Source organism: Mesorhizobium sp. WSM4844, from assembly GCF_055811775.1.
In genome coordinates this window covers 1-57,671 of record NZ_JBVVQB010000009.1, presented here as the reverse complement: position 1 = coordinate 57,671, position 57,671 = coordinate 1, and the positions used below count along the sequence as shown (strand labels likewise).

General features: G+C 60.6%; 45 protein-coding genes and 2 pseudogenes (1 of these 47 running past the window's edge). 23 read left to right on the top strand and 24 right to left on the bottom strand.

The annotated features are described in order from the left end of the window. From AC0L2A_RS10295 to repC, 7 genes and pseudogenes are all read left to right on the top strand, one after another. A pseudogene (locus tag AC0L2A_RS10295) lies at positions 1 to 373 on the top strand (GNAT family N-acetyltransferase) (it extends 148 nt beyond the left edge of the window). A gap of 77 nt (positions 374 to 450) precedes the next feature. Beyond that, positions 451 to 1,490, top strand: a pseudogene (locus tag AC0L2A_RS10290) (tyrosine-type recombinase/integrase). A 261-nt stretch (positions 1,491 to 1,751) separates the two neighbouring features. Next, positions 1,752 to 2,045, top strand: a complete 294-nt coding sequence (locus AC0L2A_RS10285) for a hypothetical protein (RefSeq protein ID WP_473608635.1) — start codon at positions 1,752 to 1,754, stop codon at positions 2,043 to 2,045. Between the two features lie 197 nt (positions 2,046 to 2,242). After that, entirely contained in the window at positions 2,243 to 2,416 is a 174-nt protein-coding gene (locus tag AC0L2A_RS10280; protein ID WP_473608633.1) for a hypothetical protein, read from the top strand. A 921-nt stretch (positions 2,417 to 3,337) separates the two neighbouring features. Further along, a complete protein-coding gene (repA, locus tag AC0L2A_RS10275) occupies positions 3,338 to 4,534 on the top strand; it encodes a plasmid partitioning protein RepA (protein ID WP_473608632.1) in 1,197 nt (398 codons plus the stop codon). Continuing rightward, the gene (repB, locus tag AC0L2A_RS10270) at positions 4,534 to 5,562 is read left to right on the top strand and encodes a plasmid partitioning protein RepB (protein WP_473608631.1); all 1,029 of its coding nucleotides are present in this window, start codon (positions 4,534 to 4,536) and stop codon (positions 5,560 to 5,562) included. Before repA ends, repB begins: the two co-directional genes overlap by 1 nt. Positions 5,563 to 5,718: 156 nt before the next feature. After that, a complete protein-coding gene (repC, locus tag AC0L2A_RS10265) occupies positions 5,719 to 6,924 on the top strand; it encodes a plasmid replication protein RepC (RefSeq protein ID WP_473608747.1) in 1,206 nt (401 codons plus the stop codon). A gap of 337 nt (positions 6,925 to 7,261) precedes the next feature. Here repC and AC0L2A_RS10260 read toward each other — a convergent pair whose 3' ends face one another. Then, a complete protein-coding gene (locus AC0L2A_RS10260) occupies positions 7,262 to 8,434 on the bottom strand; it encodes a site-specific integrase (protein WP_473608629.1) in 1,173 nt (390 codons plus the stop codon). Between the two features lie 9 nt (positions 8,435 to 8,443). Continuing rightward, positions 8,444 to 9,547 carry a hypothetical protein gene (locus tag AC0L2A_RS10255; RefSeq protein WP_473608628.1) on the bottom strand — a complete coding sequence of 368 codons (1,104 nt, stop codon included), beginning with the start codon at positions 9,545 to 9,547 and terminating at the stop codon, positions 8,444 to 8,446. 226 nt (positions 9,548 to 9,773) lie between these two features. On the opposite strand from AC0L2A_RS10255, the gene AC0L2A_RS10250 reads away from it, so the two are divergent. Genes AC0L2A_RS10250 through AC0L2A_RS10240 form a run of 3 tightly spaced genes read left to right on the top strand, consistent with a single transcriptional unit; the run spans position 9,774 to position 11,984 of the window. After that, complete coding sequence (locus AC0L2A_RS10250; protein ID WP_473608627.1) at positions 9,774 to 11,066, top strand: hypothetical protein; 1,293 nt, start codon at positions 9,774 to 9,776, stop codon at positions 11,064 to 11,066. A 4-nt stretch (positions 11,067 to 11,070) separates the two neighbouring features. Then, on the top strand, positions 11,071 to 11,409 hold the full coding sequence (locus tag AC0L2A_RS10245; protein WP_038655373.1) for an antitoxin Xre/MbcA/ParS toxin-binding domain-containing protein: 339 nt from the start codon (positions 11,071 to 11,073) through the stop codon (positions 11,407 to 11,409). An 8-nt stretch (positions 11,410 to 11,417) separates the two neighbouring features. Beyond that, positions 11,418 to 11,984: an RES family NAD+ phosphorylase gene (locus tag AC0L2A_RS10240; RefSeq protein WP_473608625.1), complete on the top strand. Its 567-nt coding sequence runs from the start codon at positions 11,418 to 11,420 to the stop codon at positions 11,982 to 11,984. A gap of 36 nt (positions 11,985 to 12,020) precedes the next feature. Here AC0L2A_RS10240 and AC0L2A_RS10235 read toward each other — a convergent pair whose 3' ends face one another. Then, the gene (locus AC0L2A_RS10235) at positions 12,021 to 13,268 is read right to left on the bottom strand and encodes a site-specific integrase (RefSeq protein ID WP_473608624.1); all 1,248 of its coding nucleotides are present in this window, start codon (positions 13,266 to 13,268) and stop codon (positions 12,021 to 12,023) included. Positions 13,269 to 13,392: 124 nt separating this feature from the next. On the opposite strand from AC0L2A_RS10235, the gene AC0L2A_RS10230 reads away from it, so the two are divergent. Next, complete coding sequence (locus AC0L2A_RS10230; RefSeq protein WP_473608622.1) at positions 13,393 to 14,349, top strand: DUF1403 family protein; 957 nt, start codon at positions 13,393 to 13,395, stop codon at positions 14,347 to 14,349. Positions 14,350 to 14,351: 2 nt separating this feature from the next. Next, positions 14,352 to 15,062: an SMC-Scp complex subunit ScpB gene (gene scpB, locus AC0L2A_RS10225; protein ID WP_473608621.1), complete on the top strand. Its 711-nt coding sequence runs from the start codon at positions 14,352 to 14,354 to the stop codon at positions 15,060 to 15,062. A gap of 224 nt (positions 15,063 to 15,286) precedes the next feature. Here the strand turns inward: scpB and AC0L2A_RS10220 are convergent, their stop codons facing one another. The 3 genes from AC0L2A_RS10220 to AC0L2A_RS10210 are packed head-to-tail and all read right to left on the bottom strand — an operon-like array spanning position 15,287 to position 16,883. Beyond that, entirely contained in the window at positions 15,287 to 16,075 is a 789-nt protein-coding gene (locus tag AC0L2A_RS10220) for a hypothetical protein (RefSeq protein WP_473608620.1), read from the bottom strand. Between the two features lie 24 nt (positions 16,076 to 16,099). Continuing rightward, positions 16,100 to 16,249: a hypothetical protein gene (locus AC0L2A_RS10215; protein ID WP_473608618.1), complete on the bottom strand. Its 150-nt coding sequence runs from the start codon at positions 16,247 to 16,249 to the stop codon at positions 16,100 to 16,102. After that, positions 16,242 to 16,883 (bottom strand): hypothetical protein, encoded by a 642-nt coding sequence (locus AC0L2A_RS10210; protein WP_473608617.1) that lies wholly within the window; start codon positions 16,881 to 16,883, stop codon positions 16,242 to 16,244. The genes AC0L2A_RS10215 and AC0L2A_RS10210 overlap by 8 nt, the downstream gene beginning before the upstream one ends. A 214-nt stretch (positions 16,884 to 17,097) precedes the next feature. Between AC0L2A_RS10210 and AC0L2A_RS10205 the strand changes: the two genes are divergently transcribed. Then, entirely contained in the window at positions 17,098 to 18,009 is a 912-nt protein-coding gene (locus AC0L2A_RS10205) for a hypothetical protein (RefSeq protein ID WP_473608616.1), read from the top strand. A gap of 380 nt (positions 18,010 to 18,389) precedes the next feature. Here AC0L2A_RS10205 and AC0L2A_RS10200 read toward each other — a convergent pair whose 3' ends face one another. Next, positions 18,390 to 18,521, bottom strand: coding sequence for a hypothetical protein (locus AC0L2A_RS10200; protein WP_473608614.1), 132 nt, complete (start codon positions 18,519 to 18,521; stop codon positions 18,390 to 18,392). A 460-nt stretch (positions 18,522 to 18,981) separates the two neighbouring features. Between AC0L2A_RS10200 and AC0L2A_RS10195 the strand changes: the two genes are divergently transcribed. The 3 genes from AC0L2A_RS10195 to AC0L2A_RS10185 are packed head-to-tail and all read left to right on the top strand — an operon-like array spanning position 18,982 to position 19,944. Continuing rightward, on the top strand, positions 18,982 to 19,251 hold the full coding sequence (locus tag AC0L2A_RS10195; RefSeq protein ID WP_473608613.1) for a hypothetical protein: 270 nt from the start codon (positions 18,982 to 18,984) through the stop codon (positions 19,249 to 19,251). Positions 19,252 to 19,270: 19 nt separating this feature from the next. Continuing rightward, complete coding sequence (locus tag AC0L2A_RS10190) at positions 19,271 to 19,618, top strand: HigA family addiction module antitoxin (RefSeq protein WP_473608745.1); 348 nt, start codon at positions 19,271 to 19,273, stop codon at positions 19,616 to 19,618. Beyond that, positions 19,618 to 19,944 carry a hypothetical protein gene (locus AC0L2A_RS10185; RefSeq protein WP_473608612.1) on the top strand — a complete coding sequence of 109 codons (327 nt, stop codon included), beginning with the start codon at positions 19,618 to 19,620 and terminating at the stop codon, positions 19,942 to 19,944. Before AC0L2A_RS10190 ends, AC0L2A_RS10185 begins: the two co-directional genes overlap by 1 nt. Before the next feature lie 281 nt (positions 19,945 to 20,225). Here the strand turns inward: AC0L2A_RS10185 and AC0L2A_RS10180 are convergent, their stop codons facing one another. The 4 genes from AC0L2A_RS10180 to AC0L2A_RS10165 form a co-directional block, all read right to left on the bottom strand. After that, positions 20,226 to 20,411 (bottom strand): hypothetical protein, encoded by a 186-nt coding sequence (locus tag AC0L2A_RS10180; protein WP_473608610.1) that lies wholly within the window; start codon positions 20,409 to 20,411, stop codon positions 20,226 to 20,228. A 192-nt stretch (positions 20,412 to 20,603) separates the two neighbouring features. Continuing rightward, a complete protein-coding gene (locus tag AC0L2A_RS10175; RefSeq protein WP_473608609.1) occupies positions 20,604 to 21,644 on the bottom strand; it encodes a hypothetical protein in 1,041 nt (346 codons plus the stop codon). A gap of 3 nt (positions 21,645 to 21,647) precedes the next feature. Beyond that, on the bottom strand, positions 21,648 to 23,420 hold the full coding sequence (locus AC0L2A_RS10170; RefSeq protein ID WP_473608608.1) for an ATP-binding protein: 1,773 nt from the start codon (positions 23,418 to 23,420) through the stop codon (positions 21,648 to 21,650). Between the two features lie 9 nt (positions 23,421 to 23,429). Beyond that, entirely contained in the window at positions 23,430 to 25,031 is a 1,602-nt protein-coding gene (locus tag AC0L2A_RS10165; RefSeq protein ID WP_473608607.1) for a DEAD/DEAH box helicase, read from the bottom strand. A 341-nt stretch (positions 25,032 to 25,372) separates the two neighbouring features. Here AC0L2A_RS10165 and AC0L2A_RS10160 point away from each other — a divergent pair, with 341 nt between their 5' ends. The 3 genes from AC0L2A_RS10160 to AC0L2A_RS10150 are packed head-to-tail and all read left to right on the top strand — an operon-like array spanning position 25,373 to position 29,116. After that, entirely contained in the window at positions 25,373 to 27,061 is a 1,689-nt protein-coding gene (locus tag AC0L2A_RS10160; RefSeq protein WP_473608605.1) for a DUF262 domain-containing protein, read from the top strand. After that, a complete protein-coding gene (locus tag AC0L2A_RS10155) occupies positions 27,054 to 28,169 on the top strand; it encodes a DUF3696 domain-containing protein (protein WP_473608604.1) in 1,116 nt (371 codons plus the stop codon). The genes AC0L2A_RS10160 and AC0L2A_RS10155 overlap by 8 nt, the downstream gene beginning before the upstream one ends. A gap of 8 nt (positions 28,170 to 28,177) precedes the next feature. Beyond that, positions 28,178 to 29,116 carry a hypothetical protein gene (locus tag AC0L2A_RS10150; protein WP_473608603.1) on the top strand — a complete coding sequence of 313 codons (939 nt, stop codon included), beginning with the start codon at positions 28,178 to 28,180 and terminating at the stop codon, positions 29,114 to 29,116. A gap of 53 nt (positions 29,117 to 29,169) precedes the next feature. Here the strand turns inward: AC0L2A_RS10150 and AC0L2A_RS10145 are convergent, their stop codons facing one another. The 4 genes from AC0L2A_RS10145 to AC0L2A_RS10130 are packed head-to-tail and all read right to left on the bottom strand — an operon-like array spanning position 29,170 to position 35,459. Continuing rightward, on the bottom strand, positions 29,170 to 30,015 hold the full coding sequence (locus tag AC0L2A_RS10145) for a phosphoadenosine phosphosulfate reductase domain-containing protein (protein ID WP_473608601.1): 846 nt from the start codon (positions 30,013 to 30,015) through the stop codon (positions 29,170 to 29,172). After that, positions 30,012 to 33,353, bottom strand: coding sequence for a hypothetical protein (locus tag AC0L2A_RS10140; RefSeq protein WP_473608600.1), 3,342 nt, complete (start codon positions 33,351 to 33,353; stop codon positions 30,012 to 30,014). Before AC0L2A_RS10140 ends, AC0L2A_RS10145 begins: the two co-directional genes overlap by 4 nt. Beyond that, on the bottom strand, positions 33,350 to 34,285 hold the full coding sequence (locus AC0L2A_RS10135) for a DUF4007 family protein (RefSeq protein WP_473608599.1): 936 nt from the start codon (positions 34,283 to 34,285) through the stop codon (positions 33,350 to 33,352). Before AC0L2A_RS10135 ends, AC0L2A_RS10140 begins: the two co-directional genes overlap by 4 nt. Positions 34,286 to 34,325: 40 nt before the next feature. Next, complete coding sequence (locus tag AC0L2A_RS10130; RefSeq protein WP_473608597.1) at positions 34,326 to 35,459, bottom strand: cysteine desulfurase family protein; 1,134 nt, start codon at positions 35,457 to 35,459, stop codon at positions 34,326 to 34,328. Positions 35,460 to 35,591: 132 nt separating this feature from the next. Here AC0L2A_RS10130 and AC0L2A_RS10125 point away from each other — a divergent pair, with 132 nt between their 5' ends. Continuing rightward, a complete protein-coding gene (locus tag AC0L2A_RS10125; protein WP_473608596.1) occupies positions 35,592 to 36,044 on the top strand; it encodes a hypothetical protein in 453 nt (150 codons plus the stop codon). Here the strand turns inward: AC0L2A_RS10125 and AC0L2A_RS10120 are convergent. The 4 genes from AC0L2A_RS10120 to AC0L2A_RS10105 all read right to left on the bottom strand — a co-directional run bounded on the left by AC0L2A_RS10120 (position 36,032) and on the right by AC0L2A_RS10105 (position 45,617). Beyond that, the gene (locus AC0L2A_RS10120) at positions 36,032 to 41,359 is read right to left on the bottom strand and encodes an FtsK/SpoIIIE domain-containing protein (RefSeq protein ID WP_473608595.1); all 5,328 of its coding nucleotides are present in this window, start codon (positions 41,357 to 41,359) and stop codon (positions 36,032 to 36,034) included. The genes AC0L2A_RS10125 and AC0L2A_RS10120 overlap by 13 nt on opposite strands. Next, the gene (locus tag AC0L2A_RS10115; RefSeq protein ID WP_473608594.1) at positions 41,356 to 42,900 is read right to left on the bottom strand and encodes a hypothetical protein; all 1,545 of its coding nucleotides are present in this window, start codon (positions 42,898 to 42,900) and stop codon (positions 41,356 to 41,358) included. Before AC0L2A_RS10115 ends, AC0L2A_RS10120 begins: the two co-directional genes overlap by 4 nt. Then, entirely contained in the window at positions 42,900 to 44,714 is a 1,815-nt protein-coding gene (locus tag AC0L2A_RS10110) for a hypothetical protein (protein ID WP_473608593.1), read from the bottom strand. Before AC0L2A_RS10110 ends, AC0L2A_RS10115 begins: the two co-directional genes overlap by 1 nt. A 162-nt stretch (positions 44,715 to 44,876) precedes the next feature. Then, positions 44,877 to 45,617: a hypothetical protein gene (locus tag AC0L2A_RS10105; RefSeq protein WP_473608591.1), complete on the bottom strand. Its 741-nt coding sequence runs from the start codon at positions 45,615 to 45,617 to the stop codon at positions 44,877 to 44,879. A gap of 78 nt (positions 45,618 to 45,695) precedes the next feature. Between AC0L2A_RS10105 and AC0L2A_RS10100 the strand changes: the two genes are divergently transcribed. Next, positions 45,696 to 46,862: an IS110 family RNA-guided transposase gene (locus AC0L2A_RS10100; protein WP_127257056.1), complete on the top strand. Its 1,167-nt coding sequence runs from the start codon at positions 45,696 to 45,698 to the stop codon at positions 46,860 to 46,862. A 571-nt stretch (positions 46,863 to 47,433) separates the two neighbouring features. Continuing rightward, entirely contained in the window at positions 47,434 to 48,633 is a 1,200-nt protein-coding gene (locus AC0L2A_RS10095; protein ID WP_473608590.1) for an IS256 family transposase, read from the top strand. A 466-nt stretch (positions 48,634 to 49,099) separates the two neighbouring features. Here the strand turns inward: AC0L2A_RS10095 and AC0L2A_RS10090 are convergent, their stop codons facing one another. From AC0L2A_RS10090 to AC0L2A_RS10075, 4 genes are all read right to left on the bottom strand, one after another. Then, the gene (locus AC0L2A_RS10090) at positions 49,100 to 49,717 is read right to left on the bottom strand and encodes a hypothetical protein (protein WP_473608589.1); all 618 of its coding nucleotides are present in this window, start codon (positions 49,715 to 49,717) and stop codon (positions 49,100 to 49,102) included. Beyond that, positions 49,693 to 51,447, bottom strand: coding sequence for a hypothetical protein (locus AC0L2A_RS10085; protein WP_473608587.1), 1,755 nt, complete (start codon positions 51,445 to 51,447; stop codon positions 49,693 to 49,695). Before AC0L2A_RS10085 ends, AC0L2A_RS10090 begins: the two co-directional genes overlap by 25 nt. 104 nt (positions 51,448 to 51,551) lie before the next feature. After that, on the bottom strand, positions 51,552 to 52,643 hold the full coding sequence (locus AC0L2A_RS10080; protein ID WP_473608586.1) for an endonuclease/exonuclease/phosphatase family protein: 1,092 nt from the start codon (positions 52,641 to 52,643) through the stop codon (positions 51,552 to 51,554). Positions 52,644 to 52,766: 123 nt separating this feature from the next. After that, positions 52,767 to 54,518, bottom strand: a complete 1,752-nt coding sequence (locus tag AC0L2A_RS10075) for a phospholipase D-like domain-containing protein (RefSeq protein ID WP_473608585.1) — start codon at positions 54,516 to 54,518, stop codon at positions 52,767 to 52,769. Between the two features lie 336 nt (positions 54,519 to 54,854). Between AC0L2A_RS10075 and AC0L2A_RS10070 the strand changes: the two genes are divergently transcribed. Then, complete coding sequence (locus AC0L2A_RS10070) at positions 54,855 to 55,730, top strand: hypothetical protein (RefSeq protein WP_473608583.1); 876 nt, start codon at positions 54,855 to 54,857, stop codon at positions 55,728 to 55,730. A gap of 557 nt (positions 55,731 to 56,287) precedes the next feature. Here AC0L2A_RS10070 and AC0L2A_RS10065 read toward each other — a convergent pair. Next, positions 56,288 to 57,481 carry an IS91 family transposase gene (locus AC0L2A_RS10065; protein WP_473608582.1) on the bottom strand — a complete coding sequence of 398 codons (1,194 nt, stop codon included), beginning with the start codon at positions 57,479 to 57,481 and terminating at the stop codon, positions 56,288 to 56,290. Positions 57,482 to 57,671 lie beyond the last annotated feature (190 nt).

Below are 57,671 nucleotides of genomic sequence, written 5' to 3'. Positions count from 1 at the left end.
CAAAACATGACGCAACGGTTCTCGGTTTCTACACGCTGAGCCCCGCCGCGGCGGAGTTCGAGCGCGTGCCGGAGAAACTCCGCAAGGGCCTGGGCCGCTATGAGGTCGGCGGCTTCCGGTTGGCGCGCCTCGCCGTGGCGCGGCCGGCCAGGGTGAGGGCCTGGGCGGCCAGTTGCTGCTTGCGACGGCGTAGCGCTGCATTCGGGCAGCGGCCGAGGTTGGCGGCATCCTGATGTCTATCGATGCCAAGAATGAGCGGGTGGCGGCATGGTACCGATCGTACGGCGCCCTGGGTCTGGAGGATCGGCCTTTGTCGCTATTCCTGCCGTTGGCCTCTTTCGAGGCCGCGCTTCGTTTCGGCGGGAGGCTTTGATCATGACGGCCGCCGACAGGTCCAAAGGCGCCGGGCAGGACGACGATCTACCGGACGTCATCGAGATCGTCCGTGCCATGGGACTCCCTGGGGTGGGCGAGGACACGGACCCCCCCTCCCCTGCCCTTCCGGCGGCCGCAGCTCAGGCGGATCATGGTCCGCGCCTGCCGGCGCATCTGGAGAAGCTCGCCGATCGAGCGCGGGACTATGTCGAAGCGGCAAGCTCCGCCAACACGCGGCGCGCCTATGCCGCCGACTGGAAGCATTTTTGCGCCTGGGCGCGGCGGCAGGGTGTCGACGCGTTCTCGCCCGATCCGCGAGTGGTCGGCCTCTATATCACCGCTTGCGCGTCCGGGTCTGTCTCCGGAGACAAGCACCCCAACTCGGTATCGACCATCGAGCGGCGGCTGTTGTCGCTGACCTGGAATTTTACCCAGCGCGGGCAGCCGCTCGGGCATACGCAATACGCACGCCGCGCCGCCACGGCAAAAGGAGGCGATCCTGCCGGAGAATCTGATTGCCATGCTGGAAACGCTCGACCGCGGCACCCTGCGCGGGCTGCGCGACCGCGCCATGCTGCTACTCGGCTTTGCCGGCGGGCTGCGCGCTCCGAACTCGTCGGTCTCGACGCTGACAGGGATCAGACGGAGGACGGCCGCGGCTGGGTCGAGGTTCTCGACAAAGGCATATTGGTGATGCTGCGCGGCAAGACCGGCTGGCGGGAGGTTGAGATCGGCCGCGGCTCGTCCGACGTCACCTGCCCGCCGTTGCCCTGCAGACCTGGCTGAAGCTCGCTCGCATCGCGCACGGACCGCTGTTCCGCCGCGTCACCGGCCAAGGCAAGGCTGTTGGCTCGGAGCGGTTGAACGACCAGGAGGTCGCCCGGTTGGTCAAGCGCACGGCCTTGGCCGCCGGCGTGCGCGGCGATCTTCCGGAGGGCGAGCGGAAGATGAAATTTTCCGGGCACTCGCTGCGCGCGGGCCTCGCCTCCTCGGCCGAGGTCGACGAACGCTACGTGCAAAAGCAGCTCGGGCATGCCTCGGCCGAGATGACCCGAAAGTATCAGCGGCGCCGCGACCGATTCCGGGTCAATCTCACCAAGGCGAGTGGCTTGTAGGAGGTCGGGAAAGCCCCCTCCCCTTCCCGTTTGAATCGAACAAGGAGTGCTTTTCCGTCAAGGGCTCGACGTGATCGGTCTCAACGAAGGGGAAATGGGTCCCGTATCGGCCGATATCGCGGGCTGCGCGAGGAGAAACGGCCCAGCGAGCTTGACGCTGCAAGCCTCGGAGGAGTGTATTGGCGCGAACGCAATACCCATCGCGCTCCTGACCCCTAACCCGAATTGGCCAACAAATTGTGAACGAAGGAGCGCGCATCGATGGAAACCAGGATCATCGACAGCCGTAACGATTTTGCGCAATGGGCGATCGATAGGTCCAATGCGATCCTCACGGATCCGGGTTCGGAACTCGCCACCGCGGCCCGCAAGGGAAACGAAGCCCAGATCGCTGAGACAGCACAGGCGCTCGGCCAAGCGATCGTCGATGCGCTGAACGAGGCGTTCGATGGTCTCGCAGGCGACGAAATGAGCCACCGCTGGCCGACACGACTGGCTGCGCCAATGGAAACGACGGCCGGTACGCGCCCTCCCAAATCCATCCAGCCAACGTGATTTCAAACTGCGCTGAATCCGCCTCGGCGGCATCGCGAGAGCCTCGCGCGTCCTGCCCATCCTCAAAGGCAACAAGACCGTCGACGTCGAGCGGCTATCCGACAAGCATGTCGCTCGCCCGGCGAGTTGGCCGCGCTCAGAGGCAATCCCACGGCCTTCTGGAATCAGCATCGATCGGCCGACTAAAAAATCGCCGAATGGCGCGAAACGAGCGTCTTTGCATTCGCCCCGGCCGCGGCGTCGTCGACTTCGTCCAGATCTTGCTCGGCCGCGAGATCGAACACCTAGCTGGGTCGGTCGTCGATCCCGACTACCGTCCCTACAGCGCCGGCGATCTGTTCGACCGTCCTGGGCGCGGCTCGAACTTGTAGCCGACGCGCCCGTGCTTGCCGGACCCGTCTACCGGCTGCGCGGCCGCACGGGTGGCGGCATCGTCCGAAGAGCTTCCTAGCGCGTCGGACCCGCATCGAGGCAGAGCAGCGAAAGGCGCAACGACCTGAGCCTGAGGGCCGCGTCATTCGCGAGGTCAAGCCAGAGAGCGCACATGTTTTCCTGGACGCCAATCGCGACTGGGTCGATGTCGTGTCGCGCGAAAACCCGTTTTTTGCGGATTGGGACCGGTCGAGTGCGTCCGTGGAATAAATTTTTGCCCATTGGGTTTTTGACATCCACGCTTTGGAGCATCGCCGGCGCGAGGTCGGTTTTATTCCGCGGCGGCTCGAAATGCCCCACCAGAAGCTGCTGTTGGAAGAAGGCGCTTCGGTGCACCGCTTGATGGAGGGGACCGAGGCGGTCGACGCCGAGATTGGCCTGCCTTCGCCTGGTTCTTTCTGATGGCGCATGGGCACTGGGTCGATCCGGGGGTCAGTGATGCGATCGCTGAAGGCCTGCGCTAAGAAGGGGTGCGTTTGCGCGATTCAGACGCCGCCGTGTTGCTCGCCTGGGCTGACCGGCGCCATCTGTTCTAAGCATGGACAGATGCGCATCTGCCAAAGGCAGTAACTGACCAAAACTGCTCGTGCGGAGGCATCTCGATGCTGCGCTCCCATTCGACCAGGCGCGATTTATTCAACCGCCGCTCTGACGCCACGTCAGGTGGATCCTTGGTGGCAAAATGCGCAGTTTCACGTGAGTCGACTTGCAGCACCAAGTTGACTGCAGTCAACTGAGGACGGGCGACATCTCTGTTAACCTTTCGTTAGTATTAAATCTGTTGCCGGACCGAAAGAATCAGGGCTACATGCGGTTAGTAGGCCGTATCGGCTTTAGAAACGCATGTGCGGAAAAATTCGATGAATATGATGATCCGGGAAGAGATTGCAGAAGTCGATCTGTTAATCACGCAGCAGGCCAATGACCTCTCCGCAATGCTTCACGAGCATCGGCTCGAAATGTTCCCGCCGAATGCACAGAAAACCTTGCGACCGTTCCAGTTGTCGGAGGCTGCGCAATATCTCAATGTGACGAGCGGTTATCTCAAGAATTTGTCTCTCGAAGGCAAGGGGCCGCTGCCGATGGTAACACCGTCCGGCCGCCGTTCATACACGGCCGTGCAGCTACTGGAGATGCGCCAGTATCTGGATAGAAACAGCCGGGCGGCAGCCAAGTACGTTCCGCACCGTCGAAACACCGAACACCTGCAGATAATTGCAGTCGTCAATTTCAAGGGGGGCTCCGCAAAAACGACGACGGCAGCCCACCTGGCGCAGCATCTCGCACTAACCGGGCATCGAGTTCTAGCCATCGACCTTGACCCGCAAGCCTCGCTATCCGCCCTGCACGGCTTCCAGCCGGAGGTCGACCACAACGAATCCCTCTACGAAGCCCTACGCTATGATGACGAAAGAAAGCCGCTGTCGGCGCTAGTTCAGAAGACAAATTTCCCGGATCTCGACATCGTGCCCGCGAATCTCGAGCTGCAGGAATTCGAATACGATACCCCCCTCGCCCTCGCTCAAAAGGACGGCTCCATGGGCCGCATCTTTTTCGGACGTCTCGATGAGGCCTTGGCTGGCGTTGCAGACCAGTACGATGTAGTCATCATCGATTGCCCGCCTCAGCTTGGTTATTTGACACTGACCGCGCTCTCTTCATCAACCGGCATCCTGATCACCGTGCATCCACAGATGCTTGATGTGATGTCAATGTGCCAGTTCTTGCTGATGATGGGCGAGGTCATGGGCACCCTGAAGAGGGCAGGAGCCAACATGCGGCTCGACTGGCTTCGTTACCTTGTTACCCGCTACGAGCCTACTGACGGCCCGCAGAGCCAAATGGTCGCCTTCATGCGATCGCTGTTCAAGCAGCATGTCCTCGTCAACGAGATGCTGAAAAGTACCGCGATCTCGGATGCAGGGATAACCAAGCAGACGCTCTACGAGGTCGAACGCTCCCAGTTCACACGGTCAACGTATGACCGCGCAATAGAATCGGTGCATCGCGTCAACTCCGAGATCACAGAGTTGATCCACAAGGCATGGGGGCGCTGATGTCTAGAAAGAACCTCCTCACCTCATTCACGGAACGAAAGTTGACCGCAGTCAACTCAGATCCGGGGAGTGATCTCTCCCCAGCAGTGGAGCGAAACCGCAGCCGTGGTGCTTTCGGGGCCATAACGAGGTCGATAGATGAGCTCGCCGAAAAAGCGCAGGCGGCAAAGGAGATTGAATCCCGGCTCCTTGAAGGCGCTACAGTCATCGAACTCGATCCTGCTATGATCGACATCTCGTTCATTTCAGATCGCATAGGTGATGATGAGGAGACCTTTGAGGAGCTGGTAGAAGCCATCCGGCAGAGAGGGCAGGATAGCCCAATCCTAGTGCGTCCACATCCCGGCGTGATCGGCCGCTACATGACTGTATTCGGCCACCGACGCGCGCGGGCGGCTAAGGTGCTCGGCAGACCGGTGAAGGCGGTCGTCAAGGAACTGGACGATAGGGACCATGTAATAGCCCAAGGGCAGGAAAACAGCGCCCGAGCGGATCTCTCATTCATTGAGAAGGCCGTCTTTGCTGGCAACCTCGAGCGCAAAGGCTACGACCGCGAAATCATTATGGCAGCGTTATCGGTCGATAAAACCGTTGTCTCGAAGATGATTTCTGTCACTAAGGACATTCCGCCTGAAATCATCACCGCCATCGGCGCCGCCAAAAACAGCGGCCGAGACCGTTGGTACGATCTTGCCAAAAAACTCAGGGAGGGGGCAGTTGCCGTCAAGGAGCTGATGGCCTCCGACGATTTCAAAGCAGCCACAAGCGATGAGCGATTGGAAATGCTGGCCCAACATTTGGCGGGAAAACCCCCAGGCAAGATTCCTGCACCCACTCGGAGAGAGCCGATCAAATCTTGGGCGCCGACGGATAGATCAGTTAGCGTTACCCTGAAGAAGTCCGCGAAAAAGGCCATCGTCACCCTCGAGGCCGCTGACGGGTCGCGTTTCGCTGAGTTCATCACCGGACAACTGGATGACCTCTATGTGGCGTTCCGGATGTCCACCAAGGAAGCAACGGGAGACTGAAACCGCAAAAGAAAAAGGCCCCCGAACGTCACCGTCGCGGAAGCCCTTCTCATCCTTAAGCAAGCTGAGAATCGCATTTCCCCGAATCACTGTCAAGAGTCGTGACGCCGTTTTGGCGAGCAGATTTCTTTTGCCTAATTGAAGGTGAAGGAAGAAATGGAGACGGGTATTGCAACGACGCCCTTCGGGCGGCGGCCGATGTCGCTTGCCATGCTGGCAGCGCAGAACGATTCACGTGAGATCCCCAAGGGCAGGGTCGTCGACAAGTGGCAGATCTACCGCAACCTCTGCGAGGGCAAGAGCATCGCCGGCGTCAGCGATCGTGCCCTGGCCGTGCTGAATGCGTTGCTATCTTTCTATCCTGACAGCGACTTAAGCGAGGACAACGACCTCATCGTCTTTCCCTCGAACGCACAGCTGTCGCTCAGGGCGCACGGAATGCCCGAGCCCACGGTCAGGCGGCACCTGGCGGCTCTTGTGGACTGCGGACTGATCACCCGTCGGGATAGCCCGAACGGCAAGCGTTACGCCCGCAAGGGCAGGGGAGGGGAGATCGAGGAAGCCTTCGGCTTCTCGCTGGCGCCGCTGCTGGCCCGTGCTTACGAGTTCGAGGCCGCCGCCGAGCGTATTCGCGCCGACAACAGGGCGCTCAAGCTTATGCGCGAGCGGATCACCTTGCACCGCCGTGACATCCACAAGCTGATCGAGGCGGCCGTCAACGAAGATGTCCCGGGCGACTGGGGAGGCCTTTGGAAACGTTTCCGCCAGGTTGTGGAGGCTATTCCGCGCCGAGCCTGCATTGCCGAGCTCGAGCCTATCGTTGCCGATCTGGCCGCCTTGCGTGATGATGTGGATAAACTGCTGGAAATTCATATAAAATCCACGAATCCGAGCGGCAATGACTCTCAAAACGAGCGGCAGCAATCTGATTCAAATACCGACTCTCTTTTTGAATTTGAACCTGCTTTAGAGAAAAGCGGGGCGACGGCCGAGCCAAGGACGAGAACCGCAGAGCCCCCAAAAACCTATCCCATGGGGCTTGTGCTGAAGGCCTGCCCGGAAATTGCGGACTACGCCGTCGATGGGATCGACAATTGGCGCGATTTCATGATTACCGCCGCCCAGGTGCGGGGCTACCTTGGCGTCTCGCCGTCGGCGTATGAGGAGGCCTGCCATGCGATGGGCCAGGAAACCGCCGCGATCGTGATTGCCTGCATCCTGCAACGCGCTCAGCACATCAATTCCGCCGGCGGATACCTGCGCGTGCTGACTGACAAGGCCAGGGCAGGGGCGTTTTCGGTCGGACCGATGCTGATGGCGGCGCTGAAGGCGAACGGCGCCACGGCGAGGATGGCGGGGTGAGCACGGGGACGGTCTCAAGGGTGTCGGTATGAAGCTGAAGGACCTGCATCGCGGCGCGAACGGCACTGGCGGAACTCCACTTGTCCGGACATTTTCCAAAGGCGGTCCTGGTCAATTCGATCCCGCGCCTCGACGCGCTTATCACCGATCTGCCGGGTCGGGATCCGAGGTTCGATTTCCCGCGGTCAGTTGCCTTGGGATCATTGTGCACTTTGTGCTGGGCACTGCCTTTGGTCTCGACATCTCCGTGCAGCGTAAGGGCGGGAGCTTGTTGCACGGTGCGTTCCGCGCGAAACGGCATGCGCGCGCCGCGAGCGACCCGCACCATCATCCGGATCTATATGATCACCCGCGCCGCCCGGCCGAGCGTCCGCTCGGCATCGTTGTAGTAGTTCGACGCCTGCTGCACCGAGCGATGCTGCGACTGCTGCATGGCTTCCGGCAGCGGAATGCCGCGGCGGGCGGTTTCGGTCAAAAAACCGGAGCGCAGGCCGTGGGCGGAAAACGCCGCCGGATCAAGCCCGGCCTCGGCGATGCGGCGCTTGAGGATCAGATTGACCGCCTGCGGCGTCAGCGCGCGTTTTTCGAGATTGCCCCAGCGGTCGATGCCGCGGAACACGGCGCCTTCGCTGATCCCGGCGCGCTCGAGCCAGCCTTTCAGGGCCAGGACAGGCCGGCCGACGAGCAGCACGAAGGCGTCGCTGTCGGCCTGTGTCGTTTTTGTCCGGCCGAGCCGGATTTTTAGGCACGGCAGTTTGTCCAAAGAGTCGGGAGCCTTGGGATCGGCCGGCACCGGGTCTTCTTCGATGATCTGCTCGAACCGGAGCGAAGCAATTTCGCTGCGGCGGCGGCCGCCTGAGGCGAACGCGGTGATGAGAAGAGCGCGGTCGCGCACGTCGACGAGTTTTTCCCCGGCGCAGGCTTTCAGCACCGTGGCGAGGATATCGGCGGTCACCGCCTTCTTGCTCTTGCGGCCGCGGGGGCGGGCGCTGGCGCGCACCGCCAACTTGATCGCGCTCTGCAGTCCCGGCGCGTTGAATTTTCCCCTAAAACCGCGCCATTTGGTCAGCGTCGACCAGCTCGACAGACGCCTGCGCACGGTGTTCGGCGCGTGCGGTCCATCGACGCGCAGCAGGCCTTGGGTCCTGAGCGCTGCAGCCACCTCTTCGGGCATGCCGTGCGTGGACAAAAGATCGCGTTTTGCAGGATCCCACAGGTGATGGGCGACGAATTTGATCAGCAGCGCCTCCGGCGCCGGCCAGGGGAGCGAAAAACCGGTCGCGGCCAGCGACCACGCTTCGAGGTAACCGAGGTCCGAGGCCAGGGCGCGCAGGGAATTCTCGCCGATCCCTTCTTTGGCGAGATGGCGCAGCGTGGCGACGTCGTCGTCGGTCAAAAGTTCGGCCAGAAAATCGCGCCGGTCGAATGGCAGCACCGAATCCAGCGCATCGAGCGCCTCGGCACGCCGCAGTTTTTGGTCGGATGCGGGTTTTGGCAGGCGAAGATCCATGACGGCGGCTCAGAACAGATATTTATATTTTTTGTCGGCCCAGGCGAGCAGCACGGCGGCGTCTCGATCGGGCAAACGCACCCGTCCTTGGCGAAGGCCTTCCGCGATCGCATCGCCGACGTCCGGATCGACCCAGTGCCCGTGCGTCATCAAAAAGAACCAGGCGAAGGGCAGGCCCACCTCGGCGTCGATCGCCTCGGTCAGCTCCATCAGGCGGTGCACCGAGATATTGACTCCCAACGCCAGCGTCTCGGCGGGGATTTTGAGCGGCCGCGGGATAAAACCGATTTCGCGCCGGCCACGATCCTCAAGATCGTGGATGTCAAACGCCCAATGGGCAAAAATGCGGCCGGCCGCCGCACTCGAGCGCTCCCAATCGGCAAAAAAGCGGTTCTCGCGCGGCGCGAAATCAAAAAGACCAGTCGGGATTGGCGTCGAGGATGGTGATGCTGTGGGCGCCGATGGGCTGTTCGCGCGGATGACTGAGCCTTCGAGTTCCGGTCGGCGCGCTGCCGGCTGTTCGCTTTCTATGCGCGCCCGCCGCGCCAGAAAACTGCGCATGTGGACGATGCCGCCGCCGGCGCGGCCGCGCAGCCGGTAGACCGGCCCTGCGAGCTGCTGCGCCGCGGCAGCGGAATCGCGCAAAACCCAGGTCGGCTCGAAGAGCTGGTCGACGCTGTCGGGGCGGTAGTCGGGATCAACTACGGGGCCGGCCAAAACCTCGATCTCGCGGCCGAGCGAGAGTTGCAAAAAATCGGCGACGCCCGGCCCGGTCGGCGCGAAGGCGAAGGCGCTGGCGCCGCGCCATTCGGCGAATTTTTCCCCGTCCTCGCGATGCCGGTTCCAGAAGGCGGTGAGATCGCCGCCCAGTTCGGCCAGCTCGCGTTCGACCCAGGCGCGATGATCGCCGCAGCGCGTGCCGTCGGCAGCGACGACGGCGTGAGGGCTGCGCCAATAAAAATCGTCAATCGTCACGACGGTGAAGGCAAAGCCTGGAAAGGCCTTGTCGAGGGCAGGGGCGAGCCCGGCGTCGGCCGACTGCGCCTGCAGAGAGGCGAGCACGGTTTCGACGGAAGCGGGGTCGGGCAGGCGGACGGGTTTTTGGTCGGACATGCCGGGCGGCCTTTCTCGTGCGGCGGAATGGCCGCCTTGCGTCATTCTCGGCCGCGCGGGACGTCGCCGGCGGCCATCCTGGGGCCGAAAATGACTGATTTGCGCCGCAAAAACAATCACTATCGATAAGAGGTCATTATCGATAGTGATCTGCCAAAAGTTGCGTATCGATTTCATAGATTGACATATGAGAAATCAAAACGTAAATAGCAGCAGGAGCACGAAAATGAACGAGAACGTCGTCTACCTGCATGGCCAGCCCAAACCGGTCGGCCACTTTTTGCGCGTGGGAACCAGCGGTCACCGGCAACTCGAGACCCTTCTGGGGTCGGGAAAGATGATGGTTGATCGGGTCGTGGTGGAAGCGTCAGCGGCGCTAAGGCAACATGATCTTCTCACGGCCCTCACCGAGGTCGGCGGAGAACTGATCCTCGACACCAATGTCGCCGAGCTTTCGTCAATTGGCCGATTTGGTGGAGCGGCCAAGTCGGCGCCCTGGGCAAATCCTGAGAGCGTTCTGACACCCGACGATCTGCGACCAAACGCGAACCGGGACGTCATCGGCCAGATAGCCCGCTTTGCGGTGAAGCAGGGCTTTCATGCCGTACAGACACCCGCGCATGTTCTTGAGGGCTCGACGGACCAGCTTCTTGCCCTCGATTGCGAGGCTACCGCCGCGCTGCGTCGGGCGCTCGATGCGGAAGGAGGGAAACACATCGGCATCGACTACCCGTTGATGATCAAGAACGCCTCCCTTCGCGATCCCGCCCAACGACGGGCGTTCATCGCCGCGCTGAAAAATTTGCCGTTCGAAAATCTGTGGTTCCGGGTCTCGGGCTTCGGCGCCGACGCCACGCCGATGGGATTGCGACGGTACATCGCAGCCATGATGGACTTTCACAGGCTGGAGGTTCCTGTCGTCGCTGATGGGGTCGGTGGTCTTGTGGGTGTCGCCATTGCGGCTTTCGGTGCCGCCGGTGGAATTTGTCATGGCGTTGCCGAAAAGGAGCGCTTCGATGCCAGTGACTGGGCGAAGCCGCCTCAGACTGGCGGCGGAGGGCGCGAGAAGCGGGTTCTGATCGGCGGCCTGGATCGCCTTCTCAGTGTGAAGCAGGTCGACGCGCTGATGGGTGCACAAGGAGCCAAACCTCTGCTGTGTTGCCACGATCGGTCATGTTGTCCGAATGGCCTGAGTGACACGCTGAAGGATCCGAAGGCGCACTATCTGCGCCAGCGCGCTCGCCAGATCCGGGAACTGTCAGCGGTACCCGAAGCGCGACGTTCGCAGCATTTTCTTGAGAAGGAACTGGCTGCCGCGGAACGCGCCGCGCGGTCGGCCGCGAAGCTTAAGATATCGGATGAAGGCTTGTCGGAACTGCTGCAGCGCAGTAGCGACCGGCTGGAAAAGATGCATGCGGTCCTGGATGCCCTGAACGGCACGATTGCCGGCCAGCCAAGGGCACCTGTCCCACCGCGGCGGCAGGGGAGGGGTGCGAGCCTAGCGTCGCACCGTAGGTAACAACATGAGCACAGCTGTAGCACGAATTCTGGACGATCTTCGATCTCGCGGAGGGCTGCAGGGCAAGGACATCGCCAACATTGTCGATGTGTCGACCGCGACTGTATCGCGATGGTCGCATGGCAACGGCTCTCCAAATCTTCGAACCCAGACGGTTATTGCCGATCTGCGGTACGTTGTTGATCGCCTATCCGACTTTTACACGGCAGATGAAACAAGGCTTTGGCTGCATTCACGTCATCCCCTTCTCAACAACGAGCGCGCGATTGATCTCATCAATGCGGATCGTACCCAGGAAGTCCTGGCGGTGATCGAACGCCTCGACGCCGGCGCCTACATCTGAGGCGGCGCGTGGAGCGACGGGCGCGAGATCTCGAACTGCTTGATCTGCTTGATACGCACAAGGGCGTATCATTCGAGGGGGATGTCTGGCGCATTGTCCGCGAGGAGCGCGAGCCGCTGCTTGGCTATCCAGCTGGGGCCCGTTGGGATCCGGGCTCGTTCGATGTGCTCTACACCTCTTTGGAGCGGGAAGGCTCCCTTGAGGAGATTCATTTTCATCTAAGCCGCCAACCTGTCTTTCCGTCAAAGATCCGGTCGGTCCTCCACAGGATATCGGTCCGCACTCAAAGGACGCTCCGGATCGCTAACTTGGCCGAATTGAAGGCGCTTGGCGTCACGCCGGAGACATACGGATCGCTGTCTTACGAGCGCACACAGGAAATCGGGGATGCGGCCGCTTTCTTAGGGTTCGACGGCATCCTGGCACCAAGTGCGCGCTGGCCGTGCCAAAACCTCATTATTTTTACCGAGCGTTTCACACCGGCGGATCTCAGCGTCGTCAGCTCGGAGCCCGTCGATTGGGACGACTGGAGAAGGCGAAGAAACACCGAGCGATTGCACCGCGACGACAAATAATCTTAATCCTATTGGGGCCAGGGGAGGTGCGCTTTTTCAGAGCCCTGACGCCTTGGTGAGGTTGACCCGGAACCGGTCGCGTCGCCGTTGGTATTTGCGCGTCATTTCCGCCGAGGCATGGCCAAGCTGTTTTTGCACATAGCGCTCGTCGACCTCGGCCGAAGAGGCGAGGCCGGCGCGCAGCGAATGGCCGGCAAAGAGCTTTCCGCGTTCGCCTTCGGGCAGGTCGCCGCGTACGCCAGCGGCCAGCGCGGTCCGCTTGACCAGGCGGGCGACCTCCTGGTCGTTGAGCCGCTCGGCGCCGACTTTTTTGCCTTGCCCCGTCACCCTTCGAAACAGCGGCCCGTGCGCGATCCGTCCCAGTTTTAGCCAGGTTTCTAGCGCGACCACAGGGCAGGTCGTGTCGGATGAGCCACGCCCGACTTCGACCTCGCGCCAGCCGGTCTTGCCGCGCAGGCGCAACAGCATGCCCTTGTCCGGGAAAATTTCGATCCAGCCCGAAGAATCCTCGGTCTGGTCGCGGCCGCAATCCAGGCCGACGACCTCGGAGCGGCGCAGGCCGCCGGCAAAGCCGAGCAGCAGCATGGCGCGATCCCTCAGGCCGCGCAGCGTGCCGCGGTCGAGCGTCTCCAGCATGGCAATCAGGTCTTCGGGCAGCACCGCTTCCTTTTGCCGGGGCGGGGCGGCGTGCTTGTTCCGGATGCCGGCCATGACGGTGGCGATGTGCCGATCCGTGCGGTCCAGCGGTTGGCCGCGCTGGGTAAAATTCCAGGACAGGGAGGAGAGGCGGCGCTCGATCGTGCTCACGGCATTCGGTTTTTTGTCTCCTGTGACCTTTCCGGACGCACAGGCGGTGATGTAGAGGCCGACGGTCTGCGGATCCGGCGGCAAGGGATCAAAAGACTGGCGGCGCGCCCAGGCGCAAAAATGCTTCCAGTCCGAGGCGTAGGCGCGGCGGGTGTTGGCGGAGCTCGCCGCCTCGACATATTTTCGCGCGTGATCGGCGAGTGTTTCCAGATGCGCTGGCAGGCGAGGATTCGGCCCGACGGCCGGAAGGGCAGGGGAGGGGACGTCGCCCGGCTGCTCTTCCGGCGCGCGGCCGATCTCCAGGACGAGGTCGACGATGTCGGGCAGCTCGCTGTCGAGACAGTCGTCGGCTCCGGGCGCCGTCGGCCGCGCGCGCGGCGGCGCAGCCGGAATAGCGTCTTCCGCCCCCGTGCCGTGGGACGGTCCGGAGGGTCGCTGAGGACGATTCTTGGGCTTCTGCTCGACGAAAACGGCCATTTCATCTATAGAGACCAAAACGAACGATAATGCAACATTATCATTCGTTCTGTCGTGCCGACAAGCTGTGCGTTTTGCCGCATCAATCATAGCGCAAACCGCACGGCCGCTTTACCCTCCAATCATGATTCGCCTCGATCCCGCGACCGCCAGCCCCGCCGCGCCGCCCTCCGTTCCGTCCTGGGCGCTCGCGCCCGGCCGTGGCGCCAGCCCCGCCGCCGACGCGTTCCAGGCCGGCGCCGCCCTCGGCGCCCTCGACACGCTCGCACGCGCGCAAGCCAGTTGGGTCGGCGCTTGGCGGCAGCGGCTGGCGCTCAACTGCGCCGCCGCCAGCATGCGGTTGGCCGGCCGCGCCGAGGACGCGGCCGCCTTGCGCGACGCGTGGCACCTGCGCCCGGCCGGCGCCGATCCCGGTCCCGCCGGCGCCATCTATGGCGCCTGGCGGCAGTTAGCCGCGGAGCCCCCCGTCGCCAACACCGACCGGCTCGAAAGGATCGTCGAACAGCTTGGACTGCACTGGGACGTCACAGCGCTCGCCGACCTTTGCACGGAGATCGAAAAGCTGGCGGCATTGCAGCGGCCGGCGCCGTTCGCCGCGGCGGCGCTCGCCGCTCACGTCGTCGCCATGCGCCCCGATGCCGAGCTCTTTGGCTGGTGGCTCGCCGACCTGTTGCTGGCGCAAGGCCTGCGCTGGCCGCGGCCGCTGCCGCTGCTGATGGCTCAGGTTTTTGGCCCGGCCTTCCGCGCCGAAGCCGGCGGCGGCAAGCGGATCCGGCCAGGCGAAGAAGGGTTTGAGCGGGCGGTTTGCGTCGCACTCGTTGCGGCCGCGGTCGACGCCTGCCGGCTGGCCGCCGATTTGTCTCGGCGTGCCGAAAGGCTCATCGCCATCGCACCGAAGCTCAGGGCCAAGGGGGCGGGCGATGTGATCCAAAAGCTGTGCAACGAAGACGCCATTTCGGGCTCGCTGTCGACCAAAAACCTGTCGCGTTTTGCGGCACGGCGGCTGTTCGAGCGGCTGCAACAATTGGACGCCGTGCGCGAGCTGTCAGGGCGCCCCACCTTTCGGCTGTTTGGGTTGTAGCGATGAGCGAAGCGTCTGCCCGCCGCAAGCCAAACGAACAGCCTGTGTTGCTCGACACGGAACTGGACCACCTGCCGCCAGAACTGCGCTGGCGCGAATGGATGGGCCGCGTCGAAGCGGTGATCTTTGCCGCCAATGAACCGGTGACACGCAGTGCTCTCGCGCGGGTGGTGGGAAGAAACTGCAATATCGAGCTGATCATCGACGACATCCGCGCCGAGCTCGCGGGCCGCCCCTACGAGCTGGTTGCGGTCGCCGGCGGCTGGCAGCACCGGACCAAGAAATTTTTTGGCGACGCCATCCGCGCCGCCTTCGGCACGGCAGCTGGCGAGGGGGCAAAAGAGCTGTCGCAATCCGAAGCGCTTGTCTTGATGTGCATCGCCTATTTCCAGCCGATCACCCGTGGCGAGCTGTCGAGCTTTTTCGGCAAGGAAGTGTCGCGCGATCTGATCGGCGTGCTGCGCGCCGAGCAGCTGATCGCTTCGGGCCCACGTTCGCCACAGCCCGGCGCGCCTTATACCTATGTGACGACCAAAAATTTTCTGTCGCAGTTCGGGCTCGACACGCTGCGCCAGCTGCCGGATTTCGAGGCGCTCGAGGACGCAGGGCTGCTGTCGAAGGAAAAGCTGCTGGCCGGCGATATTCTGACTGGGCTGAAGGGAGACGGGGAAGATGCAAGCGTGGACAATGAAGGTGTTGAGTTCGGTATCTGAGAGAAGGTAGACGCGCGATGGCGCCATTGCCGGACACGCATTGACGCGACTGGTCCGAAGCCGTTCCCTCGGGCACAAGTGATAGCCCGCTTGGGCTGACCAACCGCCGGAAAATTGGCGTGTCGTTCGCGATCCGTCCAGGCCTAGCAGTCGGAATACGAAGAGCCCGGCATGACCGTGACCGCATGCCGGGCTCTTGGGAGCTGCATAGTATCCCTCAACGATCAATCTGAACCGGTCCGACGAGGTTGACGTTTGGCTGATGCCCCAAGGCTCTCAGTCAGCCGGATGCGCACGCGAGTAAGCAGCCTACTGATTGTCTTGACGCTGGTATCGAGGAGTGAGGCGATGTCAGCCTGTCTGAGCCGCGTGCTCGACGGATCGATCTTCATGCGACGGGCGCGGGCCACTATGGCGTTCCCATCTTGATGACCAATCTTGGCAAGCGTGCACCGAGCGCGAATGCCATCGATGCCAAAGCCAAGCTCCGGATGGAGGCCGTAAGAGGCGCAGACGACGAAATGCTCATTCGGCGGCATTTGGGCAACCGCCTTTTCAAGCAACTCAATCCGCTCTTCGTACACCTCCTCCTTGGGATTTGGCGTTAGATGCGCGTCTTCAAAAGGCACCTCGCGCGCGTTGCGGCGTTGATCCGCACGGCGGTGGCTATGGATCAGGCCACCGTGGCCATAGTCGCCTGGCCTGCCAATCTTAAGCAACAGCCATGAAGCCAGGCTCATCGGGCCGACATAGCGAAACGTGCTCTCCTCCAATTTGCCATTGAAGAAGTCATAAATCGCTTCCCAGCCTTCCGCGATGGCCCTATCGACCAGATCGGCAGGCGATGCAATCCCGTAGCGGGATACCATGCCCAAAAGCACAGGTCGTGGCTGCATGGACAACTTGCCATAAAGCTGAGATGCCTCATCGAAATTGCTCGGGTCGCCAATTTCGCCGCTAAGGAGTTGGGCAAGACGGACGTCGTCCGGCCCTGGAGAGAACGGATTTTTCATGGAAGGAGCCTCCGCCGATCCAGATCAACCGACCGCCGTCTCGGTGGACTCCGCATGTGCCATTGCAGTGTGCTCCCACACCGTGGGCGATGCAGCTTGCGCGGCGGCGATCGTGCCAACCAGGATGGCGAAGCCAATCGCCGCGGCTTGAAAAAGCGAGAACAACTTAGACATGATTGAACCTCCGTTTTGCCTCTTCGGCGCTCAGGCCGAACGTTTCCTTGAAGACTTTGTCAGATCGTAGGCGGGCGTAGTCGACGTCGCTCAACAAGAAGCGCCAGAGCTCCGGGTCCTGCTCCCACCCAGAGTAATTTGCGGTCAACGCTGTGGCCCATTCGATCACAGCCTGCCGGTCCCCGTCCTGCGCGCGCCATTCATGAATGGCGATGAGCGTGAGATAGGGAACGAACCAGCTGGGGATCAGTTCGCGGGCACAGCGGGCAACGGCTAGCGCTTCGGTGTAGCGTTTGAGCGTCTTCAGCGCTGTCGCCTGGTTTACCAAGGCCTTGGCCAGATCCCATTGAGCGGCCGTTTCAGCAGCCTGATAAGAAGCGAGGGCATCCTCGACGCGGCCATCCCCGAACAGGAAATGACCGAGGCCATTGAGGGCCACCACGTCGGCGGCAAGAACCTCTAGCGGTTGCGCTCTCATCAGACCCACCGCGTCTGCAAATCGGCCCTGCTCCTTAAGCGCGGCGGCGTGGTCCAATACGTCATCGCCAACGCGTCGTGCCCGTGGCAGTGTTCGCTTGTTCGCGTCCCATTGCTTTGCTTTCAGCCTGTGCTGGATGTCGGGTTGTTCGTCCATGATCGGTCCTCGCCTCACATTCACATGCGGTTGACCATAGAAGACTTCAAAGATTCGCATTCGGACATGCCCAGGCGCATTTCTTCTGCAAACTATTGATTTCTCAGTCGATTATTTTTTTCAGAAGATCCCACTGCTCCAATTGCCGTCGTCCCGACCTTGTGTTGTCGCCGGGCTGAAGTCCGGAATGCAACGCAAACGGAGCACGAGCGTCATGAACAAGATAATCCTTAAATCGGCCGTTTCCGCCATCACGCTGGTGATGGCGCTCGGCGCGGCCTGTGCCAACGACTCCGATGTCGACCAGAAGATCACTGAGATCCAGCAGCGCTACCAGTCGCAGTTCGATGAGCTGCAGGCCGAGGGCCAGCAGCTCAACGACAATGCTCCGCGGCCCACTGGCTTGGAAGCAGGCATTGGCGTCGATTTCGATGTTACCTGGGATCGCACGTCGATCATTTTCGACGTCCCCAAGATCACGATGAAGCGCAAGGACATCAAGCTTCATCTGCCCCAGGTCACCATGAAGACCACCAGCATCAAGTGGGACAACCCGGAGTTCTTCATGGGCATGACGACCGTCGGAAAGTATCCTTGCTTCCGTGGCTTGAAATGGTATTCGTGCGACATCAAGACGAAGGTTCCCCAGGTCCGCATGGTCCGGCGCGAAGCCAAGTTCGACGTGCCGCAGTTCACTTGGGACATGACCACCATTAAGCTCGACCTTCCCGAGTTCTCCAGCAAGCGGATCGAGATCAAGCTCGATCTGCCCCAGTTCAAGGCGAAGGATGTCAAGGCGGAAGTCGGCAAGCAGAAGGCCGCCGCCGATGAGCTTGAGCGTAAGGCCGCAGAGCTCGCTGATCGCCAGACCGGCGAAATCGACGCGGTTGTGACGGCCGACCTCGCGCAGAAGCGTGGCGACATCGAGCGGCAGTTCGACAACGCCATCGCCCAGATGTCGGCCGCCATCGACAAGGTGAAGGCCGCCGGCGTCAATCCGGCAGCTGTCCAGAGCGATGGCCAGACCCAGAACCTCGTCGCGATGCTGGCTTCGTTGAAGCAGCAACGTGCACAGACTCTGGAGGATTTTGCCTCGAAGACGAAATCGGTCCATTCCGCGGGCTAAGGTTCCGCATGACGATCAAACGGGGGCGCGGGTTGTGCCGCGCCCCTGTTGCTTTCCGGAGACCAGGCGACTGAAACCTCGCTGCCCAAGCAGCAGTCGAGTTGCCCCAGGCTATGTTGCTCGCCCAGCGGTCTATTCGAGCCGGCCCACTTGCCAAATGTAATGATGTGCATTACAGAGATGCCATGAGGTTTGATCCTAACAGATGGCTGCAGGCACTTTGCGACATCTCGACGCCAATGGCGCCGCTTGCGATCCCCTTGCATACTATCCATTGGGCATCAGGCGCCGTGTCGGACGTTTGTCGCCCCGAAAGTTCGGCGGCCGTACTGGAGAATCGCGTTCTTCAGAAACCGGTCGCAGCCGTGGATGAAGCTCCTCTAATAGATTTCCTCGATTGGCTGGGCGATCACAAAACTGTCTCGCAACGCTATTTCTGGCATCTCGTCGATCGCATCCAAACGATAGACGGTCTCCCGAATCCTCGTCTTCGCCCGTTCGTCATCAGGCACCGGATGTTGCTGTTCGACTGCCGGGACGCGTGGACCAGCGCCGAGCGGGAGCCGCGTCTGAGATTGGACGAGGGCCGTCTCCTTCCCTGTTTTGCCCTTGATGGGCAGCGTCGGCTCAGTTCGCTAGCTGGGCTAGCGCGGCAAGATTTGTCCCACCGTTCAATCCGCGAAATCATCGCGGAGATCTTGGTCGAAGTTCAGCATCACGACTTTGAGCAGGGCACTACTCTCCTTGAAGTGGTTCGTCATTCGCTCGCCCGCGAGATCGCCAAAAGGGTCAGGGTCAAGTGGAAATACGTCACGGCGCTTTTGCCGGACTTGGGCTCGCCAGACACTCGAAGCTGGGTGTTGGCATTCCAATTGCGAACCGGCACCCCTCCTCCAACCGCAACCAATCGTCGCGCAGGCGCCGAGCGGGTGCCTGTGGCTACTGCCGCGAAGGCACTCCTGAGGTTGGACAATGCAACGGATCGCAGAGGAAATTACCGAGGAAATCTACTGGACGCGTTTCACGCCAGGTATCGAACAACACGTGAGCGTGAAGGCCCACAAGATCTTGCGCCCGCTTGTTGCCGCACGCAGCCTGCAAGATGTTGGCGTATTTGGGCCACTCCTGCGCTGGAAGGGCGCACCAGGACGGCTCGGGCTCTTGGTCGACGGCAAATGGCATTTGACATTTCGTTGGGTCGAAGGAGAGGGGGCCTTCGAAATCCTGTTCGAGCGACGCTGAAGTGTTGGAGTTCTTGCTGATGACGGCACAACACGGTCGGTTCGTGCCGGCGCCTCCGGTGCGGCCTGGTGATTTTTTGCGGGAAGAGATACTCGTGCCGCTTGGCATTACGCAGGATCGGCTGGCGAACGCGCTTCAGGTTTCGCGATTTTCGGTCAACCAGATCATCAATGGGCGCAGGGCCATCACCGCGGAGATGGCGCTGCGGCTGGCGAGGGTGACCAGTACGTCGCCTGAAATCTGGCTGAACCTACAACGAGACCTGGACATTTACGAAGCGCAACTCCGTCTTGATCGGCTCTTGCCGGAGCTCACGGTTCTGAGACCGCCGAAAAGCGAAACCGAACTTTTCGGCGACGCTAATTGATGCGGTCAAAAAAGCGGGCGCAGCATGCCTGCAGCCTGCGATCAGGCGAGCCGGCGGACCGTCGTTCGGGAAAACAGATACGTTTCACCGGAGATGAAGCGAACTTCAATCGCACCGCTGTTGAGCAGCTCTGCAACCGCCAACCCGTCCGCGACAAGCCGGCCGACGTAGGTCACGACAAGTGCCCTATCAGCGTCGCCCTCCGCGAACGCTTCAAGAGCCGTGCGCGTCTCGCGGAACCTGTGTCGCTTTTTCTTGATGCCGGACCTCCGCGAGAAAACATGAAAACAAACTTCCTTGGCTGGCCGACGCGGCTGCTCGATTGACTTTCCAGGCATCGATCGCGCTACCGGTGGTGGATCTGATCTGCGATGCTTGCTGCCGAATTGGACCGCCCGCCACCCGCTTTCAGTACGATGCCCGGCGGCCGGACAAAGGCCTTGGTCGGTCCATGCGGATTAGCTGGACGACGAGGATGAATATCTCGATCGCAAGGCGCGACTTGATGAACCAGCTGAGAAAGACGGCCAACGCATCGAGGAGAACGCCGACAGACGGTTGATAGATGGATACGAGCGCCGCTGTTCTGCGCAACAGATCGACAAGGTCAGCTACCAGCCAAAGCGGCCTCGGCGCGTAGCATTTCAATCTTTGAGCGGCAGCTATTTTCAATGCGCTCTATCATATCCGTCACACGCTCCAAGAACCAGTCAAGAGCTTCGCGAGTGATCACGAAATGTCGTGAGTAGCGGGCTTTCACGTAGGCTTCGTTGATGACGTTGAACCAGGCCACGAAGCGCTGCTGACCGCGAGGCCAAACATCGGCGAGTTCTTGCGCTTGGTACTCCACAAGGCTGCGAAGAAATTTGATATTGTGTGAGGCAGGACTGTAATTCGGCAAAGTCAGCAATAGTCCCTAATAGGCCTGTTCAATGGACTGATGGAAGAGGAAAGCCTCCCCTTTAGGTTATATTTTGGGTAATCTCTAAATCGCAAAGATGTAATTTTCCATATTGGAGATTGATATGTCGTACATACCAGGAGAACTCAACAATGCCATGTGATCGCCGGTGATATTCACCTTCGCGGTCTTGATCGGCCTAGGAGAGTCCTCAACAGAAAACTTTATCAGAAGGGACACCTCGCTCTCCCCGAGCGGCCAGGTGTCGGATGCCAATCCCGCTCTTGTATAGGCGCGAAAGACCACGGTCCGCTCGGCCGCAAGCCCTGGACCGACTGCGAATTCGCAGAAGGGTTGGCGCCCGGAAGCCGTTTCGACGAATTGCGAGCCGTAGACCATTCGCCTTTCATTCGCCCGCACATTGATGATCGCCCACTCGATGATGGCCGCGCCCCGCCCCGCATTGTAAACTGTGAGCGGAGCAGTCAGTTCAAAAGCCGAATGGCCAGGGCTAGGGGAACCGATCCGCAAGTTGCTCCAAAGGACCTCGCAATTTGCCGACAATCTCGCCGCAATAGCCTGCGGGTAGGCAGCCGTGATCCAGTGCAACAACCATCCGTCGAACTCTTCGCGAATCAGGCGCTTACCGGTGGAGGCGTTTTCTAGGAGCTTGGAGGCACAAATATCGATTAGTGCGGTGCGCACCGAGGCTGGTACAGCATCGATCCCAGCTCGCTCGAGGTATCTCTCGAGCTTTGTCACCGCTTGATCGCTCAAATCAGATAATAGGATGGAGGAAGGCGTAGGCACCCTTACCTTGCCGAAACCGCCGGTCAACGCGCCGGTCTTCAGGGGGCCCGATATGCGCAGCTCATAATCGTTCGCCTGTTCTGTCTCAAGCTCCTTACACCAAGCCGCGATTTCCCCTTTGCCTATTGGGTTTTGCGAAGATTTGACCTGAACAGCTTTGCGGCGGCTTTTGAATTCCCACAAGATATCGACCTTGTCGTTCGCCGTATCCGGCTCAATTGTCACCGCCAACCAATCGCTGTCCTGTTCGATGGCATCAAGGAGGCATACGAGAGTTTGAATGCCGAACCCTCTGACGGCTTCGCGGCCGCCCAACGGCTAGGCCTCGTCCGGCTCGAAGAAATCTTTAGCCATTCGTCCCCACGCTTCCCTGGTTTCCTCTATCATGTTGCGCACTTGCGGACTGCTGGCTTCATCTTCCATTCGGGCCCAGGCAATGATCATGGAGAGCACCTCCCGGGCCAAAGGTGATGCTTCATCACTCCGCTGGAACAGAGCGAATACCTTCGGGTGGACCACATGCCTGGTGTTGAACGTAACAACAATCACCCCGCCGGCAGCTGTGACATCGAACATGGAAGAACCGGGAAGCGGCGCATGTCGGACGCGGAATTTGGTATGCTTCTTAACATAGTCTACCGCGATCTCGCGTGCTTTGACTGGCTCAACGCCATCGTCGACGATCCCATCGGTGAGCGACCGGGTTCGAGTTTCTTCGGGTTCTTCTTCCTGTCGATCGCTCAGTCCGGTGTTGCCGACACGATCTCGGCGCTTGCGTACGGAGATCGTGGCAGATCGCTCCACCTTCCGCGACAACGTCTCTGCTGATGACGAGACCGACTCCGCTTCTCGCATCTTGAGGATGGCCTGCCTCATCTGTTTGATGAGCTGGTCTACCGCGTCGCTGACGACGTACATTGGAAGGCGAGGATCTCCCTCCCGCTCCAGGAGTTGGCGATAAGCGTCAGGTTTCAAATCCTCCGCCTCGGCATCTTCTGCCAGAATCATGCGGTAGAAGGCTGTAGCTGCCTGCTTGTTGTTAGTGACGCCGAACAGGTCGTCGAGCGCCGGCGGGAAATCCACTTCGATACCCCACCACCTTTCCCGGAAATCGGTTACCTCGAAGGAATTGTTCAGCTCCAGCTCGCGGCCGGCTCTCATTACGGAAACCCCTTGGTTTCGCTTTGCGTGCTTGCCGATAGGCCTCGCTCCTCCGCCGGCGATGCGCAGCTCGGGTCTTGCCACCGAAGCCCGTATTGAAACTGTATGGAGCATGTCTCGAAAGGACACCGAGATTTCCACAGGCGCTCCGAAGGGTTCAAACGCGGGGCGCTGATTGTATGGCTCTGGCGCGCTTGTGCCTGTCATAAGATAGAGAGGGTCATTGGGACGAACGAAGCTTTCCCACTTCGAGGCCGGTGGTCCCTGATCGACGTGATAGGCGGCAAGCCGAATACGGACCGTTTTGTTGTCGATAAAGCGTCGATATATCCGCCCCGCCAGAAACTCGACATGTCGTAAGATGGTCGAACTCTGCTTCCAGGTGACGCGATCCAGTTTGCTCCAGACTACCAGAGTGCCGTTTTTGGAGATGCCATTTATGAACAACTTGAGCCATTGCGACGGCAGAGTGGACGGCGTTGGGACGGGAACGTCCACCAGCTTGCCATTCCGGATTTGGTCAACATCTATGAAGGAATGGACGGTTTGACCATTTTGCCATGTCCACACATCGAGACGTTCGCATTGCGATATCGATGAATTCGGAAGACCCATGCCGAACTTGCCGATACCAGTCTGCTTTTTGGGGTCAAGGCGAGTTCCATTTCCGAACTGAAGAGCGAGCCGCAGCGTTGCGGCCGACATTCCGCCCGCGTTGTCTAATACCGCAATTTCGGAAATGCGCGGCCTTGCGCTTTCCACTTGGGAGCGTTCCACGCAGATCACCTCGACCTCGGCCGCTCTCCCGATTTCCTGTCCGGACTGGACGGAGTTGTCGATGAGCTCAGCAAGCGCGTGGGCTGTGTCCCGATAGCCCGAACTGCGCATCGCGTTGATCGACAGATTCTGCGGAATCACCGGAAAAGACATTTTTCCCCCTTAGACCGTCAACCGGTCCCATTGATTGAGGCGACTTACAAGACGCATATAGCCGGGTACCGGATCGGTGAGCGCATACACCTTCAAGGGCGAATGCGGCGCATTGCGGCCTGTTGCCAATCTGCCAACCATTTCGTGGATGACCGCACCCGAAGTCGACGGCAGTCCGAGAACGACAGCTGTTATGCCTTTGATCTGATCCGACGCTACCAAAACGCCATGGATGCAAAGCACCTGCTTTTGACCGTCGGCGTTGAACCTCGCAACCTCCTGTGCTCTTCGGGACGGCTCCATCTCCGACGTCACTGCCGAGGCGGCCGTTCCCTTTAGGGAAAGCAAACCTGCAAACATGCGCGCCTGCTGTGCAGTAGCCGCATAAAAGGCGATCTTCTCGGCTTGCTGCGCGAGATGGTGCAGTTCATCCATCAGGAGCTTGTTCCGCTCAACATCGACGGCTAGGTCTTCAGCAATGCCATCTGGAAGCGCGATCCATTCGTCTCGGCAATCGATCGAAGCCACAGGCGAACGCAGTTCGATGACGTCGATCGGGTCCACCTCACCGGTCTGACGCAGAGCATCGAGGGGATCCTCGGCCTCGAGTTCGACAACGTTGCCGCTGTAGGCGCTAACCAGTTTTTCAGGATCGACATTGGCCGCAATCGCTAGGCTCGGCGATGCGGATATTCCTATCAGGCTCCAGCTTCCCTTGCTCCTAAGTGCCTTTAGGATTGCGCTCATTTCAGCAAGCATGATGTGTTCGGCATCGGCAATGACCACGTGTCGGATACACGAACCGAACTCTTCGAGGGTGCGCAGAGCGGCCGCCCGCTCGGACGGATCGGGATTGCCGAATTCCGAGATTGCCGCGGCCATGCTCCTTGCATCTGCCACCACAATGGCGTTCGTGACCGGACCTAGGGGTACTGGTCGTCTGCCGCCATAAAGACGATAGCTCGTGACATCGCGCAAACCCAGCTGTCGCCACACCTTTTCCAGTTCATCCGAAGCCTCCTCGCAGAGGCACTCGTCGGGTGCGAGCCAAAGGACGCACTTGCCTTCTGCTTCCGAACGGAACGTCTCCAGGACGGCAGTAGCAACCGTACGGAGTTTGCCGGCGCCGAAAGGCATGTGGACCAAGACCCGGCTGTCCGGGCCGCTGAGCAGAAAGCGAAGCTTGCGATATGCCGGCTCTTGATAGGTTGTCAGCTTCTCAGGGGAACTGACGTTGCGGGAGAAATCATCGGCTTTATCGTCGCTATCATAGGGAACGCCGAACCATTGAAACAACACGGAGGCAGCATTTGGCATATCGAAATTCACGCCCTTGAGCGTGAGCCGCGGTACGGGGCTCTTAATGTCTAGCACTGTGCAGAGGTCCTTGAGGTCGGCGGCTTCGAGACCAGCGATAAGCATATCCCTGACATCCCTATCGCGAAGAACGGCGGCCGCGCCTCGCGACGTAATGATCAAATCCGCCATCACCTCGGGGGAATAGGCCTCTTGTCCTACATGCATAAGCAATTCGATGACCTGCTGGCCCAACAGGGGGGACAGGGCGTCCACTCCTTTGGCCGCCAGGTGCTCCTTGAGCTTCTCCGACATTTACCCCCCGGACACCACGGCTTTGTCGAAGCCGAGTAGATCTACGCGATGCGTGAGTAAGCGCAAAATATCAAAACAATCAATTGGTCACCCCGACAAAGTCGAGGATTTCTCAAGAAGGAATTTGAATTGTACCACCTTGCGCTCATCCGACAGTCGCGAGCTTGGCGGTATGTTGACAGATTCCTATTCCGCTGACGCCTTTCAGCGATCAGGCGTCGGACAAAAAGCGCCGATCCGAAGCCGCTCTTGAGGGATCTGTTGTGGCAATCTGTTGTCGAATCGACGCACTTTTTTTGCAAATAGGTGTTACTTGATGAACGTCTAACGAGCTTTTGTTCATGCCATCTGTCGAAGCCAACCCATGGAAGTCACTGGTCCAGTCGATAAGACGCAGGCGCGCCGCCGGGGCGCGATTTTTCAAACCCGTCTGTCTGATCGCCGCCATTGATGTGGCGAATGAATCCAACGCGGATCCAGCCAATCTGGATGCTCATGCCATCATTTTTAAGTTCAGAGAGTATGTAGGGCTCAGCTATCCGGAAAGGGCCGATGAGGGCTGGCGCCCACTGTGGCATCTTAGCAATGACGGCTTATGGACTTTCTATTCAGGTATTCGGGCGCTCACCAAAGACGATTTCGGGCCAGAGGGGAAGCCGGGGACGAAGGCCGCGCTCTTTCCGAAATTCGATCGGCTGGCCATCAATGAGTTTCTGGCGGATGGCTGGAAATCGGCGTCGCAGCGTCAGATCTTGCGCATGCAAATGATCGACATGCTTGCCGCGGACGATGCCACCTCGAGATCATTCGCCAGACAGCTTGCGGACCCCGACGTTGCACTGCAACCGGCCAAGTGGCCAGTCGATCCTTCGCCGCAGGTCGCCGCCGTTGAACAACTCGATTTCTTCCACAAGGGAGTAGGTGTCGAAAAGGATGAAGCGCTGGAGAGCGGCATTATCGCCGAGCCCTTCGATCCTGAGACAATCGATGTCGTGACACGCAACATGACCGTGGATCTGCTGCTCTCGCGCGCCCGTAGCAAGATGATAGATATGCAGCCGGACTTTCAGCGGCGGTGGGGGATTTGGGATGATCGCCGCAAGAGCCGGCTCATTGAGTCCTTGCTACTTAGGATTCCACTGCCCGTGCTCTATGCGGCCGAGGACGACGATGAGTCTTGGGAGATCGTGGACGGCATACAACGGCTATCCACCATCGCACAGTTCATAGAGCCTGACATTGTCGGCCGCCCCCCTCTGCTTCTGTCGGGGCTGGAGTATTTGGAAAGCTACGAGGGTATGGCGTTCGGGGATCTTAGCGATCGGCTTAAGATGCGCCTTCGGGAAACCGAGCTTGTTATCCATCTTATCCGCAAGGGCACGCCACCAGAGGTGAAGTTCAATGTTTTCGCGCGCATCAACACCGGCGGCGTACCATTGTCTCCGCAAGAGCTAAGGCATGCGATCACTCCCGGTCCCGCCCGGCAGGTCTTGGAAGACTGGGCAAGGTCGCCTGATTTCTTGATCGCCACCGACAGCAGCATTAATCCGATACGGATGGACGACCGTGAGCTCGTCCTTAGGTTCCTCGCCTTCTTCCTTCTCAGCGTCTCGGCCTACCGACAGTCAGAAATGGATCGCTTCCTGATTAAGGCCATGAAGGCGGTGAACGCGTTGAATGGTCAGGAACTGATGCAGGCACGGGCGGCATTTCAGCGCGCCATGCAGGGCGCGTATGCGATCTTTGACAACGATGCCTTCCGCAAACGTATGTCGCCCACGGAGGGACGGTTTCCGATCAACAAGGCGTTGTTTGAAGCGATATCGGTCAATCTTGCCACCTTGGACGCCGACAGCATCAAGTGCCTCGTAGATCGGCGTGAAGTGGTCCGTATGGCATTCATCACGCTGTGTGCTGACCGCGACTTTGAAGCTGCTATCTCCCAGGGAACGGGTGACCCGGCGAAGGTGCAATTGCGGTTCGCGCGCATTGCTCTACTTTTTCAAGACACGATCGAAGCTCATGCTTAGGACCCTTGGCCTCAAAAACTTCAAGGCGTTTGCCGAGCTAGACCTGCCGCTGGCTTCCCTGACGTTGTTGTCCGGTCTCAACGGCAGCGGCAAAAGCTCCGTCCTGCAGTCGCTGGGAATTCTTCGCCAGTCCTACGATTCAGAGAGCCTCTCGCGAGGCGAGCTGGATTTGAACGGATCGCTTGTCTCTATCGGGACGAGGCGAGACGCATTGCACCAGTCATTCTTGGATCCCGAGATAAGCATCTCGTGTGATTTCGCTCTTTCGGAGGGCGTGGAAAGTCTGACTTGGGAGGCGAAAGCGGAGGCTGATGCCGACGTTCTCTTGTGCGAGCGTTTCCCGCCCATGGAACGTCTTGAGCGTCAGAACCTGTTTGGTAGAGGCTTTCAGTTCCTGCGGGCTGATAGGATCACGCCGAGTGTCACTTTCCCAACTTCGCAACATGCGGTCGTACACGGTCGATCCCTTGGGCCGCGCGGGGAGTATGCCGCGCAATTCCTTCTCATATTTGGAACTGAACTGACGGTTACTCCTTCCCTTCGTGTTGTCATGGACGATTCCGGCATGAGCCTGCTGGCTCAGGTCAATGCCTGGCTGCAACACTTCAGTCCCGGTGTCCGTGTCGAGCCAATCGGTGTTCCAATGACCGACCTTGTGCGGCTTGCATACTCCTATCGCGGTGAAAAAGCTTCGTATGGCGATGCCCTGCGGCCGACGAATGTCGGCTTTGGGCTGACGCATGCTTTGCCAATCCTCGTGAGTTGTCTTGCTGCTGAGCCGGGCACCCTTATCATCGTGGAAAATCCTGAAGCGCAGTTGCACCCAAAAGGACAGGCCGCTATCGGCCGGCTGCTCGCGCTCACCGCGGCACTCGGCGTACAGGTTATTGTCGAGACCCACAGCGATCATGTGCTCAATGGCATTCGGCTTGCCGTCAAAGAAGGTCATCTACAACCGTTGCAAACGGCATTGCATTTTTTCTCTAAACACCCAGGTGGCAGCGTGGCCTATGAAACGCCGGCAATCGCTCCGGACGGACGTCTCTCTTATTGGCCGAGCGGCTTCTTTGATGAATGGGAAAGAAGCCTGGATCAGCTTTTGTCCTGAGGTCCCGTATGCTTCAGCTGTTTATGAACGAGCTCTCCAGCCCACTCGGAGAATGCTCAGCAAACGAGGCCGTGGCCAGGTTGAAGAATTTCTGCGCTATCGTGCGCAAAGCGACGTCCTTGGACAAGCATTTGGCGCTGAACATGGAGGTGCCGCTGGCACAAATATTCTTCGGCGCGGACTGGCCTCTTGCCATTCTGCGCAACCAGCATGGTTGCGTTGAGGAGAGCCTCTACCTCAAGACAATCAAGGATAGGTCTCCTTTCTCCGCCGCCCTATCCGACTTGGGCGCAGACGACGATGTAGAGTACCGGATCCCTGAAGATGCAGAGCCGTTCGCGGGGACCGTTGCTGTGGCGCTCGGGCTCGCGCATCAAGTCGACGGACTCGCGGTGAGCTTGCCCTCACACGCGGCGTGGACCATTCCTGAGATTAGGTTGGATCGAACCAAGCTGACTGCTAACGGCGATCTCGTCACAGACGCGGTGGTTGCCAGAAATGCCAGCATCCCGGACCATATAGATCAACACGCAAATGCGTTGGTCACCGGACCAGAGGTGGCCTCTGGTGCTGAACTTTGGGCTCGCCGCCAGGAACTGTTCCCCAATCTTGATTTCATACCCCGCACCAGGGCGCAGTTGGAGGGCCTCCTCAATGGGGATGCTCGATTGACAGCGGTCCTCTATAGGCTTTGTGGGATCGACAGCGCTATTGGAGCGTGGCATTTCGCAGGAACAGACTACCCGATCTTTCCTTTCAATGTGCGCCCAGAAAGCCGCACTCGTCTGGCGCTGACCTTTTTCAACGATGAGAATCTGGTGGAGCGTGCTTTTAGCGATCATGTCGATTTCGCACCAGGCGAAGGCCGCATCCACTTCATCATTTTGAGCGCGCCTCGCCGACATGCTCTCATCGGTCACGTTGGAAAGAAGCTCGGTATAGGTTGACGGGAAATGATCGGGTTCGCTTCTTGCCCTTTGGTTGTGTCTCGGCAACACGATTACTTATGACAAATCACACAACCTGCAGAAGCTTCGTCGATCCCATAGATGTCGTCGATGGTTGGTGCTTGCGTGACAGCAAGCGGGTTCACAGGGCGCCGGGCCAGAAGACGCGTGCGCCGCTGCTCGAATTCTCGCTCAATCTCCTCGATCCGTTCAGGGGCGCTGAGTTCGTCCAGTCCCTCGCCTTGGCTCCATGTGAATGGCGAGCCGTGCTCGAGCGCGGTCTTCTCATACGCTTTGGCCTCTTCGAAGGCGTGCGGGTGCTCGCGCATCAGACGCACCCATTCGATCTTCTGTTGGAAGAAACAGAACGTGCAGCCTGAACGGGTGCGCCAACGGTAATATTCGGGTTCGCCCAGGCCCGCGCTCTCGAGCATCTCGATGACGCCGGCCCGGTTGATCCCGGCCTCCCGCAGGGGGAAATGCACCTGCATATTGTTGTGCGTCGCCTGATATCCTTCGCGGCTTGGCTCGTCCGCCCTGATGGCCACGTAGGAGTGGACGACCGTGCCGGCGTCCAGATCGTCCCGCAGCCACCGCTCAAGCGGGCGAAGCTTGAGCTGTCTGGTGCACCACCGCGTCTTGGGCGAGGGCAGGAAGTGATTGTATTCCTTGAGCCAGAAGTCGAAATCCCGATCCGGGTTGAGCCGGGCGATCGTCCTGCCCAGGAAGCCCTCGAGCTTGTCCAGGAACGAATAGACCTCATCCAGCTCTTTGCCGGTGTCGGTGAAGAAATACTCGAGATCGAGATCCGGCCGTGTCTGTCGCATATGAACGGCCAGAGCCGCGCTGTCGCGGCCTCCTGAAATCCCAAGGATATGACGCTCACGCATCATGCTCATGCGGTCTTCACCCCTTTGCCGTTGGAAAGGCGTTCCACGATCCGCGCCAGAGCCGCCAGCTCAACCGCCGGTCTCATGCCCTTGCCGCGAAGCTGCGTCATCAGGTCATCGGCTGCTTTGTCCGCCGCTTCCAGCTCCTGCTCCGTCACCTGGAAGGCGTGAAACAGCGGCTTTTCCTTCGGGTCGAGACCGACCATCACCGAAATCGCCTGCGAGGTCGGCGAGCGGTCGCGGACCGCCGCAAAAGTTTCTGCCTCGCGAAAGCGCAGGCATAGTTTTGCGAGTTCGAACATTGCCTGCTCCTGCTCGCGATCGGACCAGTTGCGTGGCGGCTTGTGGACGAGCAGGCTCGCCAGCCCTTCGATGTCACCATCGCCGCCCTCGAAGGCGCCGGCGCGCATGATGAAGGCATCGACCCGCAGCTCGGCGGACACGCCCGATGCCGTCGAGGACCGTGGTCCGATACCTCCAAACGTGTCCTGATCGACGCCGAGGTGCTCGGCTAAACTGTCGCGAAGCGTGTTGAGCATTTTCGGGTAAGCGTGCTCTGCCTTGTTAAGCGCAGCGACCACGCTCACGCCGGGGTCGGGTTCTGCTTCGAGCGCCACCGCGAGGTCGGAAAACAGAAGTGACTCGGGGTCGCTGGCCTTGAGTACGATATCGCGGACCTTGCGGACTTTATCGGGCAATGTCTGGGTACGCTGCGCCCATTGGGGCAGAGCATGAAAGCGCTGATACAAGGCCGACGCGACCGGAAGCGCTTTCGCTTCGACAGCGTCTGTTTCGCTCGATAGTAGTGCAGCCAGCTGCTCCACGAACGCCTCGTCTCGCTTCGAACGCGAGATCCGGCGGAATTCGATCGCCGCCGGCTCCTGAAGGATCCGATCGGCGACGATATCGTTGATGGCGGGCTGAAAGACGCCATCAACATAGACGGCAACCGCGTTGCGGTGCGCCAACAGATAGGACAACACCAGCACCGGCATGACGCCGCGTTTGATGCCGTACGGCCGGGCTGCCCATTTGTCGAAGAGATCAGCCAGGTTCACCTTTTTCTCGGCAAGCTCGGTCCACGCCGGAATGAAGGTCCTGCCGGTTTGGTCATCGGAAGGATCGGCAAATCGCCAGACCCCCTTGTCGTCCTGCCTATGCAGGCCTGGCGGGCGAATGACAGTCAGATAAAGCCCTCGCTCAACGGGGTAATTTTCGATTCCAAGGTCGGCAATGTCCGCCTTTGTGACCATGGCATGCATCAGGACGCGTAAGCCGGCCATGGCCGCCGTCGAAGGCTTGTCCCGATTGAGCAGTTCCGATTGGATGACAGGCGCGCTGCGGAACGCAGCCGTCGACAGCGCCGACGCCACGACTGTCAGCTCCCTGCCGTCGAGTTTCTTGCCATTGGCGTCCTTTGCGCCGTCGCCGAATGCCCACCAGCGTGCGGAGGAGAAGGCCTTGAGCAGGTCGCTTCTCACGATCTCGGCTATCGATGCCTTGCGGGCTGACAATTCGCGACGGGCAATCCGATCGCCTTCCAGCTGCGGGTGCGTCGCTTCGATCCGATCCAGCGCGTAGAGGTCGCTCGCATGGTCGCGCAGCAGATAGACCTGCTCGCTTGCGGCGACGCCAGCGACAATGCCCAATTTCTCCAGTTCGATGCTGAGCTGCTTGGCCGCGACTTTGACGGGGGCTTCGAAACTTCGCCCGTCCGGAAGCAGCATGACTAGAAGCCCTGCCGACCGCCGCTTCGTCTTGGCCAATGCGGCGGCAGCTTTTTTGGCCCAAGCCGATGGGCTCTGCGGGCTTTCGTCGGCGAACTGGATGACCACATCGAAGGTGCGTAGCGCCCCGGTGGCAAAATAGTGACTCTTGGCCGCGATCGGTCCGACGCCCAACCGGGAGGGCAAATCAGCGAGAACGTCGGCATCAAGCTTCAGCGCTACCTTGGAGACGGCCTCGTCGAGGTCGAAATCGCTGCCGGCGAAGAGGGCATATCCGCCAAGCCGCGGTTGCCGAATCAGGATAGCCCGGTTGACCAGCTCGTCGATGGCCGCCGCGACGTCGGCCTTCTTCGCTTCTGGTGCGCAAAGGGAGAGGATGTCGTCGGCAACCGCGAGTCCGGAGCCGTTCCTGAACAACTCGACGACCGCTGCGGCCTTGGCGAGCTTGGCAGCCAGCGAGCCATAGAGTGCAGCCTTCTCCACGGCCTCCATAGCAAGTGTCATCCGATTGCTTTCAGGACCAACAGAAAGCGCGCTGCCGAAATTTGCGACCAGGTAGTCCCAAAGCTGATCCGGCCCATACCAAGCGTTTCCGCCGACCTCGGTCCGAGCCAAGTGCGCCTGAAATCCGTTCGGTTCAGATGATGATAGAAAGCCGAAAACGCTTCGCTCGTTTTGTGCGAACCGTTGGCGTGACACCGGCCCCAACAAGAGCGCCGAAACCGGGTGCAATGGCCACGTTTGGGTGAGGATTTCCGTCAGCACCACGACATCGACCGGTCGACGGTGCGAGATCGCCTCCGCCGTCAGTCCAGCGATCGCTTTGGCGCTGGCCGGAGCTTGGTCGCTGCCAATGGCGCGAGCAATGAGCGCCGCGACCTCATCGGCTTGCGCAACGAAGGGCACGTTCTGGTATCGGCCCTGAACCTTTGCCCATTCGTTCCGGCCAGTCCGGCTCAGCCGGTTGGCGTACTGCTCAAACGACTGATGCAGGATGCCGACAATCACCAGCCTACCGTCAGAGCGTGCTGCTCGCTCGGCGAGATCCTGCAAAATATGCACGTCGCCGGCAGAACTCGTCGCATGCTCGAGGAACTTGCCGAGCTCGTCGATGACGATCAGCAAACCGCCCTTTTGACGAGCACGCGCTTCTAATTGGTCGATAAGTGCTCGTTCGTCGCGCGCTGCATCCCGCGCCGCCTGAGTCCACTCAAATTGCTCTGCGGCCGCATCCGCCAACGCGCCCGCCAGGCTCGTGCGCCGGCCGGTCAGTGCAACCACATCCCACGAGCGTCCTCGGCTAGGAAACGCCGAGGAAAACTGCTCTGCCAAATCTTGCCCAACGATCCCTTCGGCGAGAGCACGCTGTTTCTTGTTGCCGGCGACCAGATTGGCAACAAGCAGTGCCGCACAAGATTTGCCGCCGCCATACGGGCCGGTCCAGGTGAAGGCGAACTGCGACCCATCGGCGATCCCCGCCAGCATGGCCAATAGCGACTTGCGGACGCTCGCCTGCAACACATACCCGGTGAGCGGCGGTGTTCCATTGAGATCGGTGTCGATCCGAGCGGACAGCGCGAACCGGCGTTCGACCTTGACGATGTCGGCAAGCTTGGTCATGCCGCTCTCCGGCCACGGTAACCGGCTTTGACGAGATCGATCTCGTCGATTTCCTCGAGACGGCCAGCCAGAGCGACCTGACGGAGTCCCGCCGTATCGGTCCACACCATTTTCCCGCCGGTGGCGTCCCCGATGCTCATCAGCCGTGCCACTAGGCTATCCTCGTCAAGCTTGAAGACACGCCCGGGAGACCCGGGGTCATACTGCACCTGCTCTACGGAGAGGGTGGGGGACAACGAGTGCTGACGCTCCCAGAACTGCTTTAACACGAGCGCAAATATGCTGTTGTCCAGTGAAGGCTTCTGCCCACGGACAAATTCGAGTTGGCCTGTCGACCGCTGCTCCCGCAACAGGCCGAGCTCGACTAGCAACGGTTCTGCCGCGTCTTCCCCTGCATCGGAGTGACGGGGCGCATAGCTGCGTACGAACACTTCAACGTCGCGCTTGAGGGTCTCGGCGGTTGCCCTTGCGGTTGCACGGGCTTCGACGATCGCTGCCATGGCCCTAACGAGATCGTCCCTGGTAAAGGCAATCTGATTGAGCAGGTTGAACGCGTAGTAAAATGTCGTTGCGGCGCGCGGCTCACTCACGAGGTGTGCATGCATCAACCACAGAGTGGACGGATGCTCGAGGTATGGGTCGAGCCCGGTGCCGTCGGTGAAGATCAACCGCCCTAGATCAGTGGCGTGAAGATGGGTGGGGCTGTCTCTTAGAATCTTTGTCGCCAACGCCCAATGACGCATGGAGAGCGCCATATTTTTGCCGACGCCGAAGGTGGCGATTGCATTCTGTTCCTGAAATGTTCTACGATCGACTCCATCCGGATCGGATGCATGGTCGAACGCCTTCTTCAGCCAAAGGAGCCGAAGCGGGAAGGTCTCGTGGCCCGAAACGCGAATCGCGGTCGCCGGATCATGAAGGTCGTTCAACATGGAGGGGATGCTACTGGAGAGTGTCGCCAGTTGGCAATCCCTAGCGCGCTACTATTGCTGATAGCACCGCGGCCGCCTCCATGGCGTCCCCCTCGCTATTGTAGCGGGAGAAGTATAAACGGATAGTATCCGTAGCCTCTAGATGAGTAAATCCCATCTCAAGTAGGACGTGCGATGGAGTAATCTGCCCACTCGTGCAAGCTGATCCTTCGGAAATAGAGATACGATCACCGGCCTTCACTATTATCGACATGGCTTCATTACCGGGAAATCTCAGACTCAAACTTCCGGGTACCCGACTCGGCGCGGAAACATTCTCGATGAATTGCACTTGCCTGCTGCGCAACTCTTCGAGGAACAGAGCCGACAGCCGCCCTGAATGGGCGGCGTCCGCTACGAGCCGCGTCCTGGAGACCTTGGCGGCCGCGCCAAACCCGACCACGAGCGGCGTCGGTACGGTTCCAGGGCGCACGCCAGCCTCCTGACCGCCGCCGAATAGCACCGGCAACGGTCGGAGAGAAGCGGCCGATGATATGAACAGCGCACCGATGCCCATTGGGCCGTACATTTTGTGCGACGATAGGCTCGCTAAATCGAACTCCGCAAAGTCCAAAGGCAGCTTGCCGGCCCCCTGTGCAGCATCGACATGCACGAGGGCCCCCGCGGCACGGGCAATACGAACGACATCGGCGAGCGGTTGGATGGATCCCACCTCGTTGTTGACCGCCATCACCGACACCAAGAGCGTCTCGATGCCGACCAACCGTTCGAGAGCTGAAATATCGACGATGCCGTTCACATCAACCGGCGCTTCGATGATGCGGAAGCCGGCACTGCGCAACGACCGCGCGGACGACAGCACACTCTTGTGCTCGATGGCCGATACGACAATGTCACGCCGCCCGATGCCACCTTCAAGCGCGGCGAGAGCAATGCCCCTTATCGCGATGTTGTTTGCCTCGGTCGCCCCGGACGTGAAGACGAGTTCCTGTGGATCAGAGCCGATGAGGGACGCGAGTTCCGAGCGCGCAGTCTCAACGGCCTGTGACGCCAACATACCGCTCATGTGAGGTGAGTGCGGATTTCCAACCTGAGCATGCCACCAAGGTGCCATCGCTTCCATCGCCTCTGGGGCCAATGGTGTTGTCGAGTGACCATCAAGATATATCGGCATGGGCGCGTGTGACTCTGTCTTCGGATCAAGCTCAACCTTATCCGGAACGGGAAAAACTCGAAATCGGCCCCACGGTCGAGGCCCAGGCAATTTGCTGATAGAGTACTGGCGGAACAGGAGATGCGCATCCCCATGCCCGAAGGCAACGACGTCAGCGTCAAAGAAATCTACAAAGAGCAATACGCCCACTTCAGAGCGATGAACGACATCCTCTACAAGATTCCCCCGCTGTTCTCGGTGGCAATCGGCGGCTTGTGGTACTTCGCGGCATCCCAGCTCAAAACCGATCGGCTCATTGCCGTCGCGATTTTCTTGTTCGCGGCCGTCGTGAGTATCGCCAGCGTTTTCATCATGGGTCGCTTCAGCCAGGCCTTCAGCCTCTACATTACCAATTTGAACAAGCTCGACGGCGACTATGCGGTCTCGATCAAGAACAAGGACAAGAAATGGCCGCCCTCGACGGTGAAGATCATTCAGTTCCTGTTGTGGGTCGCGGCGGCGATTTCGCGCGCCGGAGTCATTTACGCCCTCGCCCCCCTGTTTTGTCCTCCCGCGCCTCCGGTTTTGCCAGCTCAACCGTCCTGAGCCGCGATCGCCGACACCACGTCTTCTATGTCCTCGTCGGAAAGAAATGGTGCCTGAGCGAAGACGGTAGAGGCCTCGCCGCTCAGCCGCGCCGCCAGGTGCCCAAGGCCGAGCAGGTTCTCGGCACCCTTCGTCCCGAGGGCGATCTCTGACGTTCCGACGCTCGCGACCTTGAGGATCAGCCGATTGCCGAGATTGTCACGCAGCTGAACGGGCATGACCCCGGCATCTGGCCGTTGTGCCGCAAAGACCAGGTGGATGCCGGCGGCTCGCGCCTTCACCCCGAGTCTGGAAACGATCGAGGTGACGGCACCCTTGTAATCCTCGGTCAGCATCCATTCGGCGAACTCGTCGTGGATGAGAAACTTCATCGGCAGCCGTGCTTCTGGCGCAGCCTTGATGTTGAACGATCGGATGTCGCGAGCCCCACTTTGCCTGAAGAGCTCGTATCGCCTGTCCATCTCGATGACGAGCCCTTCCATCATTTCGATGGCGACCGCTTGGTCAATGATGATCCCACCCTTCACATGCGGCAGCCGCTCTATCGCGGAGTAGTCGACTCCCATTTTTGGATCGATCAGGTGAATGTGCACCAGGGCGCTAGGATTGGTCGCGGCGATGTCGAGGATCAGCGCCTGGATCAGCACCGATTTACCGCTGCCCGTCGCGCCGGCGATGAGCGTGTGAGGGTCGTGTTGTGACACGCCGGCGAAGGGCCCACCCAAGTTGAGATAGAGAATTTCGCCATCCAGCTCGCGCAGACCGAGGAGGAAGCTCGTGTTGAGACCGGCGGCATTGCGGTTCAGGGCGCGGCGTTCCCAGAGATCCCACATCGAGACAATCTGCCGCTTTGCTCTTGCCACGCCCACCACGATCTCGCCGGGCAGCGGCGAAATGGAGATCACCCTCAGGCCATGCGTGGTCAGAAGGGCGGACTGTTTCGCCTCGATGTCTTCGACGCGCAGCCGGTCGCTGCCGACAAATCGCACCAAGGCGGCGTTTGGCGTCAATCGCATCCCAGCGATCTTGGCCTGTAGATTGTAACCCATAAGCGCGGTACGCAGCCGGCCGGCTGTGGCCTCGAGCCATTGTTCGTCCTCGCCAGCCGCCTCCTGCACCTGCCCCGCTCTCCGAGATACCAAGTCGGCGAAGCTCTCGTTGTCCCCTGAGATCGGTCCGGCCGCCTCCTGCTCCTCCCGATCAGGCGCGGCGGAGCGGGCATCTGCATTAGGCTCAGCCTCGCCGGCATCGGCAACAGGCGCTGTTCCCGCGCTCACGTTGGACTCGGGCGGAAGCGGCGCGGGTGTCGTTGGCGGAGGGCTCGGCCGAGGGGCGCCCCGCTCGGGGCCGGTACCACTGGCTGGGCCACTCTTGGTCCACCGAACGCGCGGTGCCGGCGCGCGAAACTCAGATGACTCCCACGGCCTGCGATCTCCCAGGGCGCTTCTGATCGGCATCAACGTTTCTGAGGCCTCATATGCCTTGATCAGTTGCCGCAGACCTTCGCGCGTGTAGATCTCCTGCAGTCCTCGGACCTCGGTCACTTCGTCCTGGTCGCCAGGGGAGCCACCGGTGTCTGCGGGGCCCGAAACAAAAATGTGGGAATAGCCCTTTAGATCGATCTCCACCGTGCCGTTGCGGATGCCATTCCTCACCTCCTCGAGCGCAAAGCTCGCGGTCAGAGCCGAGGGTTCGTCGAGCAGGATGTCGGCAAGACGCGAAAGCCATAGGTCACGGTCAAGCCGCCCCGGATCGCCGAAGAGCGCGTCCTCGATCCGGCGCATTGTCTGTCGCAACTGCTGGCTAGAATGACGTTTGGCTTCCGCCAGACCACTGGACTCGACATACTTCGCTTCCGTCACAACCGCACGGAGCCTGGGGCGCCCATCGGGCCCCGGGTCGACGCTGAGCGCAAGGATGTCGGCGATCCCTTCCTCTCGCTGGCCTAGCCATTGCGCGTAGTCGTCGAGAAGGAACCACGATGCCGGACGCTTCAAAAGCTCCTCAGCAACAAGTGCACGACTGAGGACCAGGCCTATCAACTCCCCAGCTGATACGCCGCGCTTGGCCGCACGCAGTATGACATCTCCAGAGATGGCCGTCGCGTCGGCGATCATCCTCTCGGCAAGCGCCGATAGACGGTCGTCGCTGAGCCCCAGGCTGAGTTGATCGAGACGTCGACGGACAAGTACCGGCAGGACGCGCAGGTCCGAGGTCGAGGACACGACCATGTTGCGACCGTGCGTCCGTTCGCGCCGATATCGGATGACCTTGATGCCTTGCGCCATGAGCTGCCGCTTGTCGAGAAGGTCGTCATAAGTGGCGACCCACTCGGCCAAGCCGTGAACATCCTTGAACATGGCCTCCAGGCCATGGTCCTGCAGCGAAATCTGACGCGCGGGCAGGTAATGCTCGTTGTCGCGATGCGACTGTTTGCGGATCACGGCCGCCAGAGCGTCGAGATAGGACCAGCCGACCAGAGGTTGGCGGGGCGAAACCAGGTAGCTTGTTGCGGTGAGTTGTTCTTCTCCCACGACCCGGCGATACGACCAGCGAGGCGGCACGTGGTCGGCGATCGACGGGTTTGTGTCGTCGTTGCGAGGAACGGAAAACCAGGCCTCCCTGGCCTGACGCGATACGACATCATGCAGGAACGCCACGTCCACGCTGCGCTCGTCAGGTGCGCGCCGCCCCGTACTTCCCTCAAGCATCACCCCAATTCTGAGCTTCGACATGAAGTTGAGCGACGTTTCACTGACGACGATGGCGTCGGGGTCGTTGCCTGACTGATCCAGGAGATCGGTATAGACCTTGTTGAGCTTCGAGCGGTCTCGATGGCGGACGAGGACGTTGCAGTGGACCTCGTCTTCGTGAACTGACCCTAACGCGTTGACCGTGGCCAATGGTAGGCCAGCAGCATCGCAGTTGTAGAGCATGATGCTGAGATTGGCGCGCTCATGCGGCTGCAAGTCGAGATAACGGCCGATCAGCCCGCGGATCTCACGAGCAGCCTCGGCCGGATCCACATCGGTGGACGCTTCCGAGGGATCGCGAACCGGCCGTTCCATGAAGCTGTAATCGTTGAGTGTACTCGTCTCAGTCAGGAGAACCGCTTCACCTCCGTTGAAACCCGGTACTGCCTCCGGATAGTAAGGGTGAGCGAGCTCGGACCGGAGATCGACAAAAAAGAGCCGCTGGTCGCCGAAATTGACTTCTTCCGCCTTGAGAAGGTGATCAATCAGGCCGCAGAGAGATCGCATCTTTACGGCGGTGGCGGCCATCCGCATCGGGTGCCAAGGTGCTACGATCGCAGCCGGCGTCGAACCTGCAATCTGAACCGTCCCGATCCTGAGTATCGGTTCCCACAGGTCCCGCCGGTTTAAGTCACCTGGCGCCGAGCTACGAAGTTGCTCAAGTAGCCTTGCATACAAATCGGCCTGTTCGAGCTGGGGTGTTCCCCCCATGCCGTTCGCCCGCCAATCTTCGATGGCAGCCGAGTAGCCCGCGACGAAGGTAGTCCATGTCTCTCCAAGGTCCGCGCCGGCAGGCGGCGTCATGCGACCGCCCGCGACGGCTGCCTTGATGGTCCTGGGCAGGGCCTTGCTTAAGTCTTCGACATTGGTCGATCGTGGAACCAACGATCCGGCATCCTGGCGGAAGGAGGGTTGCAAAGTGCCTACGTCGGCGAGGGACACCGACTGCATCGCTCCCTTCTTGCTGACCAGCATGCGCGACACTTCGGCAATGCCGAATGGGTTCTTTTCGAGCCTGGCCAGGTCATCGGGCAACGCCAATCCGATCGCGTTTGGCTCGGCCCGCCAGATCAACTGAACCGTGTTTTTCTCCGCACCGGGGCCGCTTCCCACAGTCAGAGTGAGATCGAACTTGATCTGAATGTTTGCGCGCGACGTCGAGACATTCTCGCGGAATTTCCGGCTCTTGTTTGCGGCTTCGAGGAGCCTTTCGAACTCGAAAATGTGCGGCGTGTCCCAGCTGACCGCAGGTGGGAGAACCTGACGCAGGGCCTTATACTTGAGGCTGAAGGCGCGGGCCACGTCGACATTCATGTCCAACCATTGCGTCTTGGTCCGGCGTGAAGACCGGATCTCGATCCCGCGTGGCATCTTGAGCGTGCCAAGCTGGGCAAAGAGCCGCTCGATGCTGCGGACCAAGCCATCGAGGAAATCCGTGCACTCAATCGGGCGTCCGTAGACGAACTTTTCCCATTTGGCGCGCAACTGCCTGTTGGCCGCGAGATCCTCCCGATGAGCTTCGAAGAACTCTCGGTCGTCCTCTCGCGATTCCTTGAGGGATCGACCCTTGAGATCGCCGAGATAGGCCTTGTCCGGGTCGCTGAGGCGATCGGGACGCTCATAGTCGAAAAACTGAGCGGTCTCTTCCGGAAGCTTCAGCTTTTTGAGCTTGAGGCCCGAGAAGATGAGAAGAATGTTGTCCTGTTCCCACTCGAGCTCAGCGAGCTTTTCGGTCGCCTCGCGCCACCCGGCCGGCGAGTCGACGAAAGCCTCGATCACCGGGTGCAGCTCGGCGGCGATCTCGTCTCGAACCGTCTCGAATTGGTCCCGCAGCTCGTCGGCTTCGATCGGCTGGCGATTGGGCCGCTGCTTGGAAAGCAGTGGCCTACGGTCAGTGATGAGTTTGTCGTAGAGGCGCCTCCAGCGGCCTTGCTGCTGCAGGTCCTTTGGCCGCTGCGATCGGAAGTATCCTGTGTCGCGCGGCAATTGCAGTGCCGGCAGCGCCCAGCCAAGTGCGTCCGCCACGGGCAGCGACATGCTGTCGATCGCGGCTCGCGTCATGGCAACATAGTTGCTGAGCTGAGCGAGTGGCCAATCATCGACACTGGACAGGGCCTTGAGGGCAATGTGCCATGCTTCGATGTGCTCTACCGGTAACCCCAGACCGTCGGACGCGGGGAGAACCCAATAGGCGGGTCCTTCTTTGAGTTCCTTGGCGCCGATCAGCGCCACATCGTGCAGTGAAGCGCCCTGATCATCGTCGGTGTTCGCGATAAGGAGCGCGGGATGGTCGCACTCGGCATGACGCCACGCCACGGTCCTTTCATCGGTGATCACGGAATCGGGCAGACCCTGGCCATCGACCAGTGCGCGGGGAACAGCAATCTTGACTTGCGACTGGATCGAAAGGTCAGAAACCAATTGCCTGACGATCGCGGCAACCTGGGGTCCGGTGAGGCGATCGAGCATGAAACGAGCGGTGCCGCTGTCGGCCCCGAGGCCCTGCAGGCGCTCTTGGAGCGCCGCAGCGCCTGCCGTGCCGATCAGATCGAGAGCGTTCATGCTCGCACCTCGCGGCGAAACGGATTTTCTACATAGGCTGCCGAGTCCGACAGCCGGTTGAGCAGTCCGAGACTAATCAGCCGTTCCTCCAGCCGCCGTGCATTGTCGGAGAAGTCTTCCTGATCGGCTTTTCCGGCGCCGATGATGCTCGAGGCCTGTTGATCTCCGATCACAAAGCCGTAGCGATCGTGAAGGGCGGCAAGAAAGTCCTTGAACTCCATCCGCTCGCTCACGCAGCAGACGACAAGCGTTTTGAGCAGGCGGTCGGTCGGTGCGTAGCGCACGCGCCGGCTTGAGCGACGCGAGCTCAATCCGATCTGCCGCGCCCAGGTCGAATGAACTTTGCCTACATGTTGCGCGTGCCTTGTCTTCGCCCTGCCGACGAGCTCATCGATCAAGTCTCGAGGATTGCTCATCCCGGTCGGTAGGTCGTCAGGGTCGGGCCAGTCAAATTGGCGGCCAAGGACCTCCGCGGCGCTGAGGACGGCATCGTCCGATGCAACGGCGAGCTGCCACTCATGAGAGGTTTCGGCACTGCGGACGTAATGTTCAATGGCAAGGCCGGGCAGCGCATTGTTCGCTTGGAAAGAGTCCGCCGCAAGGTCACGGATCACGGTCTTTTTTGGCGATACGATCTCGCAGATCATCGTAATGGGCACCGAGTCGAGCAGCTCACGCGGCCGGTCAAGCTGGTATCGAACAAGATTGAGCCCGGTGATGGTTACGATGTGCGGCAGAGCGTCGAACACCGAAATCGGGCTATCCAGAATGGCGATCCAATCCTCGGCGAGCTGATCGAAGATCGGGTGGGTCGAGCAGGGCAGGTAGGCGCCTGGCCGATCACGCTCGGCAAGTTGTGGCTCGCCTTGCAGCGCAGCGACCAGCCGATCGTAGACGGTAGGCTGCTCGAAGAGTTTTCCGACCAGTCGGTCCCGGAGCTCGGCCGCCCGCTTTGACCGGCATAGCATCAGATAGAGAACTTCGCCGGTTCGGGCAAAAAATCGCCTGTCGGTTGAGACACCAGACGCCGTCACCGCGGCATCCTCATAGAGCGCGCTGGGGCCGAAAGGGAAAACGAACTTTGAACTCCAGCGTTTGTTGCTGGCGCCTTCGATGGCGGACGACTGCAAGAACCCCACCACAGAGGCAAAATCATCGAAGGAGTCGAAGCGGCCGCGGAGATAACTGAAGTCCCGGCTGTCGAGGCCGCCGGCGTTCTGTTCCATCAACTCCAGCCATTTGGTCCAGGCTGCATCGTCGGAGAGCCCCTCTGCCCCGATGGTCAAAAGGTAGGGATTATTGAAGATGAGATTGCGCAATCGCAATTGTGTCTGCGGACGATAGGAAAGTGCGTTGAACTCCCCTTCCGCAAAAGCGCGGCCGGCGACTTGCTCGGATCGGAGCACGCCAAGGAATTCAAGAAGTATCAGCCAGGGCGTCTGTTCGTCATGCAGGCGATGCCCCCAGATCGCTTCGTCGACCCAGAACGCTGGTCCTGTGCGATCCTCATGGGAAATAGGGCGTTTCAGGATCTCCATCATCAGAGCCTCACCGTGACGCTTCGCGATGATGCACGGCCGTCAGAATTGAGGTCGATGAACTTGAGGACGATCCCGTCACTGCGATCGTCTCCATCAAGGAATCGCCGCCGTTCGACGGCGCTCAGCAGTCGTGCCTTGAACGCGAGAAGGTCCTCGTGGCACTCGAGCGAAAAACTCGTAGGCAGTGCGCCCTCGGCCACACGTCCCAAGAACTCAAAGCGGGTCGTCGACAGTTGCAGCGTGACTTCAGGCGGATCATCACGCGCAAGCCGAACTACCAGCTTCATGCCTCCATCCCCGTCACCGAGCAACGCCACTTCCTCGCCAGCCCGGCGGGCGACGGACACGAATTCCTCCAGCAGAGGACTGGTCCTCGACTGCGATTGGCTTCCTGAACTTGCAAGGACCAGCTCGTCCTGGTTCTGGATCAGCATGCCGGTGAAAACCCGATTCAGCCCGCGCATGAGCATGGGCATCACCTGCCGCGGCAATGCTCGTTTCTCGGCCAACGCGCGACTGGTCTCGAGATAGAGCCCGGCGTACCGAAAGACGGTCAGGTCCCAGAGGTCCAGCGTATCTGCCAGCTCGTCGGAGATGGTGAAGAACAGGCGCTGACGCTGCCCGCGAAGCAGACCGAGAAAGCGTGCGACTGCGCTCGGATCGTCGCCCTCGAGGTAGGACTGTTGTGCCCGTTTATAGGCCGGCGTCTCGCCGTAGACCTGATCGGTTTGCACCAAGGCCCGGTAGGTCTCCACTAGCGCCGGATCGTCGGCGCCGTAAACCAACATATTGTCGACTTTGTTGCTCGTCTCCGAGCCGATCCCAAACAGATTGAGCTTGCGAAAGGGTTCGGTTCTTTCCGCTCGGCTTGGTTTCAAGTTGCCGCCGAACACGTTGCGGTACGGACTGGCTCGCTCCGCGGTTCCCGCAGCTGCCAATTCGACGACATCGGTGCACGCCATTAGTCCGTCGCGTGCGTCGGGATGGCCAAGAATGATGTTCGTGACGAGGGATAGAACCTGCCGGATGGTAAAGTGACCACCATTCTGTTCGCTGGCTTCGACCAGATTGCCGAGCCGTCGCCGGAAGAGACCATTGTCGTGGGTTCCGACCAGCCGTTCGCGGTTCTCGCGGATCGGACAGGTTGCCCCATTCATCGCCGGACAATCCGCGCAGCCGTCCCAACCGGGGTGCAGCGTCACCGCATCGATGACCTGATCGATCATTACGGCGGCGGCAGACCGACTGAGATCCCTCAAATCGAGCTTAATCGCAGAGTTCCCGCTGCGGCCAACGACCAGGAGATTCTCCACCACCTCGACAAGAGCGCTTGTCGTCTTGTCGCTGCCGGCGGTCTTCATCTTTTCTAGAAGCTGGCCATGATTGGCGGCCATCAGATAGACCCTGGGGGAATTGGGGTCTGCGACATCCCACGCCATCTGCTCGATCAGCGGTTTACTCTCGTCGGAGCGAAGCTCGCTTAGGTCCTTGACGACGATGAGTTGGCGAGACCCCAAGCTGAGGCGCTGGATCTTCTCTCCGCCATTCCAATCTTCAATCGTGCCTCCAAGCTCTAGCCACACGCGTCGGCAGTGATAGGTCTTTCCGTCGCCGGCGGTGCCCGTGAGGATAATGGACTGGCATTCTTCTGACCTGAAATTGTCGACCAACCATGCCAGATGCTGGGCCGGCAGCTCGATTGGCTGCATCTTCAAGCGAGCCAACGCCCGCTGGATGGTCTCGTCGTACATGTTATCGTTGGTCGGAATGGGTCCGTAGTTCCGAAGAAATCGGATCCAGTTGTTGGTCGGCATGCTCTATCCCCCCACGACTGCCGCCTTGCGCTGACGACCGTCCTGGAAATCCAGCGCAGCCCCATGAAAATCAGTCAGTTTGCAGACTACTGTAGAACTCGTGAAACACAACAATACAACCCCAGTGATCTTCACGAGCCGATCGCTGAAGCTGGCCGCGCGCTAGCTGGCAGGTCGAAAGCCCGAGCAGCGCACGATCACAAGAAATCTGCTGAACGGAATGCCCGTGAGGAAAGCCCCGTCTCCAAGCGACACGACGAGAGCGCTTCCGGCCATGTAGGAGTCGACGAGGAGCTGATGGCCCTTGCCGTCGATTAGTGCAAAGAACCGTCCCGGGAGATCGATTGCGGCGCGCGAGGTGCCATCATCGACTGCAACCCTGAGGTCCAGGGCTTCGACCCTCGTAAATGAGCCGAGCGCTGCATCAAGCCCGATTGGCTGAAATAGCGAACTGAACCTCTCTTTGCCATCAACTGCTCGAATCGACATACGAATGCTATCGCCCTCGGCAATTGCCTTCGCGTCAACACGTTCGGTTAGTGAACTTAAGGCTTGAGACGCCTCCACGGGATCGGACAGGGCTTCGAAAATTACGCCTGCACCTGTCGGGTCGCCTTCGCGCAGGAGCGCGCCTTCGGCTGTTTCGATCACCAGCCGACCGTCTTTTGCACAGGCTGCGGAACGCACTTCTAACGTATTTTGGCCGGCGCCATCGAGGGCTTGCAATCGATGAAGCTGCTTGACTTCGACCACACCCGCCGCGAGGGCATCGGCAATCGGAATCGCGTAGATCCCTGCTGTTTCGTCGATGAGCTTCAGGTCGCGGCCGCATCGCACCGCGGTCGTGTGCCACCGCGTGGTGTAGGTCGGCGATAGCGAAGCCGCTCGCGAGCGCGCCCTCAACAGCGCTGTAGATGCTATGGGCGGCGGCGAGCGTGTGGCACCCTCGACGCTGTTGAGCAGCTACCTAAGGAGCGCCCCATGTCACCATCGTTTGATGCAAGCAAATCCCTTACCGCCCTTGATCAGGACAGCACGTTGGTCGCAGTGATTGAGATGAGCCAGACAAAGTGGCTCATAGCTGCGACGGTCCCTGGCTTTGAACGTAACCCTCTCAAGAAGCTCGATGCCGACCCGGATTCGGTGTTCAGGCTGTTGCGCCGCTGGCGCAGCGAAGCCATCCAAGCCGGGCGTGAAGTCCGGCGCATCGTTGTCGCCTATGAGGCTGGACGCGACGGCTTTTGGTTGGCGCGCTGGCTCCAGGCGCGCGCTGTCGAAGCTTATGTCATACATCCATCGAGCGTCGCGGTTTCCCGTGAACATCGGCGTGCCAAGACCGATCGCCTCGATACCGAACTGCTGATGCGCGCCTTTCTTGGCTGGCTGCGGGGCGAGAAGCGCCACTGCAGCATGGCAGCCATCCCAACCATCAATGAGGAGGAGGCCCGCCGTCCGAACCGTGAACGAGACAATCTCGTCCGCGAACGTACACGGATCGTCAACCGCATCAAGGCAATCCTCGCTCGCTTCGGCATTCGCGCCTTCAAACCCAATCTGCGCAAAGCTGCCGAGAAACTGGAGGCTCTGCATACGGCGGAAGGTATGCCCCTACCGGAACGAAGCCGAGCCGAGTTGCGCCGTAATCTCGGACGGCTTCACCTGTTGCGTGAACAAATCCACGAGATCGAACAGGAGCGGTTGCGGCAGCTCTCGGTGGTTCCGGACACGGAGAAGGGTCCGCTCGCGATGGTTCGCCTTCTTGCGCGGATCATCGGTGTCGGTATCGAGACTGCGGACATGCTGGTGAATGAGATTCTCTCACGCGGCCTGCGTGATCGGAGAGCCGTCGCCCGCTATGCCGGACTTACCGGGGCGCCGGATGAGAGCGGCCAACGCAGGCGCGAGAAAGGTCTTGCGCGGGCCGGCAACGCTCGCGTCCGCTACGGCATGATCCTACTGGCTTGGCGGTTCCTCCAATTCCAAAAGGACAGCGCGCTGGCGCACTGGTTTTGCGCGAGAACGGCCGATGGCCGTGGCGGTACGCGCAAGACAATGATCGTGGCTTTGGCGCGCAAGCTACTGATTGCCTTCTGGCGACTTGTCACGACCGGCGAGATCCCGACGGGAGTAGCCCTGCGTCCGGTATAAAGCATGGAGGAGGGTTCGACAGGACGAGCATTGAAGTTTGGCAGCTGCAATAGCGTCTGCCGATAACGATCCGAGGTGGTGGTGATCCCGGCCGCTCACATGGCTTACGACGCCGCGCTGTAGAATGGGCCCACCGCCCGGAGCTTCGCCGCCGATGCGTATGGCTGCATCATGGTTTTTGATCCGCGAGGGTCAACCGCATACAAGCTTGCGGCGCGTTTACGGCGCCGGATGGCGAGCTCCCCTCGGTTTGCAAGTTATAGACCTCTACGAACAGGCCACCTGCCGGCTCAATGTAACGCTGCCGCCGTGCTCGTGACCATCAAGGGCAAGTCGCTTCGCGATGGCCAAAGGCCCACCCTTGACCGTCACTGCGCGCGGCGCCCCCAATGAACCCCGGAGCCAAAGCAGGAACAAATGGGGCGCCACAGCTGAACAAGGAGACGGAACGACTGAAAGATCACCTTGACAAAGATTAGCCCATACAAGCGAGCGAGCGGCGCAGCGGCGGTCATCGATGTTCTTCGGTAGGGTTGGGTTGCTGACACAACCTGATTCGAAGGAACCATCGATGACCAACGACATGATGAACCTGCGCACGCTCGTAGAGAAGACCCCCGATGCCGATATCCTGCGCGAGATGATCGGCTTTGCCGCCGAGCGGCTGATGGAGCTGGAGGTGGGCGCCGCCACCGGCGCGGCCCATGGCGAGAAGAACCCACTGCGGCTTGTCCAGCGCAACGGCTACCGCGACAGAGACTGGGAGACGCGGGCCGGCACCGTCGAGCTGCGCATCCCCAAGCTCAGGAAGGGCTCTTACTTCCCGAGCTTCCTTGAGCCGCGGCGCATGGCCGAGAAGGCGCTGATCGCCGTCATCCAGGAGGCCTACGTCCAGGGTATCTCGACGCGCTCGGTCGACGACCTGGTCAAGGCGATGGGCATGAGCGGCGTCTCCAAGAGCCAGGTCAGCCGGCTGTGCGAGGAGATCGACGGCAAGGTGAAGGCCTTCCTCGACAGGCCCATCGAGGGCGACTGGCCCTATCTGTGGATCGATGCCACCTACCTGAAGGTGCGCCGCGGCGGACGCATCGTCTCGGTCGCCGTCATCATCGCCGTCGGTGTCAACGCAGACGGCCGGCGCGAAGTGCTGGGCATGGAGGTCGGCACGTCTGAGGCCGAGCCGATCTGGACGGAGTTTTTGCGCAAGCTGACCCGCCGCGGCCTGCGCGGCGTCAAGCTCGTCGTTTCCGATGCCCATGAAGGCATCAAGGCGGCCGTCACCAAGGTGCTGTGCGCGACATGGCAGCGCTGCCGGGTCCATTTCATGAGGAACGTGCTGGCGCATGCCGGCAAGAGCGGGCGCCGCGTCGCCTCGGCCTTCATCGCCACCGCCTTCGCCCAGGAGACGGCCGAGGCCGCCAGCACCCAATGGCGCGCCGTTGCCGACCAGATCCGGCCGAAGGTGCCCAAGCTCGCCACCATCATGGACCACGCCGAGCCCGACGTGCTTGCCTACATGACCTTCCCCAAGGAGCACCGTGCCAAGCTGCATAGCACCAACCCGATCGAGCGCCTCAACGGCGAGATCAAGCGCAGGACCGAGGTCGTCGGCATCTTCCCCAATGACGATGCCATAGTCCGTCTCGTCGGCGCCCTCCTGCTCGAACAGAATGATGAATGGGCCGTGCAGCGGGCGCGCTACATGACGCTTGAGACCATCAGCCAGATGAGCGATGATCCGCTCATCAGCCTGCCGGCAGTGGCGCGCTGATCAGTCCGGCCCATGCCGGAGAGCACGGCGTCCAGTGCCGTCAGCTACACCACGCCAGTGGGCACGATCCGCACCGCGAAAACGTACCCGTGCGTCGCATAGTCTGTAACTGGATCGAGACCGCCGCAGGTCCTCTGGCATGCCTTCCAAAGCAGGTCGGTAGCTGCCCGGGCAGGCCTTTTTCCGATCAGGGCAAGTCCTCAGTCCGAATCTGGCAGGCCAATGCTATTGAAGGTCGAACCGATCAAAGTGAAGACGCGGGATTTCAAGTAAATGCTCTCTTGGCATGCTTTGGACGGAACAAGAAGGGTAGGCTTCACGATCGAGTCTCAGGAACATCCCGCTCGGCTCGTCCTCCCCGAAACCCAAGCCGGAAAGGGCGGAAGACGTGGCATGATCGGAGGCTCAGCAGGCTCAGGCAAGATGACACCCCCCGGAAACGTGGCAGGTGTCGCTGCTTTCGAATCTAAGAGCCTTTTGAGATGCGAAGAACGTCCATGAGGTTTCCAAACCAAATTGCGTTGTCTCTGTCACACAATTCGGCGTCGAGCGCCCGCTCAGCGAGCGGTGAAAGTGACCAGCTGACCACTGCCTTGTAGAGATCAGTTCGTGAGAACTCGTTCGTTGATGGCGCATCAAAGCAATATTTCGCGGCTCTGACCTTCGCCGTCCCGATCACCGGCTGGATTGGAACGTAGTTCGCGAGTTCGATAATCTGGATGCCCCCTAATTCGCTCAGGGCGAACAGGCCTTCCCTTGCGGCCTCTACATGACCAGTTCGAGCCATGTACAGCGCATCAAAGGGCTCCTTGAGGTACATTGCCACGTCATCAAGCCAGCTGCCGGTCCATGGCTTCAAAGGCGTTGTCCAGCTCGCTTGGCGTCGGGTTCCAACGAGTGGTCGACCCGCAAGGAAGTACTGGGGTTTTGCCGTTGGCGAGGATCGGAGCAGAACCACGACAGGCCTTAGCCCGAGTTTTTGAAGATAGGCGACAACCTTGTTTGCCATCTCGAGGCCGCTGTCGTCGAAATATCCTCCGTCCACGAGCCTCGCATTGGTCACGTTGGTAAGACCGTTCGGCACCTCGTAGGCGGAAACCTCTTGACGATGGCCGCAGGGCTGACGAGCGGGAACCTCGCGCTCAGCACAATTGCGGTCGAAAGCTTTATGTCGTGTCCCTCTCCAAGGCCTGGGTTGATGGAAGGCGCTTCATCTGCGGCTACCTCGGGCGGCCGACTGGCGGTGTGCCCGATAAATTCAAAGATGTTGTGCGCGGCGGTAAATAGGTCGACGCAAGGGCGCGTCGCGCAATCCGCGATGGCCGTTTGGAAATCGGAGACAATCACAGGCCGTCCTGTTGTGGCATCCGTGGCATTGAGCGCAAGCAGAGGCTCCCAGCCGCCCTGCGCCCGAAGGTAGCCGAAGGGCCGACATAGGCCTTGCGGTGTCTCGCTGGCTTCACAGTCCGTCTCTTCGAGGCCAATGGCAGAGGCGTAATGCCGCTCTATTGCAGTCCCGAGCGCAACGGCCCGATCACCTCCCAGCACGCTGCCAAAGGGGTCGCGGAACAAAATGCCCGCGACAGTCGAGGTGAGATAGTCGCCCGCCACCAAAGACTGAAGGCAGATTCGCCAACTTTTCGAGGGATCAGCGATCGAGGGGGTCGCCGCCCATGGCGCTCTTGCCGCAATGCAGGGTGGCCTGGAGCCGCCGGGCGAGTCCACCAGTGCCGTTCGAAAGGTCGTCACTCCCAACGACCCGCCGGAAACGCCTGAAAGGAGGAATATCTGCTTTGCCGGGTCGGCGTACTGATCCGGGTGCGCATAGGCCACGTCGAGCAGGGCTCCGAGGACGGTGCTCACAAAGAACGCGGAGCGGCTCGCGCCACCCTCGGCGGCGATGATGATTGGGCGCGTTTCGCAGGCTGCAGGATTCGCCGCATCGCAGCCGTTGGCGACGAGCCACTCGTTGGTGCTGTCGGCCAACATTGACTGTCGGATGACGTCGCGGTCAGGCCGAGTTTGTGCTAGCTGCCAATCGCGCGAGGCAAATGTTTGGAGGTCATGGTAATCGGGCTGAAACTTGGCCGAAAACACCCCAAGCCCGATAAAGGCAACGGCGGCCAAGACCCGGATCGGAATGGCGACTGCGGTAGTTAGGAGGGCGAGCGGGACGATCCAGCCTCCGAAAAGAACGGGTGTCAGTACGAGTGGACCCGATAACTCGCCCAGTGAAGCGGGCGCTGCCAACGCGACGATAAGGCCGGCCAAGCCGAGCGCCAGTATCGGATACGAGACTCGGGCCCTTTGCCCAGGCCCGGGAAACCGGCGGCATAGCCAATAATCCAAAAGGACAAGACAGGCGACGACCGCGAGACCGATCCAAAGGCCGAATGCCAGATTGTCGCCATTTGCAAGCGCCTCCTGGACGGGAGCCCAAGACGGCCTTTCAGGCGCGCTTACAGCGGCATCGAGCAGCCCGAAGTCAGCATTGTGAACGGTCTCCAAGCATCGCTGCATGGTTGCCAACGAAGAAATCACGTTGCACGACAGAATGAGCGACTTTGTGAACGCTACGGCACCCAGCAAAATCCCAAAGGGTGCTGCCGCAACTACACCGGGTAGGATATGGCCCGCGCTCTCCGGGGGGCCGCGCCGCCTCGTCCAGACATATAGTGGCAGTGACCACAGCACGATGATCGCGAGGACCAAACCCACGACGCGTCCGGAGTCGTGCGGATAGATCAGAAGGTCGCGCGCCTCCGGCAATAGCGCAAACGCGACGGCCGCCCCCGCAACGCTTACCAATGGCACACGCGGGGCCTTTGCAAAGAGTGCGAGCCCCCTCATAAGGCTCCCTCGCACCCTAGACCAACGCGACGGTGCCTGTGATGGCGCGGCCTCCCTTGTCATCGCCTTTATGGCAATCTGATCGAGAGCGTGCTCGGGCAATGATCGGAAAGCCGTTCATGATCGGCGGGGGTTGAGGGCGTCCATGGGACCTGACCATCGGAGTTGGCGACCGCCAACTGCCGTACTTTGTCGCCGAAGACAAAGAATTCAATCGGTAACATGTTGTAGTCGTCGGCCGCCGGAAGGGACCCTGGATAGGGGTTGGACGTGTCTGCCCAGCAGAGCGACGGCTCCTTGTAGGGTGCGCGGAACAGCGCAATGTCCGGACGATTGTCGCGGTCGTGTAGATCAGCTGCTGGCGAGTATCCCGAGACGGCCTGCCAGACCTCGTCCTGGAAGCGGCCGGCGCCGGCATCGAGGCGCCGATTGAAGTCGCCGACCACCATCCAGGGATCGCCGGCGTTCTGCCGCGCTTCGACCCAAGCCCGCAGCGGGAACATCTGTCGACCAAGCGTGTCGCAGGCGTTGCTAGTCGGCGGGGTGGTTGACGGGTCAACCGTGAACAGGCGGAAGTTAATCAGGTCGTCGAAGCACCCAGACTTCATGTGGACCACCAGCGCCCGCACCGACGTCGTGCCTGTCGTTACTGTGACATCCAGACCCCAACGCACGTCCCTAACGGTCCCGCCATCGTCCGATTTGACGTTGAGCTGCGGCAGGTCGGCAGTCGCCGTGACCCCGGCATTGGACCGCCAAGCAACCGCCGTGTATTGGTGACGTTCAGCTCCAGCGGGCTTGACCGGGGTATCACCTGCCTTGGTGCATATCGGACCCGGTGTCGCCAATCCTTCATCGGCGGCAAACTGGCCGCTGATGCAATGGGCCCATCCATCAGAAATCGGGAACACCTCATTGATCGCCGCGGGACTGCTCACCTCTTGGAGAAAAAAGACCGAGGCTCCGGCCTTGTCTCGCCAAACCTTCAAGTCTGCATGGTCCTGCGGCTGCCGTATGTAGTCACCAGGGAACACCGTCACCGGGTCGCCCGCATAGAGAAGCGTCTGCACGTTCCAGTTGCCGAGTTTGAGCTCAGCAGCAGATGCGGGAAGGGCGAGTGTTGAGATCGCGACTAGCAGAGCGGACAGAACCTTGTTCATGATTACCCCCTTTGAATTTATGGAAACGTAGCTGGCCCGGATGGTTTGGTCGCTTGGCAATTGTGTAAAATACCGCCCCGAAGCGGATGCGGCGAGGACAGGCGGTTATGGTCACCCCGAGAGTTAGCGAGCGAAGAACTGGCGACGGGCGGAACGCTCGGTGTCGCCGAAATAGTCCGACCACCAGGCGTCCGTCCGGAGCGGCTTGGGTGGGTCGTCCGCCTCCCGCCACTTCAGGGACTCCCGGAAGGCATGGTGGCTGTAGAGGCGCATGAATTCGCCCAGATAGATGTCGGCCACGCGCTTGTTGCCGACGAAGATGATCATGTTCTCGTCGTTTTGGTTGGTCGATGCGGCGCTGAAATTGGCGGAGCCGCCGACGACCACCGGATTGTCAGACATCGGATCGATGATCATGAATTTGTTGTGCACGTATTTCACGTTACCGTTGAGACCGCTCAGGGTCTCCTTCACCCACCCGTCGATCTTGTTGGTCGCGATGAGCGAACCAATCGCGAAGGTGTTTTCCGGCATGTTGCGAAGGTCCTGGATCGCTTGCTCTTCAGCGATGCGTTCTGGACTGCCCTCCTTGAGCGGGCGGGTGGCTTTTTCGAGCAAGGCGAGGCGAAAGGGCGCCGGGCTGGTCCGGTACACATCCTTGAACAGGTCATGCATGCCGAAGGCAAAGGTCATGAAGAGACCTTCCTGCGCGGTCATGGCGAGGTCGGCGTACCACTGCAACGCATCGAGGGTCGAGCGCGGGCTGAACACGACACTGGTTCCCGCAGGCGGGGGAATGGCAGGGAGGGGCGTCAACTGCTCGGTGATCGGCGCGAGGTCGGCGTTCGCCGGATCGTCGTGTAGCGCGGTCCAATAATCGAGATAGCGTTGCGCGACGTCGGGATCCTCGACGACGTGCGCGACATTGGAGTGGCCGAAGATTCCGCCGTCCGAAAAATTGGTGCCGCCGGTCCACACATACTTGGGTTGTCCGTTCTCGAGTTTCACGATGAATTTGTTGTGCGAGATGTAGGATGGGTTGGTCTTGCGCTGCTTGCAGCGATTGCCGAGCAAGCTGCCGCCGGCCGCGTCGACCTCGATCACCGCCGCCCGGTTCGCGTCGCCGGGCTTTGCCTCGCGGCCGTCATAGATCACTTCCACATCCACGCCGCGTCCGATGGCAGCCTTCACGGCCTTGAGGAAAGGCAAATAGTGGAATTCATAAGCGGCGATGCGCAGGGAATGCATGCCTGGCTGGGCGTCGTTGACGAACGCTTCCATCGCCTCATAGAGGCCGCGCGATAGCCAGATCCAGGCCTGATTGTTCTGGACGTCCTTGGGCTTTCGATTGCCGAAGCGTGCGACATACGCCTGCGAGGCGGCAACGCCGCGATTGAAGTAAACATCGTGGTCGCCGCCTTCGGGGTTCTCGGTCTCGACCTCAATCGCAACGACAGCGTGTGGCGTAAGAGCGGTGGGAGATCCTTTGAGGGCTGTAATCGTATACGTGTAGCCATAGCCCGGTTTGGCGGAGTAATCCGCCCACTGAAAGCTCTGGATCGGTTGTTCGTTCGTCGGGTACTGCGCGCCCGCGGGAAAGCCGGGATCTGTCTCGGCGAAGCATTTCATCGCCTCGAGGAAGTAGGCCTCATCCTCATTGTGATCCCGCCGATGGAACGAAAATCCCATCAGGTTGTCGCACTGGTCCTGCGGGAGATCGAGACCGAACGTCACCACGTAGGTCCCGGCGATGGCATTGACTTTCAGACCGCCGCTTGACTGTGTTACTCGCATCTCGCCCCCTCCTCGTGAAGTCAGTTGGCGATAGTAGCGGCACTTGCTGTCACAATGAAGTATCCTCGGATCGACGGCCAATCCGAATATTTCGGCGACCTGTAGAAGCGGACTCGCGCGGGCGGCAGTTTAGCTCTACATCTGGAGATGTCATCGCGGTCGCGTTAGGGATCGACGCGGTGGATCTCCTGGGGCCCCATGGTCGGGGACGGGATTACCGCGATCTATGCGACGCGGTCCGGGGGCCTTCCAAATTTCCGTCCCAGAATTCCGTGCGGCGCTCCCGAGCGCGTCGTCGAATTGGGGGGAACCCTCGAAGGCGCAAATGTAGTGCGTTTCATCCCGACAAGCCTGGTCATTGATGATTCAAAAGTTTCGCATTCTGGGCCGCTATCCGAACACCCACGGAGGACACAAATGAGGACGAAAACCTTGAAGACGATACGGTCCGCTGCGATTTCAGTGATCGCCTGCCTGGCGCTTGGCACGGCAACGCCGTCTTTCGCCGATCAGTTCGAGACCATCGCCCGATCGTATGAGCGTGGCGAACTCGACAAGACCAGCGAGGATTCCTTTCCCGATTCAGCCACATTCGATCAACCAATCTATGTGGACGTTGAGGACGTCGCTCTGATGCGCAAGCTGGTCCTGGTGTGGGATGGCAACGGGATTGGCGCGCCACAGGTGTCTCCCTACACGCCGTTCGGGACGCCGGATTTCGTCGGGCCGGTGGTGTCTGTAATAGGCAACAAGGAGGCCGATGATGTCGGTCGCGCACTGGGAGATGCGCTGCATGCTCTGATTGTAGTGCTGCGGATGGGCGAACTTGCGCCCGGTAGCTATGTGCTCCCGTGGGGGCCGGCTTCGGCCGACCACATTCGAACGAGCGGCGGGGTCCCTCCGCCGAGTTTGGGGGCAGACGGCAGCTTCACGTTTACCGAGGAGCATAAGAAACTGCTGGGGCATCTGTGGTTCGGCACGCCGACGGAGGAACAATGGACTCGTGCCACGATGGCCGATGCTCTGCTGTCCTGGAACACCGATGGATCGCTGCCCTACGGTGATCCGCGGGCCCATTGGGCTGGCGCCGCGACGGCTCTTGGGTGGACAATAACCACGGGCCAAGACGGTTCGGTAACGCTGTCTGATGTCGACTATGCGCGCTTCCAGAAACTCCATGCTGAACTGCTCGCCGCCACCCTTGTCATGCAGGCGCACGGCACGCTGGCGCCTGGGTTGTACATCGCCTCGTACGATGAGCCCTGGCAGGTCCCCGATGATAATAAAGAATGATCGTTCAAAAAGTGACGATAGTTGAATGCCCCCAAAGGTCTTCGGGCCGAAAGCGCCACCGTCGCGAAGTCCGATCCCAAGCCGAGCCATAACTCTGAGCGCCCCTGATCGGTGGCTTGAGTCCGCAACCCGCCGTCCTCGCGGATGGTGCATGGGACCGAGTCGGCATGAAGCGATATTTAGCGAGCCCCCAAAGCCTAAGGCCATTGGCAGTGTCCGCTTCCGCTTTGTTGCAGGCCAGAGCCGCCAGCCCGCTCACGTGAAGAGTTTCGGGCGCCGGCAGGCGTACGAAAGTCCCCGAGGAAGGAACCCGCGGGCCACAGGCGATGGCTATGGGGATTTCGGATTTCGGCAGATGTCGGCGATGGCGCGACCGCCGTCGAGGAGCTCTGGGGTGAATGCGGACAGACCGCTTCGTTGCGCCTCCGCGCGGTGTTGTCCGAACGGTGGGCGGCTGGGCGCGGCTCTGTCGGAGTCGATAATCACCATAGCCGTGCGTCGATCCGTTGCCGGAGGCTGAGTGCCTGCAGCTGAAGGCTGAACCTTTCCATGCCGGGTCATGGCGTGCTGCTCCCGGTCGACGGGGAACCGTGTGGCGGTCCGCGCGGCTGCCTCCATCGTTCGAACACCTCGATGACGATCATGCGGCCGCCACAGCAGGGGCATGGCGGGCGAAAGTTGTCCGGTTCGTCCGTGGTGTCATCGTCGGACGGTGCGACGACGTTCAGGAGTTCACGAGCAAGCGCGAGGCTGGCCTTGCGAGCGGAACCGGCAAGCAGGCCGCAATGCCGAATGCGATGGAAGCCACGCGGCAGGACATGCAGCAGGAAGCGGCGGATGAACTCGTCGGTTGCGAGCGTCATGAGCTGCTGCCGGTCGGCGCCTTCGCGACGATAGTCCTTGTAGCGGAAGGTGACGCCGCTCTCGTCGAGGCGGATGAGGCGGCTGTTCGAGACCGCCACCCGGTGGGTGTAGCGCGACAGGTAGGCGAGCACCGCTTCCGGGCCGGCGAAGGGCGCCTTGGCGTAGACCACCCAGCGCTTCTTCCTGATCGGCGACAGGTGGCGCAGGAATGCCCGCCGTTGCGCGAGATGAGCAATTGCGCCGAAGAAGGCGAGCCGGCCAGCGTCGTGCAGCGCGACCAACCGGGAGAGGAACAGCCGGCGGAACAGCTTGCCGAGCACCCGCACCGGCAGCAGGAAGGCGGGACGCGACGATATCCAGCGGCTTCCGTCCGGCGAGATGCCACCGCCTGGCACGATCATGTGCACGTGCGGATGATGCGTCATCGCCGAACCCCATGTGTGGAGCACGGCGGTGATGCCGATGCGTGCGCCCAGGTGCTTCGGATCGGCCGCGATGGTCAGCATCGTCTCCGACGCCGCCTTGAACAGCAGGTCGTAGACCGCCGCCTTGTTGTGGAAGGCGATGTCGGCGACCTCGGCTGGCAGCGTGAAGACGACGTGGAAGTAGCCGACCGGCAGCAGGTCGGCCTCGCGCTCGGCAAGCCATGTCCGCGCCGCGGCACCCTGGCACTTTGGACAGTGCCGGTTGCGGCAGGAGTTGTAGGCGATGCGCCAGTGGCCGCAGTCCTCGCAGGCCTCCACGTGACCGCCAAGGGCCGCGGTGCGGCAGTGCTCGATCGCCGACATGACCTTGAGCTGCTGCAGTGTCAGATGCCCTGCATGGGCGGCCCGGTAGGCGGGCCCGGCAGTGCGGAAGATGTCGGCAACCTCGATCGAGGCGCGCACGCTCAGCCGTCGGGTGAGATCTCTTCCGGCTTGAAGAGGCCAAGCTTGTCGAGCGGGCTCGTGACGGTGCGCACCGTGCGGGTTGCAACCTTGGTGTAGAAGGCGGTGCTATTTAGAGCGCGTCCTGTTTAATCTGGGTCGTATCCAGCTGCCTTGAAGTAGTTGGCGCATTCGGCTGGGGTGAAGCGTT

Bases quoted from the DNA above. Each gene is read 5' to 3' on its own strand.
- AC0L2A_RS10285 (WP_473608635.1), top strand. From the start codon at position 1,752: ATGGAAACCAGGATCATCGACAGCCGTAACGATTTTGCGCAATGGGCG.
- AC0L2A_RS10280 (WP_473608633.1), top strand. From the start codon at position 2,243: ATGGCGCGAAACGAGCGTCTTTGCATTCGCCCCGGCCGCGGCGTCGTC.
- repA (WP_473608632.1), top strand. From the start codon at position 3,338: ATGAATATGATGATCCGGGAAGAGATTGCAGAAGTCGATCTGTTAATC.
- repB (WP_473608631.1), top strand. From the start codon at position 4,534: ATGTCTAGAAAGAACCTCCTCACCTCATTCACGGAACGAAAGTTGACC.
- repC (WP_473608747.1), top strand. From the start codon at position 5,719: ATGGAGACGGGTATTGCAACGACGCCCTTCGGGCGGCGGCCGATGTCG.
- AC0L2A_RS10260 (WP_473608629.1), bottom strand. From the start codon at position 8,434: ATGGATCTTCGCCTGCCAAAACCCGCATCCGACCAAAAACTGCGGCGT.
- AC0L2A_RS10255 (WP_473608628.1), bottom strand. From the start codon at position 9,547: ATGTCCGACCAAAAACCCGTCCGCCTGCCCGACCCCGCTTCCGTCGAA.
- AC0L2A_RS10250 (WP_473608627.1), top strand. From the start codon at position 9,774: ATGAACGAGAACGTCGTCTACCTGCATGGCCAGCCCAAACCGGTCGGC.
- AC0L2A_RS10245 (WP_038655373.1), top strand. From the start codon at position 11,071: ATGAGCACAGCTGTAGCACGAATTCTGGACGATCTTCGATCTCGCGGA.
- AC0L2A_RS10235 (WP_473608624.1), bottom strand. From the start codon at position 13,268: ATGGCCGTTTTCGTCGAGCAGAAGCCCAAGAATCGTCCTCAGCGACCC.
- AC0L2A_RS10230 (WP_473608622.1), top strand. From the start codon at position 13,393: ATGATTCGCCTCGATCCCGCGACCGCCAGCCCCGCCGCGCCGCCCTCC.
- scpB (WP_473608621.1), top strand. From the start codon at position 14,352: ATGAGCGAAGCGTCTGCCCGCCGCAAGCCAAACGAACAGCCTGTGTTG.
- AC0L2A_RS10220 (WP_473608620.1), bottom strand. From the start codon at position 16,075: ATGAAAAATCCGTTCTCTCCAGGGCCGGACGACGTCCGTCTTGCCCAA.
- AC0L2A_RS10215 (WP_473608618.1), bottom strand. From the start codon at position 16,249: ATGTCTAAGTTGTTCTCGCTTTTTCAAGCCGCGGCGATTGGCTTCGCC.
- AC0L2A_RS10210 (WP_473608617.1), bottom strand. From the start codon at position 16,883: ATGGACGAACAACCCGACATCCAGCACAGGCTGAAAGCAAAGCAATGG.
- AC0L2A_RS10205 (WP_473608616.1), top strand. From the start codon at position 17,098: ATGAACAAGATAATCCTTAAATCGGCCGTTTCCGCCATCACGCTGGTG.
- AC0L2A_RS10195 (WP_473608613.1), top strand. From the start codon at position 18,982: ATGCAACGGATCGCAGAGGAAATTACCGAGGAAATCTACTGGACGCGT.
- AC0L2A_RS10190 (WP_473608745.1), top strand. From the start codon at position 19,271: ATGACGGCACAACACGGTCGGTTCGTGCCGGCGCCTCCGGTGCGGCCT.
- AC0L2A_RS10185 (WP_473608612.1), top strand. From the start codon at position 19,618: ATGCGGTCAAAAAAGCGGGCGCAGCATGCCTGCAGCCTGCGATCAGGC.
- AC0L2A_RS10170 (WP_473608608.1), bottom strand. From the start codon at position 23,420: ATGTCTTTTCCGGTGATTCCGCAGAATCTGTCGATCAACGCGATGCGC.
- AC0L2A_RS10165 (WP_473608607.1), bottom strand. From the start codon at position 25,031: ATGTCGGAGAAGCTCAAGGAGCACCTGGCGGCCAAAGGAGTGGACGCC.
- AC0L2A_RS10160 (WP_473608605.1), top strand. From the start codon at position 25,373: ATGCCATCTGTCGAAGCCAACCCATGGAAGTCACTGGTCCAGTCGATA.
- AC0L2A_RS10155 (WP_473608604.1), top strand. From the start codon at position 27,054: ATGCTTAGGACCCTTGGCCTCAAAAACTTCAAGGCGTTTGCCGAGCTA.
- AC0L2A_RS10150 (WP_473608603.1), top strand. From the start codon at position 28,178: ATGCTTCAGCTGTTTATGAACGAGCTCTCCAGCCCACTCGGAGAATGC.
- AC0L2A_RS10145 (WP_473608601.1), bottom strand. From the start codon at position 30,015: ATGAGCATGATGCGTGAGCGTCATATCCTTGGGATTTCAGGAGGCCGC.
- AC0L2A_RS10140 (WP_473608600.1), bottom strand. From the start codon at position 33,353: ATGACCAAGCTTGCCGACATCGTCAAGGTCGAACGCCGGTTCGCGCTG.
- AC0L2A_RS10135 (WP_473608599.1), bottom strand. From the start codon at position 34,285: ATGTTGAACGACCTTCATGATCCGGCGACCGCGATTCGCGTTTCGGGC.
- AC0L2A_RS10130 (WP_473608597.1), bottom strand. From the start codon at position 35,459: ATGCCGATATATCTTGATGGTCACTCGACAACACCATTGGCCCCAGAG.
- AC0L2A_RS10125 (WP_473608596.1), top strand. From the start codon at position 35,592: ATGCCCGAAGGCAACGACGTCAGCGTCAAAGAAATCTACAAAGAGCAA.
- AC0L2A_RS10120 (WP_473608595.1), bottom strand. From the start codon at position 41,359: ATGAACGCTCTCGATCTGATCGGCACGGCAGGCGCTGCGGCGCTCCAA.
- AC0L2A_RS10115 (WP_473608594.1), bottom strand. From the start codon at position 42,900: ATGATGGAGATCCTGAAACGCCCTATTTCCCATGAGGATCGCACAGGA.
- AC0L2A_RS10110 (WP_473608593.1), bottom strand. From the start codon at position 44,714: ATGCCGACCAACAACTGGATCCGATTTCTTCGGAACTACGGACCCATT.
- AC0L2A_RS10100 (WP_127257056.1), top strand. From the start codon at position 45,696: ATGTCACCATCGTTTGATGCAAGCAAATCCCTTACCGCCCTTGATCAG.
- AC0L2A_RS10095 (WP_473608590.1), top strand. From the start codon at position 47,434: ATGACCAACGACATGATGAACCTGCGCACGCTCGTAGAGAAGACCCCC.
- AC0L2A_RS10080 (WP_473608586.1), bottom strand. From the start codon at position 52,643: ATGAACAAGGTTCTGTCCGCTCTGCTAGTCGCGATCTCAACACTCGCC.
- AC0L2A_RS10070 (WP_473608583.1), top strand. From the start codon at position 54,855: ATGAGGACGAAAACCTTGAAGACGATACGGTCCGCTGCGATTTCAGTG.